This is a genomic window from Micromonospora noduli (genome assembly GCF_003264475.1).
Taxonomy (GTDB): Bacteria; Actinomycetota; Actinomycetes; order Mycobacteriales; family Micromonosporaceae; genus Micromonospora; species Micromonospora noduli.
Genome location: NZ_PYAC01000012.1, coordinates 509,962 through 567,632 on the forward strand (window position 1 = coordinate 509,962; position 57,671 = coordinate 567,632).

The 57,671-nt window shown below is 71.8% G+C and carries 50 protein-coding genes and 3 tRNA genes (2 of these 53 only partly in view); 30 read left to right on the forward strand and 23 right to left on the reverse strand.

Going from position 1 to position 57,671, the window contains the following annotated elements; translation table 11 throughout:
• Positions 1 to 1,954 carry the 3' portion of a transketolase-like TK C-terminal-containing protein gene (locus tag MED15_RS17100; protein ID WP_112725590.1) on the forward strand. Its footprint begins 404 nt before the window's first position, so only the last 1,954 of its 2,358 coding nucleotides appear in the window; the start codon falls outside the window, past its left edge; it ends in the stop codon at positions 1,952 to 1,954.
• A gap of 49 nt (positions 1,955 to 2,003) precedes the next feature.
• Here MED15_RS17100 and MED15_RS17105 read toward each other — a convergent pair whose 3' ends face one another.
• The 3 genes from MED15_RS17105 to MED15_RS17115 form a co-directional block, all read right to left on the reverse strand.
• Positions 2,004 to 3,611, reverse strand: a complete 1,608-nt coding sequence (locus MED15_RS17105; RefSeq protein ID WP_112731859.1) for a metallophosphoesterase — start codon at positions 3,609 to 3,611, stop codon at positions 2,004 to 2,006.
• A gap of 60 nt (positions 3,612 to 3,671) precedes the next feature.
• A complete protein-coding gene (locus MED15_RS17110) occupies positions 3,672 to 4,844 on the reverse strand; it encodes a PQQ-dependent sugar dehydrogenase (protein ID WP_112582486.1) in 1,173 nt (390 codons plus the stop codon).
• A gap of 93 nt (positions 4,845 to 4,937) precedes the next feature.
• Positions 4,938 to 6,755, reverse strand: coding sequence for a SpoIIE family protein phosphatase (locus MED15_RS17115; RefSeq protein ID WP_112736184.1), 1,818 nt, complete (start codon positions 6,753 to 6,755; stop codon positions 4,938 to 4,940).
• 184 nt (positions 6,756 to 6,939) lie between these two features.
• Between MED15_RS17115 and MED15_RS17120 the strand changes: the two genes are divergently transcribed.
• On the forward strand, positions 6,940 to 7,866 hold the full coding sequence (locus tag MED15_RS17120; RefSeq protein ID WP_112604399.1) for a 2-hydroxyacid dehydrogenase: 927 nt from the start codon (positions 6,940 to 6,942) through the stop codon (positions 7,864 to 7,866).
• Here MED15_RS17120 and MED15_RS17125 read toward each other — a convergent pair.
• A complete protein-coding gene (locus MED15_RS17125) occupies positions 7,860 to 8,252 on the reverse strand; it encodes a PH domain-containing protein (RefSeq protein ID WP_112582076.1) in 393 nt (130 codons plus the stop codon). The genes MED15_RS17120 and MED15_RS17125 overlap by 7 nt on opposite strands.
• Positions 8,253 to 8,469: 217 nt before the next feature.
• On the opposite strand from MED15_RS17125, the gene MED15_RS17130 reads away from it, so the two are divergent.
• A complete protein-coding gene (locus tag MED15_RS17130) occupies positions 8,470 to 10,836 on the forward strand; it encodes a GGDEF domain-containing phosphodiesterase (protein ID WP_112725747.1) in 2,367 nt (788 codons plus the stop codon).
• Between the two features lie 6 nt (positions 10,837 to 10,842).
• On the opposite strand, the gene MED15_RS17135 is transcribed toward MED15_RS17130, so the two are convergent.
• Positions 10,843 to 11,862: a LacI family DNA-binding transcriptional regulator gene (locus MED15_RS17135; RefSeq protein ID WP_112725588.1), complete on the reverse strand. Its 1,020-nt coding sequence runs from the start codon at positions 11,860 to 11,862 to the stop codon at positions 10,843 to 10,845.
• A gap of 113 nt (positions 11,863 to 11,975) precedes the next feature.
• Between MED15_RS17135 and MED15_RS17140 the strand changes: the two genes are divergently transcribed.
• From MED15_RS17140 to MED15_RS17150, 3 genes are all read left to right on the forward strand, one after another.
• On the forward strand, positions 11,976 to 14,417 hold the full coding sequence (locus MED15_RS17140; protein WP_112736186.1) for a glycoside hydrolase family 2 protein: 2,442 nt from the start codon (positions 11,976 to 11,978) through the stop codon (positions 14,415 to 14,417).
• Positions 14,418 to 14,554: 137 nt separating this feature from the next.
• Positions 14,555 to 14,893 (forward strand): ArsR/SmtB family transcription factor, encoded by a 339-nt coding sequence (locus MED15_RS17145; RefSeq protein ID WP_112604395.1) that lies wholly within the window; start codon positions 14,555 to 14,557, stop codon positions 14,891 to 14,893.
• Entirely contained in the window at positions 14,890 to 16,575 is a 1,686-nt protein-coding gene (locus tag MED15_RS17150) for a SulP family inorganic anion transporter (protein WP_112736188.1), read from the forward strand. Before MED15_RS17145 ends, MED15_RS17150 begins: the two co-directional genes overlap by 4 nt.
• A 78-nt stretch (positions 16,576 to 16,653) precedes the next feature.
• Here MED15_RS17150 and MED15_RS17155 read toward each other — a convergent pair whose 3' ends face one another.
• The 6 genes from MED15_RS17155 to MED15_RS17180 are packed head-to-tail and all read right to left on the reverse strand — an operon-like array spanning position 16,654 to position 21,653.
• Complete coding sequence (locus MED15_RS17155) at positions 16,654 to 17,397, reverse strand: copper homeostasis protein CutC (RefSeq protein WP_112582068.1); 744 nt, start codon at positions 17,395 to 17,397, stop codon at positions 16,654 to 16,656.
• Positions 17,394 to 18,413, reverse strand: a complete 1,020-nt coding sequence (locus tag MED15_RS17160) for an asparaginase (RefSeq protein WP_112582067.1) — start codon at positions 18,411 to 18,413, stop codon at positions 17,394 to 17,396. Before MED15_RS17160 ends, MED15_RS17155 begins: the two co-directional genes overlap by 4 nt.
• Positions 18,410 to 19,279: an amino acid ABC transporter permease gene (locus tag MED15_RS17165; protein ID WP_112582065.1), complete on the reverse strand. Its 870-nt coding sequence runs from the start codon at positions 19,277 to 19,279 to the stop codon at positions 18,410 to 18,412. Before MED15_RS17165 ends, MED15_RS17160 begins: the two co-directional genes overlap by 4 nt.
• Positions 19,276 to 19,920 carry an amino acid ABC transporter permease gene (locus MED15_RS17170; RefSeq protein WP_112582064.1) on the reverse strand — a complete coding sequence of 215 codons (645 nt, stop codon included), beginning with the start codon at positions 19,918 to 19,920 and terminating at the stop codon, positions 19,276 to 19,278. Before MED15_RS17170 ends, MED15_RS17165 begins: the two co-directional genes overlap by 4 nt.
• A 16-nt stretch (positions 19,921 to 19,936) precedes the next feature.
• A complete protein-coding gene (locus MED15_RS17175; RefSeq protein WP_208646673.1) occupies positions 19,937 to 20,905 on the reverse strand; it encodes a glutamate ABC transporter substrate-binding protein in 969 nt (322 codons plus the stop codon).
• A gap of 19 nt (positions 20,906 to 20,924) precedes the next feature.
• Positions 20,925 to 21,653 carry an amino acid ABC transporter ATP-binding protein gene (locus MED15_RS17180; RefSeq protein WP_112582483.1) on the reverse strand — a complete coding sequence of 243 codons (729 nt, stop codon included), beginning with the start codon at positions 21,651 to 21,653 and terminating at the stop codon, positions 20,925 to 20,927.
• A gap of 163 nt (positions 21,654 to 21,816) precedes the next feature.
• On the opposite strand from MED15_RS17180, the gene MED15_RS17185 reads away from it, so the two are divergent.
• Both MED15_RS17185 and MED15_RS17190 read left to right on the forward strand, forming a co-directional pair.
• Complete coding sequence (locus MED15_RS17185) at positions 21,817 to 22,995, forward strand: ROK family transcriptional regulator (RefSeq protein ID WP_208646674.1); 1,179 nt, start codon at positions 21,817 to 21,819, stop codon at positions 22,993 to 22,995.
• 176 nt (positions 22,996 to 23,171) lie between these two features.
• Positions 23,172 to 23,999, forward strand: coding sequence for a DUF3152 domain-containing protein (locus MED15_RS17190; RefSeq protein ID WP_167457667.1), 828 nt, complete (start codon positions 23,172 to 23,174; stop codon positions 23,997 to 23,999).
• Between the two features lie 115 nt (positions 24,000 to 24,114).
• Here MED15_RS17190 and MED15_RS17195 read toward each other — a convergent pair whose 3' ends face one another.
• On the reverse strand, positions 24,115 to 25,002 hold the full coding sequence (locus tag MED15_RS17195) for an SCO4651 family lipoprotein (RefSeq protein ID WP_244220480.1): 888 nt from the start codon (positions 25,000 to 25,002) through the stop codon (positions 24,115 to 24,117).
• A gap of 92 nt (positions 25,003 to 25,094) precedes the next feature.
• Entirely contained in the window at positions 25,095 to 26,942 is a 1,848-nt protein-coding gene (ilvD, locus tag MED15_RS17200) for a dihydroxy-acid dehydratase (RefSeq protein WP_112730699.1), read from the reverse strand.
• 111 nt (positions 26,943 to 27,053) lie between these two features.
• Between ilvD and MED15_RS17205 the strand changes: the two genes are divergently transcribed.
• The 5 genes from MED15_RS17205 (at position 27,054) to serA (ending at position 35,108) form a co-directional block, all read left to right on the forward strand.
• Entirely contained in the window at positions 27,054 to 29,426 is a 2,373-nt protein-coding gene (locus MED15_RS17205) for a putative bifunctional diguanylate cyclase/phosphodiesterase (protein ID WP_112582060.1), read from the forward strand.
• Between the two features lie 188 nt (positions 29,427 to 29,614).
• Positions 29,615 to 31,495: an acetolactate synthase large subunit gene (locus MED15_RS17210; RefSeq protein ID WP_112582059.1), complete on the forward strand. Its 1,881-nt coding sequence runs from the start codon at positions 29,615 to 29,617 to the stop codon at positions 31,493 to 31,495.
• Complete coding sequence (gene ilvN / locus MED15_RS17215) at positions 31,495 to 32,010, forward strand: acetolactate synthase small subunit (protein WP_088946549.1); 516 nt, start codon at positions 31,495 to 31,497, stop codon at positions 32,008 to 32,010. The genes MED15_RS17210 and ilvN overlap by 1 nt, the downstream gene beginning before the upstream one ends.
• Before the next feature lie 94 nt (positions 32,011 to 32,104).
• Positions 32,105 to 33,118: a ketol-acid reductoisomerase gene (gene ilvC, locus MED15_RS17220; protein ID WP_112582057.1), complete on the forward strand. Its 1,014-nt coding sequence runs from the start codon at positions 32,105 to 32,107 to the stop codon at positions 33,116 to 33,118.
• Between the two features lie 391 nt (positions 33,119 to 33,509).
• Entirely contained in the window at positions 33,510 to 35,108 is a 1,599-nt protein-coding gene (gene serA, locus MED15_RS17225) for a phosphoglycerate dehydrogenase (protein WP_112582056.1), read from the forward strand.
• 75 nt (positions 35,109 to 35,183) lie between these two features.
• Here the strand turns inward: serA and MED15_RS17230 are convergent, their stop codons facing one another.
• On the reverse strand, positions 35,184 to 35,540 hold the full coding sequence (locus tag MED15_RS17230; RefSeq protein WP_091393184.1) for a hypothetical protein: 357 nt from the start codon (positions 35,538 to 35,540) through the stop codon (positions 35,184 to 35,186).
• Positions 35,541 to 35,849: 309 nt separating this feature from the next.
• Positions 35,850 to 36,692, reverse strand: coding sequence for an FAD:protein FMN transferase (locus tag MED15_RS17235; protein WP_112582054.1), 843 nt, complete (start codon positions 36,690 to 36,692; stop codon positions 35,850 to 35,852).
• A gap of 229 nt (positions 36,693 to 36,921) precedes the next feature.
• Here MED15_RS17235 and MED15_RS17240 point away from each other — a divergent pair, with 229 nt between their 5' ends.
• A complete protein-coding gene (locus MED15_RS17240; protein WP_112698912.1) occupies positions 36,922 to 37,953 on the forward strand; it encodes a 3-isopropylmalate dehydrogenase in 1,032 nt (343 codons plus the stop codon).
• Positions 37,954 to 38,108: 155 nt separating this feature from the next.
• Positions 38,109 to 39,206 (forward strand): branched-chain amino acid aminotransferase, encoded by a 1,098-nt coding sequence (locus MED15_RS17245; RefSeq protein WP_112582051.1) that lies wholly within the window; start codon positions 38,109 to 38,111, stop codon positions 39,204 to 39,206.
• 51 nt (positions 39,207 to 39,257) lie between these two features.
• On the opposite strand, the gene MED15_RS17250 is transcribed toward MED15_RS17245, so the two are convergent.
• The 4 genes from MED15_RS17250 to MED15_RS17265 all read right to left on the reverse strand — a co-directional run bounded on the left by MED15_RS17250 (position 39,258) and on the right by MED15_RS17265 (position 41,450).
• Entirely contained in the window at positions 39,258 to 40,028 is a 771-nt protein-coding gene (locus tag MED15_RS17250; protein WP_112604377.1) for a tyrosine-protein phosphatase, read from the reverse strand.
• Between the two features lie 56 nt (positions 40,029 to 40,084).
• A complete protein-coding gene (locus MED15_RS17255) occupies positions 40,085 to 40,543 on the reverse strand; it encodes a PRC-barrel domain containing protein (RefSeq protein ID WP_112582479.1) in 459 nt (152 codons plus the stop codon).
• Between the two features lie 179 nt (positions 40,544 to 40,722).
• Positions 40,723 to 41,253: an alkylhydroperoxidase, AhpD family gene (ahpD, locus tag MED15_RS17260; protein ID WP_112730687.1), complete on the reverse strand. Its 531-nt coding sequence runs from the start codon at positions 41,251 to 41,253 to the stop codon at positions 40,723 to 40,725.
• A gap of 2 nt (positions 41,254 to 41,255) precedes the next feature.
• Positions 41,256 to 41,450, reverse strand: coding sequence for a hypothetical protein (locus tag MED15_RS17265; RefSeq protein WP_112582047.1), 195 nt, complete (start codon positions 41,448 to 41,450; stop codon positions 41,256 to 41,258).
• A 316-nt stretch (positions 41,451 to 41,766) separates the two neighbouring features.
• Between MED15_RS17265 and cimA the strand changes: the two genes are divergently transcribed.
• Positions 41,767 to 43,350, forward strand: coding sequence for a citramalate synthase (cimA, locus tag MED15_RS17270; RefSeq protein WP_112582045.1), 1,584 nt, complete (start codon positions 41,767 to 41,769; stop codon positions 43,348 to 43,350).
• A 22-nt stretch (positions 43,351 to 43,372) separates the two neighbouring features.
• Here the strand turns inward: cimA and MED15_RS17275 are convergent, their stop codons facing one another.
• On the reverse strand, positions 43,373 to 44,356 hold the full coding sequence (locus MED15_RS17275; RefSeq protein WP_425271080.1) for an endonuclease/exonuclease/phosphatase family protein: 984 nt from the start codon (positions 44,354 to 44,356) through the stop codon (positions 43,373 to 43,375).
• A gap of 339 nt (positions 44,357 to 44,695) precedes the next feature.
• Here MED15_RS17275 and MED15_RS17280 point away from each other — a divergent pair, with 339 nt between their 5' ends.
• The 7 genes from MED15_RS17280 to arfB all read left to right on the forward strand — a co-directional run bounded on the left by MED15_RS17280 (position 44,696) and on the right by arfB (position 50,268).
• Positions 44,696 to 45,199 (forward strand): hypothetical protein, encoded by a 504-nt coding sequence (locus MED15_RS17280; protein WP_112730685.1) that lies wholly within the window; start codon positions 44,696 to 44,698, stop codon positions 45,197 to 45,199.
• A 305-nt stretch (positions 45,200 to 45,504) separates the two neighbouring features.
• Positions 45,505 to 46,554, forward strand: coding sequence for an AAA family ATPase (locus MED15_RS17285; protein WP_112582041.1), 1,050 nt, complete (start codon positions 45,505 to 45,507; stop codon positions 46,552 to 46,554).
• Positions 46,551 to 47,564 carry a DUF58 domain-containing protein gene (locus tag MED15_RS17290; protein WP_112736192.1) on the forward strand — a complete coding sequence of 338 codons (1,014 nt, stop codon included), beginning with the start codon at positions 46,551 to 46,553 and terminating at the stop codon, positions 47,562 to 47,564. Before MED15_RS17285 ends, MED15_RS17290 begins: the two co-directional genes overlap by 4 nt.
• Positions 47,561 to 48,520, forward strand: a complete 960-nt coding sequence (locus MED15_RS17295; protein ID WP_112736194.1) for a VWA domain-containing protein — start codon at positions 47,561 to 47,563, stop codon at positions 48,518 to 48,520. The genes MED15_RS17290 and MED15_RS17295 overlap by 4 nt, the downstream gene beginning before the upstream one ends.
• A 38-nt stretch (positions 48,521 to 48,558) precedes the next feature.
• Positions 48,559 to 49,413, forward strand: coding sequence for a S1C family serine protease (locus tag MED15_RS17300; RefSeq protein WP_112582039.1), 855 nt, complete (start codon positions 48,559 to 48,561; stop codon positions 49,411 to 49,413).
• A 218-nt stretch (positions 49,414 to 49,631) separates the two neighbouring features.
• Complete coding sequence (locus MED15_RS34240) at positions 49,632 to 49,808, forward strand: hypothetical protein (RefSeq protein WP_244220481.1); 177 nt, start codon at positions 49,632 to 49,634, stop codon at positions 49,806 to 49,808.
• A gap of 34 nt (positions 49,809 to 49,842) precedes the next feature.
• The gene (arfB, locus tag MED15_RS17310; RefSeq protein ID WP_091393146.1) at positions 49,843 to 50,268 is read left to right on the forward strand and encodes an alternative ribosome rescue aminoacyl-tRNA hydrolase ArfB; all 426 of its coding nucleotides are present in this window, start codon (positions 49,843 to 49,845) and stop codon (positions 50,266 to 50,268) included.
• A 13-nt stretch (positions 50,269 to 50,281) separates the two neighbouring features.
• Here arfB and MED15_RS17315 read toward each other — a convergent pair whose 3' ends face one another.
• Both MED15_RS17315 and MED15_RS17320 read right to left on the reverse strand, forming a co-directional pair.
• Complete coding sequence (locus MED15_RS17315) at positions 50,282 to 51,148, reverse strand: 3-methyladenine DNA glycosylase (protein ID WP_112736196.1); 867 nt, start codon at positions 51,146 to 51,148, stop codon at positions 50,282 to 50,284.
• A 36-nt stretch (positions 51,149 to 51,184) separates the two neighbouring features.
• Positions 51,185 to 52,606 carry a hypothetical protein gene (locus tag MED15_RS17320; RefSeq protein WP_112736198.1) on the reverse strand — a complete coding sequence of 474 codons (1,422 nt, stop codon included), beginning with the start codon at positions 52,604 to 52,606 and terminating at the stop codon, positions 51,185 to 51,187.
• Between the two features lie 174 nt (positions 52,607 to 52,780).
• On the opposite strand from MED15_RS17320, the gene MED15_RS17325 reads away from it, so the two are divergent.
• The 4 genes from MED15_RS17325 (at position 52,781) to MED15_RS17340 (ending at position 54,217) form a co-directional block, all read left to right on the forward strand.
• A complete protein-coding gene (locus tag MED15_RS17325; protein WP_091393135.1) occupies positions 52,781 to 53,584 on the forward strand; it encodes a fumarylacetoacetate hydrolase family protein in 804 nt (267 codons plus the stop codon).
• Positions 53,585 to 53,692: 108 nt separating this feature from the next.
• Positions 53,693 to 53,764: transfer RNA gene (locus tag MED15_RS17330), tRNA-Gln, on the forward strand.
• Between the two features lie 134 nt (positions 53,765 to 53,898).
• A tRNA-Glu gene (locus MED15_RS17335) sits at positions 53,899 to 53,971 on the forward strand.
• 173 nt (positions 53,972 to 54,144) lie between these two features.
• Positions 54,145 to 54,217: transfer RNA gene (locus tag MED15_RS17340), tRNA-Glu, on the forward strand.
• Between the two features lie 151 nt (positions 54,218 to 54,368).
• Here the strand turns inward: MED15_RS17340 and MED15_RS17345 are convergent.
• A complete protein-coding gene (locus MED15_RS17345; protein ID WP_091393133.1) occupies positions 54,369 to 55,055 on the reverse strand; it encodes an IclR family transcriptional regulator in 687 nt (228 codons plus the stop codon).
• A gap of 49 nt (positions 55,056 to 55,104) precedes the next feature.
• Between MED15_RS17345 and leuC the strand changes: the two genes are divergently transcribed.
• The 3 genes from leuC to MED15_RS17360 form a co-directional block, all read left to right on the forward strand.
• Positions 55,105 to 56,550, forward strand: a complete 1,446-nt coding sequence (gene leuC / locus MED15_RS17350) for a 3-isopropylmalate dehydratase large subunit (RefSeq protein WP_112582032.1) — start codon at positions 55,105 to 55,107, stop codon at positions 56,548 to 56,550.
• Positions 56,551 to 56,564: 14 nt separating this feature from the next.
• The gene (gene leuD / locus MED15_RS17355) at positions 56,565 to 57,152 is read left to right on the forward strand and encodes a 3-isopropylmalate dehydratase small subunit (protein WP_091393128.1); all 588 of its coding nucleotides are present in this window, start codon (positions 56,565 to 56,567) and stop codon (positions 57,150 to 57,152) included.
• A 172-nt stretch (positions 57,153 to 57,324) separates the two neighbouring features.
• Positions 57,325 to 57,671 carry the 5' portion of an HU family DNA-binding protein gene (locus tag MED15_RS17360; protein WP_181518641.1) on the forward strand. Its footprint extends 337 nt past the window's final position, so the window shows 347 of its 684 coding nt (coding positions 1-347); it begins with the start codon at positions 57,325 to 57,327; the stop codon falls past the right edge of the window.

The window sequence follows — 57,671 nt, forward strand, 5'->3', positions numbered from 1 at the left end:
GCGGTACGTCGACGCGCACTTCGGGGCCCGCCCGCACTCCCGGTTCGTGGCGTTGATCGGCGACGCCGAGCTGGACGAGGGCAACATCTGGGAGGCGGTGGCCGACCCGGCGACCACCGGGCTGGGCAACGTCATGTGGCTCGTCGACTTCAACCGCCAGTCGCTGGACCGGGTGGTCCCCGGCATCCGGATCAACCAGTGGCGGGGCCAGTTCGAGGCGGCCGGCTGGCACGTCGTGGAGGTCAAGTACGGCCGCCGGCTCGCGGAGGCGTACGCCCGGCCGGGCGGGGAGGCGCTGCGCGACTGGATCGATGCGATGCCGAACGAGCAGTACCAGTCGCTGTTCGGGCTGGTCGGGCCGGTGCTGCGCAAGCAGTTCCTGGACGGCGCTCCGGCCGGCATCGCCGAGCTGATCGCCGACGTCTCCGACGAGGAGCTCGGCCCGCTCGTCACCGACCTGGGCGGGCACGACCTTCAGGCGATGCTGGACGCGTACGCCCAGTGCGACGCGGTCACGGACCGGCCCAGCGTCGTCTTCGCGTACACAGTGAAGGGTTGGGGGTTGCCCATCGCCGGCAATCCGCGCAACCATTCCGCGCTGCTCAGCTCGGAGCAGGTCGACACGCTGCGCGCCGCGCAGGGGTTGACCGCCGAGACCGAGTGGGACCGCCTCGACCCGGCGTCACCCGCCGGGATCCAGGCCGGCGCCCGCCGGGAGGCGCTGTCCCGCGCGCCACGCGAGCGTGCGCTGGGGGTCACCGTCCCGGAAAGCACAGGAGTACGCGCCAACAAGCCGATCTCCACGCAGGAGGTCTTCGGTCGGGTGCTGGTGGACCTGGCGCGGGACCGGGAGGTGGGCCGCTACCTGGTCACCACCGCCCCGGACGTGGCCACCTCCACCAACCTCGCCGGGTTCATCAACAAGACCGGCGTCTTCGCCCCCACCGAGCAGCGGTCCTGGACCGAGGACCGGATGCTGCGCTGGACGGAGAGCCCCGCTGGGCAGCACATCGAGCTGGGCATCTCGGAGATGAACCTGTTCCTGCTGCTCGGCCAGCTCGGGCTGTCCTGGGATCTGTCCGGGCAGCCGCTGCTGCCGGTGGGCACCGTCTACGACCCGTTCGTGCTGCGCGGCCTCGACGCGTTCCTGTACGGCACCTACTCCGGCTCCCGGTTCGTGGTGGCCGGCACCCCGTCCGGCATCACCCTCGCCCCGGAGGGCGGCGCCCACCAGTCCACGATCACCGCCTCGGTCGGCCTGGAGTTGCCCGGGGTGACCTTCATCGAGCCGGCGTACGCGGCCACCCTCGACTGGCTGCTCTGCGACGCGCTCGGTCAGATCGCCGGCGGGTCGGCCCCGGCCGCGACCGCCGCACCCGCCGAGGACGGCGCGTACTACTTCCGGTTGAGCACCCGACCGCTGGACCAGGCGCCGTTCGAGGCGGCCCGGGCGCGGCTCGGCGACGCGGTGCTGCGCCGGCAGGTCGTCGCCGGGGCGTACCGGCTGGTCGACGCGCACCAGGCGTACCCGCACCTGGTCGACGCCCCGGTGGTGCAGCTGGCCGCCTCTGGTGCCGTGCTGCCCGAGGTGCTCGCCGCCGCGGCGGAGTTGGCCGACGAGGGCATCGCCGCGCACGTGGTCGACGTGACCTCGCTGGACCGGCTCTACCGGGCCTGGCAGCGCACCCTTCGCCAGGGCGTACGGACGGCCACGGTGCCCAGCGTGCCGGGCGCGCTGCGGTCCGCGTTCGCCGATCGGGTGCCGGTGGTGACAGTGCACGACGCCGCGTCGCACGCGATGGCCTGGCTCGGTTCGGCGGTCGGCGCACCGGCGGTGCCGCTCGGCGTGGACGAGTTCGGCCAGTCCGGCAGCGTCGCCGAGCTGTACGAACTGCACGACCTGCTGCCCGGCAGCATCGTCAACGCCGCCCTGGCCGCCATCGCGCTGCGCTGACCCGTCGCCCGCCCGCCGGTCCGCCGGGCTGGCGGGCGTCGACGTCGGCTCAGCCAGTGGGCGTGGGCGTGGGCGTGGCGGGGACGCCGCCGCTCGGCGTGGGCGTGGGTGTGGCGGGGACGCCGGCGGCCGGGTTCTCCACCAGGCGTCGTTCCAGGTTGACCTGGGCCTGCCCGGTACCGCCGACGGTGATTGTGTCGTACGCCTGGAGCATCTTCTGCTGGTCGAAGTAGAGCACGCTCATCGACAGCGGGGTGGGCTTCTCACCCTCCAGGCCGCGCAGCCCGGCGCCGCCGGTGGAGCCCTCCACCATCAGCGTGGTGCGCTGCTGCCCGGGCGCCTGCGGCAGCTCGGAGACCTGCCGGGAGTGGGTGTGCCCGGCCAGCACCAGCGGGCAGGTGCCGGCGAGCGGCCCAGCCGACGCCGGGTCGTGCACGAGCGCGATGTTGACCGGTCGCGGTGAGCTGCGGACCGTCGCGGCGAGCTGGTTGCCGGCCCCGATCACCTGGTCGGCCACCTGCTGGGTCAACCCGCTGCCGGCCGGAGAGGTGTTCTTGTCCGGGGTGAAGCGCGGGTCGCCGATGCCGGCGATGGTCAGCCCGGCGACCGTCGTGGTCGTGTTGTTCAACACGATCGCGTTCGGCTGACGGGCCACCGCGGCGGCGGTCTTGCCGGAGTCGTGGTTGCCCCTGATGAAGACGTACGGCTTCTTCAGCAGGCCGATCGAGGCGACGAAGGAGGCTTCCGGTTCGCTGCCCCAGTCGGTGATGTCCCCGGTGTCGATGACCACGTCGATGCCGAACTGCTCCACGACCGTCCGGATCAGCTGCCAGCCGGTCGGGTTGAGGTGCATGTCGGAGACGTGCAGCACCCGGGTGGTGCCCGGGGTCGGCTCCAACAGCGGAAGCGCCGAGACGGTGGTGTAGAGCTGGCTGACGTTGCCGACCAGGCGCTGCAACTGCTCCGCGTACTTGGTGTAGTCGTTGGCGATCCGGCGGGCGTCACCGACGATGGCCGGCGCGTTGACCAGCAGCCCCTCGTAGCGCGGTTCCTCGATGGCCTGCGGACGAAGGGTCGCCGCCGCCGTGCCGAGGCTGCTGGCGGTGACCAGCAGCGCCAGCCCACCCGCCCAGGCGGTGCGCCGGACGTCGCGGAAGATCAGCCCGGCCAGGATCAACGTGACAAGCACCGACGCGCCGAGGGTACGCAGGCCGAGGCGCATCACCCCGGACCGGACGTCCTCCACGGCGCTCTGGCTGGCCCGGCTGATGCTGGCCGGATCATCGATCAGCGCCTCGGTGCGCCCCTGGTCGAGGGCGCCCAGCCGGACGGTGAGATGCGTCGGCCCGTCGTGGCTGTCGAGCAGCAGCGCGCCGAGCGGCGGGATGTCGACGGTGGTGCCGCCGTCCCGGGCGGGGGAGATGCTGAGATTGGCCCGGAACGGGCCGATGTCGGTGCTCACCTGGCCACCGGCCAGCACCCCGAGCACCGCCCCCGCCAGGGCCACGGCGAGGACGGCGACGATCAGCCCGAGGCGGCGCAGCGGGCCGGCCGCGCCGACCCACCAACCCGTCGTCGGGCGCGGCTGATCGTCGCCGGTCACCGGGTCGTCCCGGTCATCGGCGTCGTCGTGCCCATCGTCGCGTTGCCCGTCCATGCTGAAAGTCTGACCTGCCCGTCGGAAGATCTTGGCAAACCTGAACGGATGGTGACGCAATCAGCTGCGTCCGCCGTCACCACCCGCGAAGACCACCCGCAGGAGCCGGTCATCGTCGCCCGCAGGGTCGCCCCGGCCGTCGTGGTTGGAGGTGCTGACCCAGAGCGACCCGTCCGGTGCCGCGGCCACCGCACGCAGCCGACCGTAGCGGTTGGTGAGCAGCTCACTGGGCTGACCGAGCAGGGTGCCGGTGTCGGTCAGCTCCATCACCCAGAGGCGCTTGCCGCGCAGACAGCCGGTGACCAGCAGCCGGTCCGTGGCGGCCAGACCGGAGCAGGACGCGTCCGACGTCGCCCACTGCGCGATCGGGTCGGTGAACCGCTTGTCGCCGGCCTGGCCCTCGACCTCCGGCCACCCGTAGTTGCCGCCCTTGGTGATCTGGTTGATCTCGTCCCAGGTGTTCTGGCCGAACTCGACGGCGTACATCCGCTTCGCGGCGTCCCAGGCGAGACCCTGGACGTTGCGGTGCCCCAGGGACCACACCGGGGAGTTGGGGTACGGATTGCCTGCGGCGGGCTTGCCGTCCGGGGTGATCCGGAGGATCTTGCCGCCGAGGCTCTTCACGTCCTGGGAGAGAGGGCGCTGACCGGCGTCGCCTGTGCTGACGTAGAGCTGCTTGTCCGGGCCGAAGCCCAGCCCACCACCGTTGTGCACATTGGCTTTGGGGATGCCGGTGAGGATCGGGGTGGGCTGCCCGCCGAGTTGCAGCCGGGCGACCCGGTTGTCCCGCTCGGCGGTGTAGTAGACGAACACCGTCCGGTCCCGGGCGTAGTCGGGGGAGACGGCGATGCCGAGCAGGCCACCCTCGCCCGCCGCCGCCACGTCGGGGATCGTCTGCACCGGGCGGACCCGCAGCCCGTCCGGCCCGGACTCGGGCCCGACCTGGAGGATCCGGCCGTTGTCCCGCTCGGTGACCAACGCACCGCCGTCCGGCAGGAAGGCGATCGCCCACGGCACCCGCAGACCCTTGGCGAGCACTGTCGCCACCGCCTGCTGGCCGGCGCCGCCGGGGCTCGCCGACGCGGACGGGGTCGGCAGGTTGGGCGGTTCGCCGGCCGGGTCGGGCTCCGGCTCGCCGAAGCTGCAACCGGCGGTCAACAGCAGCGCCGCGCAGGACGCCGCGAGGGCCACCCGGAGGCGGTGGATGCGAGGGTACGGGGGACGGGCGTTCACCCGGCCCAGGGTAGCCCGCCGCGCGACCCGGCCGGGCCCGTCGAGATGCAACGGGTGCCGATGGACCCGCCCGGATGATCGCCAGTGGACCACTCACCGAGCCCGTACGGCCAGCAGCGCGGTGTCGTCCTCCCGGTGTCGGATCGAGGCGAGCAGCAGGTCGCACAGGTCGTCGAGGGGCAGCGTGTCGGTGCCGGTCAGCCGACCCACCAGCTCGGTTAACCCCTCGTCGATGGAGCGGTCCCGTCGTTCGATCAGCCCATCGGTGTAGAGCAGCAGGGTGTCGCCGGTGGCCAGGATGGTCGACTGGCTGCTCCGGGGCGACGGGCGGGCCAGGCCGAGCAGCGGCTCCGGCGTCGCCTCCAGGGCCTCCACCGCCCCGCCGACCCGGACCACCAGGGCCGGCGGGTGCCCGGCGTTGGACCAGGTCACCTGGTGCACACCGGCGCGCTGTGGACAGATCCGTACCAGCGTCGCGGTGGCGGCGATCGGCAGCCGCAGGCCACGGATGGCGCCGTCCAGGTTGCTCATCAGTGACCCGACCGCGTCCGGCCGGCCGAAGGCGTTGCCCCGCACCAGGTTGCGCAGCTGGCCCATGGTCGCCGCCGCCTCGATGTCGTGCCCGGCCACGTCTCCGATCGCAGCGATCAGGTCGCCGTCGGGCTGCACGAAGGCGTCGTACCAGTCACCGCCCACCTCGACCCGGTCGGCCGCCGGCTGGTAGCGGGCCGCCAACTCCAGCTCCGCCACCACCGGCAGCCGGGGCAGCATGCTGTGTTGCAGGACCTCTGCCACGTGCCGTTGCTCGCCGTACATCGAGCTGTTGCCGACGGCCTGGCCGGCCCGACGGCCGATGTCGACAGCGGTGAGCAGGTCCCGGTCGTCGAACTGCTGACGTTGGCCGCCGTTGACGAGGGTGATCGCCCCCAGCACCGTGCCGCCGACGCCCCGCACCGGCACGCTCAGGTAGGAGGCGATGCCCAGCCGGGCGGCGATCGTCGCCATCTCCGGGTGCGTGGTGCCCCTCGTCACGTCGGCCAGGGACGCCACGCTGCCGAGCCGGGGCTGGCCGGTCCGCAGGACCGCCCGGACCATCGACTCCGGGCTCAGCCCGGTGCGCAGCAGATCGCCGAAGCGGTCGACGTCCGCCGCGCGGGCCGGGTCCCGGTGCACCGAGACCACCTCGCGGGGCAGGCCGGTCGGCCCGATCAGGGTGAGCAGGCACCAGTCGGCGAGCAGCGGCACCATGGTGGCGGCGAGCCGACGCAGCGCGGTGCCCACGTCCAGGGTGCCGGCCAGCGTCTCACTCACCCCGGCCAGCAGTTCCAGCCGCCCGTGAGCCTGCACCACCCGCCGCCGGGCCTCCTGCGCGCCGTCGAGCGCGATCCGCAGCCGCAGCTCCGACGAGCAGGCGGCGGCCAGGTCGGCCAGGGTCCGCAGCTGCGCGGCCGTCCAGGCGCGGGGCTTGCTGTCGATGGCGCAGAGCGAACCGAGCACCCGGCCGGAGAGGTCGGTCAGCGGCATCCCGGCGTACGCGACCACGCCGAGGTCGTCGATGGCCAGGTTGTCCCGGACGCGGGGGTAGAGCCGGGCGTCCGGCAGCACCATCGGCACCTCGATGTCCACCACGTGCTGACAGAACGAGTGGCTCAGCGGGGTCTGCCGACGCTCCGACCAGGGCTCCGGCAACCCGACCGCGCCGGGGAAGAACTGCCGGTCGGCGGAGACCAGGGAGACCAGCGCGACCGGCACGTCCAGCAGGTCACTGACCAGCCGGGCGAACCGGTCCAACGCCTCGTCCGGGGCGGCGTCGAGCCCGGTGTCGGCGAGCGCGCGCAGCCGCTCCGGGTCGCCGAGCACCGAAGGTGGCGCGATGGGACGCCGGGGCGAGGCGGGGGAGCCGTCGGTCATCGTGCACCTGTCTGCCGGGCGGAGGCGGACGGCCCTCCGACCCTTCCTTATACCTCGCGCGGGTCCGGGTTGAACCTCGGTGTGCTGAGTCTCGCCCGCCCCGGCTCCACGCGCCATCCCCCGGCACGCCGGTTCACCGCCGTGCCTGCACCGGCAGCGGCGGCGGGGACTATCGTCGGCGGACGTGAAGGTATGGATTCCGCACCAGGCCGGCCTGAACCTCCTGGGTGATCTGCCCGCGGACGTGACAGTGGAGGTCTTCGAGCACACCGACCGGATGCCGTCCGAGGCGGCCGACGTCCGCTTCTGGGTGCCGCCGTTCCTGGGTGGCTCGGACGCGACGGCCGTGCTGCGGGAGCTGCCCGACCTGGCCGTGGTGCAGTTGCTCTCCGCCGGGGCGGACGCCTGGGCCGGCCGGACACCGCCGGCTGTGACGCTCTGCGATGCCCGGGGCGTGCACGACCCGTCCACCGCCGAGTGGGTGGTCACCGCGATCCTCACCCAGCTGCGGGCGTTCCCGGCGTTCGTCCGCGCGCAGGCCGAGCGGCGCTGGACGTTCGCGGAGAACACCCCGACCGACGAGCTGACCGGTAAGCGGGTGCTCATCATCGGCGCCGGCTCGATCGGCGCTGCGGTGCGCGACCGGCTCGCCCCGTTCGACGTCAGCTTCACCCTGGTCGCCAGGACGGCCCGCCCGGAGCAGGGGGTGCACGCCGTCGAGGAGCTACCCCGACTGCTGCCCGACGCGGACGTGGTGGTGGTGCTGGTGCCGCTCACCGACCAGACCCGTGGCCTGATCGACAAGGCGTTCCTGGCCGCGATGCCGGACGGGGCGCTGCTGGTCAACGCCGCCCGGGGCCCGGTGGCGCACACCGAGGCGCTCGTCGCCGAGCTGGGCACCGGTCGGATCTCGGCGGCGTTGGACGTCACCGACCCCGAGCCGCTGCCCGCTGACTCCCCGCTCTGGGTCATGCCGAACGTGCTGCTCACCCCGCACGTCGGCGGGTCGGTGCGCGGGTTGTTGCCACGGGCCTACCGGCTGGTGGGCGATCAGGTCCGCCGGTTCGCCGCCGGGCAACCGCTGATCAACACGGTGGTCGACGGCTACTGACCGGGGGTGTCCGCCGGAGCGTCCGGCAGCGGCTGGCCGGTCGCCGCGACCAGTTGGGGCAGATCCGCCCCACGGACGGCCGGCAGGACAACCTGGCGGCCGTCGTCGAGCCGGGCCACCGCGCGCCCGCGCTGGTCGGTCGTCAGCTCGAGGACCTGGTCCCACCCGATCCGACGCTGCCCGACCAGCGCCCGGATGCGCAGCTCCCGCGCGTCGGCGTCGGTGCCGGCCCGCCAGGCCCACACCGCGACGGCGAGCGGGACGAGCAGCACCGGCAGCAGGTAGTTCCGGGCGTTGGCCAGCGGCAGGGCGCCGACGAAGGCGATGATCGCGGCCACCAGGATGGCTTGGTTGTACCGGAAGCGGACCGTGTCGGGCTTACTCACCCTCCGATGATCCCACTCCGGGTTGTTTCGGCTCGCGGCGGGCGGTGCCGGCAGCGTGCGGTACGCCGTACAGTGACACAGGTCGTTGTCTCACCTGAGTGACCGGCAAGTAACCAATTCGGCCGTCCATCGTTGCCAATCGTGGGTAGCGGACTCGCAACGTCCGATGTCCCGCACCGCCGCACCGCCCCCGTGCCCCCTCACGAAGGCGACCGCCGTGCTCCTCGCGTACCCGTTCCGCGTCCTCGTCCCCCGCCGTGCGGCACCGGAGGCCGCCACGTCCGTGGCGGTGGCGCTGCTCCTCCTTGCCGGTTCCGTCGACCTGGTCCCGCCCTCGGTGGTGATCGCGCTGGCCGCCGGCGCCGGCGCCACGCTCGCCGGGCTGCGACTGTCCCGGCTGGCCTCCCGACGCGGCACCGATCCGACACCGCGTGCGGCGGGGGTGCTACTCGACGCGGCGGTGGTGGCGGCGGGTCTCACCGCCGTCGTGCTGCCCCTGGCCGGCATCGGGCACACCCTCGCCGTGCTGATCGGGTCGCTGGTGGTGGCGGCCCTCTCGACGGCCGGTCTGTACCGGCTCCCCGGCCGGTCGCAGCCGGCGGCCCCGGTCCGGTTGCGGTGGCTGGTCGAGTCGACCGGCCCGGCCCTCGGTCTGGCCCTCGCCGGCTGGTTGCTGCTGCCCTCCGACGGCCTGCCGGTCAGGGTTCGGCTGGTCGCCGCGTTGACGCTCGGCGGGTTGAGCATGGCCGCGTTGAACGCGTTCGCGGGGCCACGTCGGCGCTCGGGTGCGTCGCTCTGCCGGGGCGGCGTCCTGCTCACAGTGGGCGGGCTGGTGCTGCTGGCCACGTTGCCGTCCGCGCCGGCCGACCGGGTGGCCCTGCTGGCCGTACCACCGCTGGTGTTCGGGATGTTGCTCGTCGCGGTCGGCGCGGCGGATGCGGCGGACGACGGGGAGTCGGTGGAGCCGGTGGCTGCGGCCTGGCCCCGGTCGGTGCTCCCCGCGGCGGTGCTGCTGCTGGCATCGGGTCTGCACCTGGGAGCCGGCCGCGCACCGGATCGGACGAGCGTGCTGTTGGCCCTGGCGGCGGTGCCGCCCCTGGTGCTGCGCGAGCTGCTGCGCGCCGGTGACGGGTCCACGTCCGTTCGGCGGGCCGCTCATCGGCGACCGGCCGGCCGTTCGCTGCGGCACCGCCGTGCGGCCCCGGTCCGCTGGCCGGGCACGCCGGAGCCGCCGCCCGAGCGGGCCCTCGGCGTCCCGGAGGGCGCGGCGCCCGCGATGGGTGCCGGCGCGACGTGGTCGCCTGATCACAGTTCCGCGTGGTCGGGGCTCAACCGGCGACCCGCGGCGGCGAGCCCCGGCGACCGGGCCAGCCTGCTGGACGCCCTGGCCGCGATCGGCGACGTTCCGGCGCCGGCCGGCGCGCTGCTGCTGGTGGATTTGCACGGCACCGAGGGGTTCGGCCCGACGGCCCGGGAGGACGTGCTGGCCGAGGCGGTGCACCGCGCTCGCGCGGTCATCGCCCCCGACGATCTGGTCACCGGGTGCACGGGTGCCGGCTTCGCGGTGGTCACCGCCGCCGGGCCGGTGCTGGCGTACGCGCTGGGCACCCGACTGTTGAGCGCGCTCAGTCCGCCCTACCGGCTGGCCGGTGCGATGCTGCGCGTGCAGACGAGCATCGGGTTGGCCGAGGTGAGCGGCGCCGGGCCGGCGGACGTGCTCCGGCAGGCCGAGCTGGCGAGACGACGGGCCGTGCAGCTGGGCCGGGACAGGGTGGAGTGGTACGACGCGTTCCTGGAGGAACAGCTGGTGCGCCGGCTCGACCTGGAGCGCGAGCTGCCCGGTGCGGTGGCGCGCGGCGAGCTGGACCTCGTCTACCAGCCGGTGGTCGACCTGGCCGACGGGCAGCCGGTGGGCGCGGAGGCGCTGCTGCGGTGGCGCAGCCCGGTGCTCGGCACTGTGCTCCCGGCCGAGTTGCTGCCGGTCGCCGAGGACCTGGACCTGGTCGGCGAGTTGGAGTGGTGGGTGCTGGACCGGGCCTGCCGGCAGTTGTCCGACTGGTCGGTGGGTGTCCGGGAGCTGTGGATGGCGGTCAATGTCACCACCCGGGAGCTGACCACTCCCGACTTCGTCCAGCGGCTCGCGGCCGTGCTGGCCGCGTACGGGGTGCCACCGGAGCGGCTGGTGGTGGAGGTGAGCGAGCCGAGGGTCGCCGGTGATCTGTCGACGGTGGTGGCTCGGCTGGCCGGGCTCCGGTCGCTGGGCGTACGCACCGCGTTGGACGACTTCCGGGCCGAGCACGCCTCGCTGGCCCAGCTTCGCCGCCTGCCGATCGACCTGCTCAAGGTGGGCCCGGAGTTGGTGGGCGCACGGCCGGACGGGCAACCGCCGCTGATCGACGTGGTGGTCAACGTGGGCGAGCGGCTGGGCGTCGAGATCGTCGCCGAGGAGTTGGAGTCGTCGACCCAGGTCGAGGGGGCGCGCCGGGGTGGCTGCCGGTACGGGCAGGGGTTCGCGCTGGCCCGGCCGGCGACGGCCGAGCGGGTCGAGGCGTACTTCGAGGAGTTTCCCTCAGCATCTCGCTGAACCGGTTCATCTCACTCGGGGCGGTGCGGTGCTGCCGCGCGGCGTGAGGTGAGGTGTCTCGTCCTGCACCCGCCCGGCCGGTTGCCCGGCGACGACGGCGAGCAGTTGCCGGGCGGCGTGCGCGCCGTACGCCGGGATGTCCCGGCCCAGCGCGGTCAGCGGCGGGTGCACCAGCCGGCACAGCGGCGAGTCGTCCCAGGCCACGATGGACAGATCGCCGGGCACGGTCAGGCCCATCTCCTGGGCGACGGAGAGCCCGGCGATGGCCATCACGTCGTTGTCGTAGATGACCGCTGTGGGCCGGCCAGCCGAACTGAGCAACCGGCGGGTGGCCCGGCCGCCCTCCTCGCCGGTGTAGTCGGACCAGACGGTGACCGCGTCGACCAGGCCGAGCCGCTGGCAGACCGCCGCGAAGGCGTCGGTGCGGATCTCGGTGTGCCGTAGGTCGGGCAGGCCGGCGACCCGCGCGATCCGCCGATGCCCGAGCGCGGCCAGGTACTCCACCGTCTCGGTCAGCGCGGCGGCGTCGTCGGACCAGACACTCGCCAGCTCACCGGTGCCGCCGGGGCCGCCGATCACCACCGCCGGCAGTTGCAGCTGTTCGAGTGCCGGGATGCGACGGTCGTCGGTGCGCAGGTCGCAGACGAGCACCCCGTCCACCCGTCGTTCGCCCCACCAGCGCCGGTAGACCGCGATCTCGGCGTCCGGGTCGGCCACCACCTGGAGGGTCAGCGCGTACGAGCGGGCGGAGAGCTCGGCCTCGACGCCACTGATCAGCGCCATGAAGAACGGCTCGACGCCAAGGGTTCGCGCCGGTCGGCACAGGGCCAGGCCGATCGCCCCAGCGGTGGCGGCCGAGAGGGCACGGGCGGCGCTGCTGCGGCTGAAACCGATCTCCGTGGCGATGGCCAGGATGCGCTGCCGGGTGGCCTCGGAGACGCCGGGCTGCCCGTTCAGCGCGTACGACACGGCGCCCTTGGACACCCCGGCGCGTCGGGCGACGTCGGCGATGGTCGGCCGCTTCACCGGCGTGCTCCTTCGCTCTCTGGCCGTTGACAGCCCGGATTCCGGACCGTACCGTAGCTCAGCTTATCCGGTTCAGTACGGCATCTTTCGATGCGGGAAGGTGCGGTGAAATCGTGAGCCGACAGGCACTCTACGGCGGTTGGACAGTGCGAGCGGCCCCCGGAGCACAGGTGCCCGAGGAGGTCGCCGGCCGGTCCGTACCGGCGACAGTGCCGGGCTGCGTGCACACCGATCTGCTCGACGCCGGGTTGATCCCCGACCCCTACCTCGACGACAACGAGCCGGCGGTGGCCTGGATCGGGCGCACCGACTGGGTCTACCAGTCCACCTTCGTCCACCGGGCGGGCGACGACGAGCGCGTCGACCTGGTCTGCGCCGGCCTGGACACCGTCGCCACGCTCACAGTCAACGGTGTGGAGGTCGGCCGCACCGCGAACATGCACCGCGGCTACCGGTTCGACGTCCGACCGCTGCTGCGCGACGGGGACAACGACCTGGTGGTCACGTTCGACTCCGCGTACCGCTACGCCGAGGCGCAGCAGGAACGGCTCGGCGACCGGCCGAACGCCTACCCGGAGCCGTTCCACTTCATCCGCAAGATGGCCTGCAACTTCGGCTGGGACTGGGGGCCGACACTGGTCACCGCCGGCATCTGGCAGGAGATCAGCCTGCACGCCTGGTCGACCGCCCGACTGGCCACCGTCCGTCCACTGGTCACCATGGACGGTCGCGACGGCCGGGTCGAGGTGCACGTCGAGGTCGAGCGGGTCGCGGACGTCCCGCTGACCGTCCGCGCCGCCGTGGCCGGCGCCCGCGCCGAGGTGGTCGTCCCGGCCGGGCAACGCACGGCCGTGCTGACCCTCACCGTCCGCGAACCCGCGCTGTGGTGGCCCCGGGGGTACGGCGAGCAGGCCCGCCACCCGATCGAGGTGACAGTGCACGCGCCGGACGGCGACACAGTGGACAGCTGGTCGCACCGGATCGGCTTCCGCTCGGTACGGCTGGACACCACACCCGACGAGCACGGCACCCCGTTCGCGTTGTCGGTCAACGACGTCCCGGTCTTCGTCCGCGGGGTCAACTGGATCCCGGACGACGTGTTCCCCACCCGGATCACCCGGGCCTGGCTGGCCGAGCGCTTCGACCAGGCTGTCGCGGCCAACGTCAACCTGCTGCGGGTCTGGGGCGGCGGTCGGTACGAGTCGGCGGACTTCTACGACCTGGCCGACGAGCGCGGTCTCCTCGTCCAGCAGGACTTCCTGTTCGCCTGCGCCGCGTACCCGGAGGAGGAGCCGTTCGGCACCGAGGTGGCCGCCGAGGCCGCCGAGCAGGTGACCCGGCTCGTGCCGTACCCGTCGCTGGTGCTCTGGACCGGCAACAACGAGAACATCTGGGGCTGGCACGACTGGGACTGGCAGCAGGCCCTCGCCGGGCGCACCTGGGGGCGCGGCTACTACCTCGACGTGCTGCCCCGGATCGTCGGCGAGCTGGACCCGACCCGCCCGTACTGGCCGGGCAGCCCCTGGTCGGGCACGGAGTCGATCCACCCCAATGACCCGGCGCACGGCACCACCCACATCTGGGACGTGTGGAACACCGACGACTACACCAGGTACCGGGAGTACGTGCCGCGCTTCGTTGCCGAGTTCGGCTACCAGGCCCCACCGGCGTACGCCACGCTGCGCCGCGCGTTGAGCGACGAACCCCTGGCCCACGACTCACCGGGCATGGCGCATCACCAGAAGGCGGCCGGCGGTGACGCCAAGCTCCAGCGGGGCCTCGACGCGCACCTGCCCGCCCCGGCGGACTTCGACGACTGGCACTACCTGACGCAGCTCAACCAGGCCCGGGCGATCCAGATGGGCGTGGAGCACTTCCGCTCCCACCGGGACGTCTGCGCGGGCACCATCGTGTGGCAGCTCAACGACTGCTGGCCGGTGACCTCCTGGTCGGCAGTCGACGGGGACGGCCGCCGCAAACCCCTGTGGTACGCGCTGCGCCACGCCTACGCCGACCGGCTGCTCACCGTGCAACCCCGCGACGGCGGCCTGGCCCTGGTCGCGGTCAACGAGACAACCGAGGCATGGACCGCGACGGCAGCGGTGACCCGGTTCACCCTCGCCGGGGAGCCGAGGGCGAAGACCTCGGTCGACCTCGACGTCCCGGCGTACTCCTCGGTGGTGCTGGCGCTGCCGACGGACCTGGCACGGTCGGAGGATGCCCGGCGCGAGGTGCTGGTCGCGGAGGCCGGTGGCACCGCGGAGCGCGCCCTGTGGTTCTTCGCCGAGGACCGGGAGGTGGACTGGCCGGCGGCGGCCTGGGACGCGACGGTCGAGCCGGTCGACGGCGGGCAGCGGGTCCGGGTCACGGCCCGCACGGTGCTGCGCGACCTGACGCTCTTCCCGGACCGCCTCGATGCCTCGGCGGAGGTGGACAAAGCCCTGGTCACCCTCCTGCCGGGCGAGTCGGCGACCTTCGCCGTGCGCGCCGACGCCGCGCTGGACCCGTTGGCGCTGACCAGCCGTCCGGTGCTGCGCTGCGTCAACGACATCTGAGCGGGCGGGCCCTTTCGCCACACCCTTGTCGGCGGAGGGGACCTCATTGACGACGTGCGGACCACTGGGCCGACCCGGCCAATGATTGAAGACTTCTTCAAGTGCTAAAGTCTTCGCATCGATCGGAAGAGGTGCTCATGTCGGTCCCGCTGTACCAGGCGAAGGCGGAACTCTTCCGCACCCTCGGGCACCCGGTGCGCATCCGGGTCCTCGAACTGCTCCAGGACGGCCCGAAGCCGGTCCGCGACCTGCTCGCCGTCATCGAGGTCGAGGCCTCCAACCTCTCCCAGCAACTCGCAGTGCTGCGCCGCGCCGGAATGGTCACCTCACACCGTGACGGTCCCCTCGTCATGTACGCGCTCAGCACCCCGGACGTGGCCGACCTGCTGGCCGCCGGGCGCCGGATCCTCGGCGCGGTCCTCACCGACCGGGACGGCCTCCTCGGGGAGCTGCGCGCCACCGGCGCGGACAGGTGAGCGCCGCCATCCCGGTGGTCCGAGAGCGGCTCCTCGGTCTGCTGCCCGGCCGGGCCGACTGGGCGGCGGTCCACCGCTCACCGCGCCGGGACCTGCTGGCCGGACTCACCGTGGCGGTGGTGGCGCTGCCGCTGGCCCTGGCGTTCGGCGTCACCTCCGGGCTGGGCGCCCAGGCCGGGTTGATCACTGCCGTGATCGCCGGTGCGGTGGCCGCTGTCTTCGGAGGCTCCAACCTCCAGGTCTCCGGGCCGACCGGGGCGATGACCGTGGTGCTGGTGCCGGTGGTGCAGCAGTTCGGAGCCACCGGCGTGCTCATGGTCGGGGCGATGGCCGGCGTGGTGCTGATCGCGCTCGCCGTGGCCCGCCTGGGCCGGTACGTCCGCTACCTGCCCACCCCGGTGCTGGAGGGTTTCACCGCCGGCATCGCCGTGGTCATCGCGCTGCAACAGGTGCCCGCCGCTCTCGGCGTCAGCGACGCGCACGGGGAGAAGGTCTGGGCCGTCGCCTTCGACGCGGTCGCTCGTTTCGTCGTACACCCGCGGCCGGCCGCGCTCGCGGTGGCCCTCGCCGTCGCGGCACTGATGCTGCTGGGTGCCCGGTGGCGACCCGGCCTGCCGTTCTCGCTGCTCGGCGTGGGGGCCGCCACCGTCCTCGCCGAGGTCATCCCGGTCGACCTGGTCCGGATCGGCGCGCTGCCGCAGGGCCTGCCCGCGCCCTCGCTCAGCTTCCTCGACCTCGGCGCACTGGGCGTGCTGCTTCCCAGCGCCCTCGCCGTCGCCGCGCTCGCCGCCCTGGAGAGCCTGCTCTCCGCCACCGTCGCCGATGGCATGACCGTCGGCGAGCGGCACGACCCGGACCGGGAGCTGTTCGGTCAGGGGATGGCCAACCTCGCCGCCCCCCTCTTCGGCGGCATCCCAGCGACCGCCGCCATCGCCCGGACCGCTGTCAACGTCCGCGCCGGGGCGGCGTCGAAGTTGGCTGCCCTCACCCACGCCGTCGCCCTCGCGGCGATCGTGCTGGCCGCCGCGCCGTTGGTCGGCCGGATCCCGCTCGCCGCCCTGGCCGGGGTGCTGCTGGCCACCACCGTCCGCATGGTGGAGGCCGGCTCGCTGTGGGCGATGGCCAGGGCCACCCGGGGTGACGCCGTCGTTCTGGTGCTCACCTTCGCCGTCACCGTGATCTGGGACCTCGTCACCGCCGTCGCGGTCGGCGTCGGCGTCGCCGTGCTGCTCGCCCTGCGCGCGGTGGCCCGCACCGCCCGGCTGGAACAGGTGCCCCTCGACCCAGGCGAACACAGCGCCGAGGAGTACGCGCTGCTCACCGAACACATCGTCGCGTACCGGCTGGACGGGCCGCTCTTCTTCGCTGCGGCCCACACCTTCCTGCTCGAACTCTCCGAGGTCACCGACGTCCGGGTCGTCATCCTGCGGATGTCCCGGGTGACCACCATGGACGCCACCGGTGCGCATGTCCTCGGCGATGCGATCCGGCGGCTACGCGGACGCGGGATCACCGTCCTGCTCTCCGGCATCACCCCCGCCCACGACCAGGTGCTGGCCACACTCGGAGTCGCTGACGACCTACGCCGCGAGGGGCTGGTCTTCCAGGACACCCCGGCCGCGATCCGGTACGCCCGCGGGACCGCGCTTCCCGTGGCAGGCAGCCCATCTGACCGGCCCTAACGGTCGGGAGGCGCGTGACACGAGCGGTGGGCCTGAAGGTCTCCTCCAGGTCCACCGCTCGTCAGAACGCGCTGCCGGTCAGGCGCGGGCGGCGGCGAGCACCTGGCCGACCAGGGCGCCCGAGGTGCCCGAACGCTCGTACTCGGGTCGGTTCAGGCTGCCACCCATCAGCGGCGCCGGGTTGCGGTGCACGGCCGGGCTGTCCGAGCTGACCAGGGCCGCGAAGTGGTACTCGTCGGCACCGGTCGCCTCGACGATCCGGGCGATGTTGCGCGGGGTGATGCCACCGCCCGGCATGATGACAATCCGGCCGGCGGCCCGGCGCACCAGGTCGGCGATGAGCGGAGCGCCCTCCAGCACGCTGACCTCCTGACCCGAGGTGAGCACCCGGTGCACACCCAGCTCGATCAGCTGCTCCAGCGCCGCGTGCGGGTCCCGGGTCATGTCGAACGCCCGGTGGAAGGTGATGCTGGCGTCGCCCGCGGCGGCGATCAGCCGGCGGGTGGTCGGCACGTCGACGTCACCCTCGGCGGTCAACGCGCCGATCACGATGCCCTGCGCGCCGGCCGCCACCGCGGCCCGCACGTCCCGCTCCATGGCCTCGATCTCGAACGGCGAGTAGATGAAGTCGCCGGCCCGGGGACGGACGATCACGTGTACCCGGATCCGGCTGACCGCGCGCACTGTCGTCTCGATGGTGCCCAGGCTGGGGGTCAGCCCGCCGTCGAAGAGAGCGGAGCACAACTCCACCCGGTCGGCGCCGGCCTCCTCGGCGGCGACCGCTCCCTCGACGCTGTCGATGCAGATCTCGAATGTGTTCATGATTCTTCCTTTTCCGTGCGAGGCGATGCCGCTTCGGTCCGAGACGATGCTGTGGTCCAGTCGATGACGGCCGTGACGGCACCAACTGGTACGCCGCCGCCGAGCACCGGCACCTGGCGCAGCGCGTCGGCCCCACCCACCGGTACGCCCACGGCGTCGAGGGCGGCGAGGGCGATGGCGGTGGTGGCTCGGGGCGAACCGTCGATCGCCTTCACCGCCACCGCGTGACCGTCCGGTGCGGCCACCGCGAGCACGCCCTCGGCCCCGCCCTTGGCGAGGAAGCCGGGGAGGGCCCGCATCAGGTCGGTGTTCGGGTGCCCGTTCCAGCCGCCGACGTACTCCGGGTGCTGGCGCATGGCCTGCGCGACCAGCGCCTCGTCGCTGCCGGCGGGCGCGGTGACCAACGCCTGGAAGGTGCGGGCCAGGCCGGTCAGCGACAAGCCGAACAACGGCGCCCCGCAGCCGTCGACCGCGTGGTGCGCGATCGGCGTGCCGGCCAGCCGGGCGACGGCGGCGGCGGTTTCCCGCTGGAGCGGGTGGTCGGGGTCGAGGTAGTCGTGGGTGCTCCAGGACCGGGCGACGCAGGCGACGAGCATCGCGGCGTGCTTGCCGGAGCAGTTCATCCGGATCCGGTCGCGCTGTCCGCCGGCGCGGATCAGCCGGTCCCGGGTCGGTTCGTCCTCCGGCCAGTCCACCGGGCAGCCGAGCGCGTCCTCGGTCAGGCCGGCCCCGGCCAGCATCGCCCGAACCACCTCGACGTGCCGGTCGTCGCCGGTGTGGCTGCCGGCGGCGAGGGCCAGCGCCGGGCCGGTCAGCTCGTCGCCCGCCGCGATCCGGCAGGCCAGTGCCTGCACCGGCTTGAGGGTGGACCGGGGCAGCACCGGCTCGTCGGGTACGCCGGCGGCGAGGGCGACAGTCCCGTCCGGGGCGAGCACCACGACGCTGCCGTAGTGCCGGCTCTCGACGAAGCCGTTGCGCACGACCCGGGCCAGTTCGGCGTAGCGGAAGATGGTCACCGGGGGGTGTTCCCTTCGAGGAGTGGTGGGGGCAGTTCGGCGGTCCGCCGTCCGCGCCGGCCTCCGAAGCGGCCGTTGCGGGCCTGGAGTACGCGGGCGAACTTCGACAGCGAGGCGTTGACCACCAGGTAGATCAGCGCCACCACCAGGAACGTCTGGATCAGCAGGTGGGTGTACGAGGAGAGCACCTGCCCGCTGTAGAGCAGCTCGGTGTAGCTGACCACGAAGCCGAGCGAGGTGTCCTTGAGCAGCCCGACCAGCTGGCTGACCAGGGACGGGGCGAGTTGCAGCAGTGCCTGCGGCAGGACCACCAGTGCCATCACCTGCCCGCGGCGCAGCCCGACCGCGAGGCCGGCCTCGGTCTGCCCCCGGTCCAGCGCCAGGATGCCGGACCGGAAGATCTCCGCGAACGCCGCCGAGTTGGAGACCACCAGCGGCACCACGAGCTTCCAGAACAGCGGGAAGTTCAGCCCGTACTGCGGCAGCGCGAACAGCGTCACGTAGATCAGCAGCAGGGTGGGGACGGTCCGGAAGATCTCCACGTACGCGCCGGCCAGCCAGCGCAGCGGGCGGTGCGTCGACAGCCGGCCGAGCGCCAGGAGCAGCCCGAGCGCGGCGCTGAGCACCGCGGTCGCGGCGGCGGCGCGCACCGTTGCCCAGAGGCCGTTGAGCAGGTACCGCCAGATGGGCCAGGTGGTGAACGGTTCCCACCGGGCGGCGGCCAACTCGCCGTGGCTGGCGAACTGGTAGACGGCCGCGACCAGGGCGCCGGCCAGGAGGACGGCACCCAGCACGGTGGCGATCCGGATCCGCCGCTGGGCGCGCGGGCCGGGCTCGTCGAAGAGGATCTGTTGCGTCTTGTTCATCGGACGATCGCCAGCCTTCGTTCGAGCAGGCCGGTGACCTGACCGATGATCAGCGCCAGCAGCATGTAGGCGAGGCCCGCGCCGGTGAACACGGCGATCGGTTGAGCCTCGACCAGGTTCACGGTGTTGGCTGCCTGGGTCAGCTCGACCACGCCGACGGCGGCGGCCAGCGAGGTGTTCATCAGCAGCGCGATGCAGATGTTGCCGATCGGCTGGATCACCGCCCGGAGTCCCTGCGGCAGGATCACGTGCCGCAGGGACTGGCCGAAGGTGAGCCCGATGGCTCGGGCTGCCTCAGCCTGGCCCACACCGACAGTGTTGATCCCGGCGCGGATCGCCTCGGCCAGGTATGCCCCCTCGTACACCGCGATGACGATCGCGGCGGAGGTGAACAGCGGGAACGTGATGCCGATGGTCGGCAGCGCGAACACGAAGAGCACCAGTAGCGCCAGCAGCGGAAGGTTCTGGAACACCTCCACGTACGCGGTGCCGATGGCGCGCAGCAGCGGGACGGGGGCGATGCGCAGGGTGGCCACGACGATGCCCAGCAGCATCGCCCCGACGGTGGTCACGACGGTCAGTTCGACCGTCGTGACCAGGCCGTGGCCAAGCTCGCTCAGGTGGGCGGTGAGGGCTTCCATCGGTACGAGAGGCTGCTCAGGAGCCGTCGGCGGAACCGAGGGCGGGCGGGGTGGGCGCCCCACCCTCCACCACCGAGCCGAGGGTGCCTTCCCAGACCTTCGCCCACGTACCGTCGGCCTGGATCTTCTTCAGCCAGTTGTTGACGAACTCCTTGAACTGCGCGTCCTCCTTGTTGAGGCCGATGCCGTAGGCCTCGGTGGTGAACGGCTCGCCCACCACCTTCATCCCCGGGTTCGCCTTGGCGCCCGAGGCGAGCAGCGTGAAGTCCTGCACGTACGCGTCGCCGCGCTTCTGCAGCAGCGCCTGCAACGCCTGCGGGTCGGTGCCGAAGGCGATCTGCTTCGAGCCGGGCGCGGCGGAGGGCAGCGCGGTGACGGCGGGGGTGTTCGCCCCGACGATCACGGTCTTGCCGGCGAGGTCCTTGACGCTCTTGATCGAGGTGTCGTCCTTGCGGACCCCGACGGCGAGGCCGGAGGTGAGGTACGGCCCGGCGAAGGCGACCTGGGTGGCCCGCTGCGGGGTGATCGTGTACGTCTGGAAGACCGCGTCCACCGACTTGGCCTGGAGCATGGCCTCCCGGGTCTGGGTGCCGATGGTCGTCGTCTTCACCTCGGGCTTGCCGATGATGTACTTCGCCAGCAACTTCGCCATGTCGGCGTCGAAGCCCTCGATGGTGCCGCTGACCGGGTTCTGCTGGGCGAGCAGCGGCGCGTCCAGGGATCCGCCGATGTTCAGGTAGCCGCGCTTGCGGATCGCCTCCATCGTCGAACCGGCCGGGATGTCCGCGTCGGTGGCCACCGGAGCGGCGTCGTACACCGACTGGGCGACCACACCGTCGCCGCCCAGGCCGGGGTTGCCGGGCAGCGTCGGAGCGCTGCCGCCGCTGTCACCGCCGCAGCCGGCGGCGGCGAGGGCCACCGCCACCGCGGTGGCGGTGAGGGCGAGCGACCGCCGCCCGGTGAAGCTCATCTTGAGGATTGACATGACACCCTCCCGTTGGGGGCTAGTGCTGGAGGATCTTGGATAGGAAGTCGCGGGCCCGCTCGGTGCGCGGAGCTGCGAAGAAGTCGTCGGGTGCGCCGGATTCGACGATCCGGCCGTCGTCCATGAAGACCACCCGGTCGGCTGCGCGACGGGCGAAGCCCATCTCGTGGGTCACCACAATCATGGTCATCCCCTCGGCGGCGAGAGAGACCATCACGTCGAGCACCTCGTTGACCATTTCCGGGTCGAGGGCCGAGGTCGGCTCGTCGAAGAGCAGCACCTTCGGTTGCATCGCCAGGGCCCGGGCGATCGCGGCCCGCTGCTGCTGCCCGCCGGAGAGTTGGGCCGGGTGGTGGTCCGCCTTGTCGGCGATACCGACGCGCTCCAGCAGGGCCATCGCCTGCTGCCGCGCCTCGGGTCGAGGGATCCGGCGGACCCGGGTGGGGCCGAGGGTGATGTTGTCCAGCACCGTCTTGTGGCCGAAGAGGTTGAAGGACTGGAAGACCATGCCGACATCGGCGCGCAGCCGGGCCAGCGCGCGGCCCTCGGAGGGCAGCGGCTCACCGTCGATCTCGATGCTGCCCTCCCCGGCGGTCTCCAGCCGGTTGAGGCAGCGGCACAGTGTCGACTTGCCGGAGCCGGAGGGCCCCACCACGACGACCACCTCGCCGGCGGCCACCGTGAGGTCGATGTCCTTGAGCACGTGCAGCGGACCGAACCACTTGTTCAGGCCGCGTACCGACACCATCGGTCGGTTCGCACCCGTCGTCTCCGGTGCCACCAGACGGCCTCACTTCCTTCGACTACAAAACTAAGTCAGCTTCATATCGAACCAACAGCGCCATCTAAAGGTAGCCAGCAAACTAAGTCAACCGGTTGCTTGAACAAACTCCGGGTGCTAAGAAGCTGGCGTGACGATTGACGACGCGCCACGCGATGCCCTCCGGGGCGGCCCCCGGGAGCTACTGCGCTGGGTGGCCACCGGTGCGGCCGTCAGTCGGGCCGACCTGTCCCGCCTCTCCGGGCTCTCCCCGTCGACGGTCTCCCAGCGGGTCGAGGCGTTGATCAGCCAGGGGCTGCTGGAGGAAGCCGGCGCCGGGCAGTCCCGGGGTGGGCGGCGACCCCGCCAACTCGCCGTGCCCACCGGCGGCGCCGTGGTCGGCGCCATCGACCTCGGCGCGCACCACGCCCGCGTCGGTGCACTGGATCTCTCCGGACGGGTGGTCCAGGCCCGCACCCTGCCGGTCCGCATCGAGGACGGCCCGGAGGCGGTGCTCGGCGCGCTACTCAACGAGGTCGCCACGCTGGTGGACGGCGATCCGGCGGCCTCACGCGGCGGCTCGGCCACAGGTGCGCTCCGCGGTGTCGGCATCGGGATCCCCGGTCCGGTCCAGCACTCCACCGGGCGGATCGTCAGCCCGTCGCGGATGCCCGGCTGGAACGGCTTCGACGTCGCCGCGTTCTGCGCCGGCCGTGTCGACGTGCCGGTCATCGTGGACAACGACGCCAACCTGATGGCGCTCGGCGCGCACCGCACCGCCCATTCCGAGTTGGACCACGCCGTCTACATCAAGGCTGGCACCGGAATCGGCTCCGGTGTGATCTCCAGTGGACGGTTGCACCGGGGCGCGCAGGGATCGGCCGGGGACATCAGCCACTGCCGGGTGGTGGCCGATCCCGCGCCACCCTGCACCTGTGGCAACGCCGGTTGCCTGGAGGCGGTGGCCAGCGGCGCCGCACTGGTCACCGCGCTCCGGGAGCAGGGGGTGCCGGTCTCCGACCTGACCGGCGTGATCCGCCTGATCGACGACGGTGACCGGCAGGCCACCGCCCTCGCCCGGCAGGCCGGCCGCGCCGTCGGCGAGATCCTGGCCGTGGTGGTCAACTTCTTCAACCCGCAGGTGGTGGCCATCGGTGGTCGGCTCGCCGACTGCGAGCCGCTGCTGGCCAGCATGCGGGCCACCCTCTACGAGCGATGCCTCCCGCTGGCCACCCAGACCCTGCTCATCGAACGGGTCGCCGCCGGCCAGGACCTCGGCATCACCGGTGCCGCCCACCTGGTGATCGACCACGTCGTAGCGGCCGCCTGACCTCGCTCAAAGCAACTGCGGCGCTCACCTAGGGTGACCCATTTCGGTGTTGAATGCCGGATCTATGCGCTCTTGCGCGTGCGCCGGCACCGATCATCCTGACAGTTTCCTTACAGGCAGTCACGTAGCCTTCCGGTGTTCCTCACTCACCCGTGACTGCTCCTGGAGGTTCCGACGTGCGGATCAACGGACGGCTGCTCGTGCCGATCTCGTTGGCAGCGGTGCTGACGACCGCCGCCTGTGGCCTGTCCACACCGGCGGCCGGGCAGGCCGAAGTCCCACGCTCCGGCCCGAGTACGCAGAGTTCGGCGCCGAGCCCCGGCGACACGCCGACCTCCAGCCCGACTCCGGAGATCCCGACCGACGCGCAGATCCCCACCAAGGCCGCCGGCACCTTCACCACCGCCACCGGCAACGGTCGCGTGCTCGGCAAGGGCAAGAAGCGGGTGCGCTACAGCGTCTCGGTGGAGAAGGGCATCGCCTGGGGTGACATCCCCGCCTGGAAGCCGGACCGGTTCGCCGCGAGCATCGAGCAGGTGCTGGCCGCACCGAACGGATGGGCCACGTCCGCACAGCACCCGGTCACCAACGCCGCGGTGAACCTGACCCGGGCGTCGTGGTCCTTCCAGCGGGTCGGCACCTCGAAGGTGGACGTCGACGTGCGGCTCGCGACACCGAGGACAGTGGACCGACTCTGCGGCGCGAGCGGCGTCGACACCGAGGGTGTCTACTCCTGCAAGTACGGCAAGACCATCATGATCAACCTGCGGCGGTGGCTCCAGGGTTCACCGGGATACCCGGTCAGCATCGACGAGTACCACGCCGGCGTGATCAATCACGAGTTCGGTCACTTCCTCGGCTTCGCCCACATGAAGTGTGGCGGTCGCGGCAAGCCGGCCCCGGTCATGATGACCCAGACGATGGGCCTGGGCGGGTGCATGCCAAACGTCAGCCCGTTCGTCGGCAACGGGCAGTTCGTCAGCGGACCGTGGGCACCGTCCTGACCGCACGGAGCTGTGGTGACCGCGGCCCGGCGAGCGGCTCGGCATGCGCACCGGCGGTACCGGAACGGAAGGGGCGGGCCCGGCATGACGCCGAGCCCGCCCAACACGGAACTGATCAGTTGCTGGCGGTCAGGCCCTGCAGACCTTCGAGCATCTCGGCGAAGTCGGTGGTCTCCGCCGGCGGCGGCGTCTCGATGGTCACCGCCTTGTCGTAGTCGGTGTAGTCGATCACCATGTCGCCCAACTTGCCCATCAACAGGCCGGCCCGACGCGGACGGTACTGCTCGTCTACCCACAGGTCGATCTTCAGCTCCTTGATGCCCTGCGTGGCCAGCGCCTGCTCGGTGGCGTCCCGGCGCATGGCGTCGATCTGCTTGAGATAGGTTGCCACCGGAGTGGTGACGGTGTAGTGGACCGTCGGTACGCCATTCACCGTCTCCTGGCCGACTACCGTCGTGCCCTCAAGGGCAAGCAGCGTCTTGACCTGCTTGACCGGGTCGGCGTTCTCGAACTGCTCGGTGAAGCCCGTGCCTGCCATCTCGCTCAGGCCGGTCAGGTCCATCTTCATCCAGCGCTTCCCACCCGTACCCGCGCGGTTTTCCGCTGGAATCTCGGTGAAGATCACGGCACCGATCATCCGGACGGTCGTGGTGCCCTTGCTGTTGGTCATCTTCATCTCGGCCTTGAGCGGGTCGCCCAGGTCCAGGAGACCCAGCACCGAGATCTTCTCGCCGGCCATCGTGCCCGTCATCGTCACGGTCACCGAGTCGGTCTTGTCGGTGGCCTCGACCGCCTTCAGCAGCGAACCCTTGAGATCGCTGGCCAGCAACTCCAGGACGCTGGGCTGCTTCGGCGCCTCGGACGCTCCGGACGTCACCCCGCAGGCGGAGACAGCGAACGCGGTGAGCGCCGAAACCGCCACCAGAGCGGGCTTCTTCCAAGATGACACGTACACGCCTTCCCCCGTAAGAATCTGGGGCGATCCCCAGTAGACCGACGACACGCTAGCCCACACGGTCGATGCGGGGGCACCGCGTTTTCGCCGATCCACCCCGCACCGACATCACAGATGTCGGTGCGGGTGGGACCGGGTGCTTACTCCGGGACGCGACGGTAGGCGCCGTCGCTGGCCGAGGTGGCCATCGAGGCGTACGCGCGCAGCGCCGCCGACACCGGCCGCTGCCGATCGGTCGGGGTGTACGGCTTGTCGCGCTTCTCCTCGGCCACCCGGCGAGCCTCCAGCTCCTCGGCTGGCACGTTCAGCTCGATCGACCGGCCGGGGATGTCGATGACGACCTCGTCGCCGTCGCGGACCAGGGCGATCAGCCCGCCGGAGGCCGCCTCGGGGGAGACGTGCCCGATGGAGAGCCCGGAGGTGCCACCGGAGAAACGGCCGTCGGTGAGCAGCGCACAGGAACGGCCCAGCCCGCGTCCCTTCAGGAACGAGGTGGGGTAGAGCATCTCCTGCATGCCGGGGCCGCCCTTGGGCCCCTCGTAGCGGATCACCACGACGTCCCCGGCGACCACCTGCTTGGCGAGGATCGCTGTCACCGCGTCGTCCTGCGACTCGTAGACCTTCGCCGGGCCACGGAAGGTCAGGCAGTCGTCGGGCACGCCGGCGGTCTTCACCACGCTGCCCTCGGGTGCCAGGTTGCCGTGCAGGATGGCCAGCCCACCGTCGGCGGAGTAGGCGTGCTCGCGGTCCCGGATGCAGCCGCCGGCCGCGTCGGTGTCCAGCGACGACCACCTGTTGGTGGTGGAGAACGGCTCGGTGGTGCGCACCCCGCCGGGGGCGGCGTGGAACAGCTCGACGGCCGTCGGGGTGGGGGAGCCACCGCGCACGTCCCAGTCGGTCAGCCACTGCGCGAGGGAGGGGGAGTGCACGGCGTGCACGTCCCTGTTGAGCTGCCCGGCCCGGTCCAGTTCGCCGAGGATCGCCGGGATGCCGCCGGCCCGGTGCACGTCCTCCATGTGGTAGTTCGGCGAGTTCGGTGCGACCTTGGCCAGGCACGGCACCCGCCGGGAGATCGCGTCGATGTCGGTGACGCCGAAGTCCATCTCCGCCTCGCGGGCGGCGGCGAGCAGGTGCAGCACCGTGTTGGTGGAGCCGCCCATCGCCACGTCCAGGGCGACGGCGTTCTCGAAGGCGGCCTTGGAGGCGACAGTGCGCGGCAGCACCGAGTCGTCGTCGCCGTCGTACCACCGCTTGGAGATCTCCACGACGGTCCGGCCGGCCTCGACGAAAAGCGACCGGCGGGCGGCGTGGGTGGCCAGCGTCGAACCGTTGCCGGGCAGCGCGAGCCCGATCGCCTCGGTGAGGCAGTTCATCGAGTTGGCGGTGAACATGCCGGAGCAGGAGCCGCAGGTCGGGCAGGCGGAGCGTTCGATCTCACCGAGCTGCTCGTCGGTGACCGCCTCGTTCGAGGAGGCGATCATCGCGTCGATCAGGTCGATCTTGCTGTGCACGACGCCCTCGATCGCCATCGTCTTGCCGGCCTCCATCGGGCCGCCGGAGACGAAGACGGTCGGGATGTTGAGCCGCAGCGCGGCCAGCAGCATCCCGGGGGTGATCTTGTCGCAGTTGGAGATGCAGACCAGGGCGTCCGCGCAGTGCGCGTTGACCATGTATTCGACCGCGTCGGCGATCAGCTCACGGCTGGGCAGCGAGTAGAGCATGCCGCCGTGGCCCATCGCGATGCCGTCGTCGACCGCGATGGTGTTGAACTCCCGGCCCACCCCACCGGCCTCGGCGACCGCGTCGGCGACCAGGCCACCCATGTCCTTGAGGTGTACGTGACCAGGCACGAACTGGGTGAAACTGTTGGCGATGGCGACGATCGGCTTGCCGAAATCGTCGTCGGTCATCCCGGTGGCCCGCCAGAGGGCCCGGGCGCCGGCCATCGTCCGACCGTGTGTGGAGGTCCTCGACCGCAGCTCAGGCATGCATACCAGCATGACACCACCGGCGCGTCGGCCCACCCGGGTATCTGCCGTGTCCCAACAGATGCACACTCAGCCCCCCATGACGTGCGCCCATCCGGCACTCTTGGAGGCGTGCATTTTCCACCGGGCCTGGTCGCTGTCGCGGCGCTCAGCGGGCTCGTCGCCGCGGTGGCCGCCGTGCTGCTGACCGCCGTCGCCCGGCGGCGGACGATGCCGCGTCGACCGGCGCACGTGCTGCTCGCTGCGGCCGCCGGTGTTGCAGTGCTCAGCCTCCTGGCCGGGGTGGTCGCCGCGCTCAGTGCGACCGACCACTGGGCCCACGAGCAGGGGCAGCGCACCGGTTGGGCGACAGCGGTGGCGATCGGCACGGCGGTGAGCGGGCTGGCCTTCGCCGCTGGTCTGCTCCGGCTGCCCGGGGTGGCCGCCACCGCGGCCGGAACGGCCCGGCTCGCCCTGGACGGGCTGGTGATGGCGGCGGCGCTGTGGTTCGTCGGTTGGGTGCTCTTCTCCGAGCCCACCCGGTTGCTCGGTGCCGCCACCCCGATGGCCTGTCCGGCGATCCTGCTGGCCACGGTGAGCGCCGCGCTCGGTGCCGGGCTCGTCGTGATCGTCGTCTTCCGGGCGGCCAGGCCACGTCGAAGGCTCGCCGCGCTGGGCGCCGGCATCAGCGCGGTGACCTGCGGCGGCCTGGGTCTCAGCGCCGGGCTCTGCCAGGCCGGGCCGACAATGGCGCTGACCGGTGCGGCGGTGCTCGCCGCCGGTCTGCTGACCGTCGCGCTCGCTGTGTACCGGGCCGACCGGCCGGGGCAGATCGACCTGGACCTGGTCGGTAGCGACGGCGAGTACGCGATCGCCCCGATGCTGGCGATGGCCGCCTCGGCGATGTACCACCTCGTCCAGGACGGCCGGTTCACCGCGGCGGGCATCGTGGCCGGCAGCGTGGAGGGCTTCGCCCTGGTGGCGCGGCAGTACCTCACCCTTCGCGACGTCCGGGGGTACGCGGGGCGCCTGGCCGAGCGGGAGGCGCACTTCCGGGAGCTGGCGCACACCGATCCGCTGACGTCGTTGGCCAACCGGCGCGGGCTGCTCCGGGCGCTGCACCGCAACGCCGCCGACCACAACCCGTGTGTGCTGCTCGGCCTGGATCTGGACGGCTTCAAGAACGTCAACGACATGCGGGGCCACGACGTGGGCGACGCCGTGCTGGCCGAGGTGGGCCGGCGGCTGCGTGGCAACCTGCGCCCCGGCGACGTGGCCGCCCGGCTGGGTGGCGACGAGTTCGCCGTACTCATGCAGGGTCGGCCGGTCGAGGCGGACCGGGTCGCCGAACGGCTCCTCGGGGTGCTCAACCGGCCCTACGACCAGCCGGAGGGGCCCGTCTTCCTGTCGGTGAGCATCGGGGTGGCCGACTGGGCCGACGAGCCGGACGTGGAGCTGCTGCTGCGCCACGCCGACCTGGCGTTGCGCTACGCCAAGCAGCGGGGCAAGAACCGGATCGAGCGGTACGACGCCGCGTACGACCAACTGCTGCGTCGGCGTACGACGGTCGAGCACGAGCTACGCGGGGCCATCGACCGCGACGAGCTGCGGTTGGCGTTCCAGCCGGTGGCGTCGCTGCCGTCGGTGCGGCCGGTCGGCGCCGAGGCGCTGCTCCGTTGGCACCATCCCGAGCTGGGCAACGTGCGCCCGGACGAGTTCATCCCGCTCGCCGAGGAGTGCGGCATGATCGCCCCGCTCGGTGCCTGGGTGCTGCATCAGGCCTGCTACCAGCTCTCCCGGTGGCTGGCGGACGGGCACGACGTCTGGGTGTCGGTCAACGTCTCCCCGCGCGAGCTGCACGCCCCGGAGTACGTGGTCCAGGTCGCCGAGGCGCTGCGCGCCCACCACGTGCCGCCGCAGCGGCTGGTGCTGGAGGTCACCGAGCACGCCGTCGCCACCGACCTGGACGAGCTGATCCGCCGGCTCACCGCGCTGCGGTTGACCGGTGTCCGGATCGCGCTGGACGACTTCGGGGCCGGCTACTCGTCGCTGGGGCAGCTGCGCCGGTTGCCGATCGACATCCTCAAGATCGACCACAGCCTGGTCGCCGAGCACGAGCCGGTCCGCCCGGTCGGCCAGGACGGCCCGGCGTTCGCCCCGATGGTCGACATCGTCATGCGCCTGGGTCACCAGTTGGGGCTGGAGGTGATCGCCGAGGGGGTGACCACCCCGACCGAGTTGGCCGCGGTGGTGGCCGCCGGTTGCCGCTTCGGCCAGGGCGCGCTCTTCGGCTGGGGGGTGCCGGCCGAGCACCTGGAGGCGATGCTGGAGGCGGCCACATCCCCGGGTGCGCGCCCCGCTCCGGTGCCCGCGCCACGCCGTGCTCCAGGCGGGTCCGGGCAGCCCACCCCGCCTGCCGATGGCGCGTCGCCGGCCGACGCGCCGACCTCCGTTAACCAACATGTGGGATCAGTTGACTCATCGCGTGAGATGCGTCAGGCTTAGCCGCATGTCGTCGTACCGGTCGCTGCGAGTACTTACCTGAGCGCACTCTCCCTCACCGAGAGTGCGCTGGCCCCGTGCATCTGCACGAGGGCCGTTTTTATTGCCATCGGAACCTGGCGAGGCGGGCCCCGCCCGCGTCGCATCGCTTGACTAGCCACCAGCCACTCCAGCCGAAGGCCAGAACCGCCATGACGAGACCAACGCCAGAGACCCTCGCCCACACCGCCCGCCGGGCCCGCGCGGCCGCCGACCCGACCCTCGACGTCGACCAGGCCGCCACGCGCACGGCCACCCCGGCCGTCCCGGCGGTACGGCCCGCCGCCGCGACCCCGATCTCCGGAGCCGGCTCGCTCGTGCGGTCCCTTGAGGCGCTCGAGGTCGACGTCGTCTTCGGCATTCCGGGCGGCGCGATCCTGCCGGCGTACGACCCGCTCTACGACTCGACGGTCCGGCACATCCTGGTGCGGCACGAGCAGGGCGCGGGGCACGCGGCGACCGGCTACGCGCAGGCCACCGGCAAGGTCGGCGTCTGCATCGCCACCTCCGGCCCAGGCGCTACGAACCTGGTCACCCCGATCGCGGACGCGTACATGGACTCGGTGGCGATGGTGGCGATCACCGGGCAGGTGGCCAGCCCGTTGATCGGCACCGACGGCTTCCAGGAAGCGGACATCCAGGGCATCACCCTGCCGATCACCAAGCACAACTTCCTCGTGCAGAACGCCGAGGAGATCCCCCGGGTGCTGGCCGAGGCGTTCCACCTGGCCAGCAGCGGGCGACCCGGCCCGGTGCTGGTCGACATCCCCAAGGACGTGCTCCAGGCGCCGACCACCTTCTCCTGGCCGCCCACCCTGGACCTGCCCGGCTACCGGCCCACCCTGCACCCGCACGGCAAGCAGATCCGGGAGGCGGCGCGGCTGATGGCCGCAGCCCGGCGGCCGGTGCTCTACGTGGGCGGCGGGGTGCTCAAGGCCGGTGCCACCGACGGGCTGCGCCGGTTGGCCGAGCTGACCGGCATCCCGGTCGTCACCACGCTGATGGCGCTCGGCGCGTTCCCCGACTCGCACCAGCAGCACCTCGGGATGCCCGGCATGCACGGCACTGTCGCCGCGGTCTACGGGCTGCAGAAGGCGGATCTGATCATCGCGCTGGGTGCCCGGTTCGACGACCGGGTCACCGGCAAACTGGACTCGTTCGCCCCGGACGCGACTGTGGTGCACGCGGACATCGACCCCGCCGAGATCGGCAAGAACCGGCACGTGGACGTGCCGATCGTCGGCGACGCCAAGCACGTCATCGACGAGCTGATCGCCGCGGTGACCGTCGAGCGGTCGGCGGGGCACACCGCCGACCTCGGTGACTGGTGGACGCAGCTCGACGACCTGCGCAACCGTTACCCGCTGGGTTACGACGAGCCGGTCGACGGGACCCTGTCCCCGCAGTACGTGATCAAGCGGCTGGGCGAGATCGTCGGCCCGGACGCGATCTTCGTGGCCGGGGTGGGCCAGCACCAGATGTGGGCGTCGCAGTTCATCTCCTACGAGAAGCCGTACACCTGGTTGAATTCCGGCGGCCTCGGCACGATGGGTTACGCGGTGCCGGCGGCGATGGGCGCCAAGGTCGGCAAGCCGGACACGGTGGTCTGGGCGGTGGATGGGGACGGCTGCTTCCAGATGACCAACCAGGAGTTGGCCACCTGCGCGTTGGAGGGCATCCCGGTCAAGATCGCCGTCATCAACAACGGCAATCTCGGCATGGTCCGGCAGTGGCAGACGCTCTTCTACAACGAGCGCTACTCCAACACCGAGCTGGGCACCCACAAGCACCGCATCCCCGACTTCGTCAAGCTCGCCGAGGCCCTGGGCTGTGTCGGGCTGCGGTGCGAGAGCGCGGATGACGTGGACAAGACCATCGCCGCGGCCATGGAGATCAACGACGCGCCTGTGGTGATCGACTTCGTGGTCGGCAAGGACGCGATGGTCTGGCCGATGGTCGCCGCCGGCACCAGCAACGACGAGATCATGTTCGCCCGTGGCGTCCGCCCGGCCTTCGACGAGGATGACATTTAATGACCATGCACACCCTGTCCGTGCTGGTGGAGAACAAGCCGGGCGTGCTCGCCCGGGTCTCCGGCCTGTTCTCCCGGCGCGGGTTCAACATCGACAGCCTCGCCGTCGGCGAGACCGAGAACCCGGACGTCTCCCGGATCACCATCGTGGTCAACGCGGAGTCGTCCCCGCTGGAGCAGGTCACCAAGCAGCTGAACAAGCTGGTCAACGTGCTCAAGATCGTTGAGCTGGATCCCCAGGTGTCGGTCGCCCGGGAGCTGCTGCTGGTGAAGGTTCGCGCCGACCGGTCCGCGCGGTCGCAGGTGCTGGAGACCGTCAACCTGTTCCGCGCCCGGGTGGTCGACGTCGCACCGGACACGCTGACCATCGAGGCCACCGGCACCCCGGACAAGCTCGACGCGCTGCTACGCGACCTCGAGGCCTTCGGCATCAAGGAGATGGTCCAGTCCGGGCTGGTGGCCATCGGGCGCGGCTCGCGTTCGATCACCGCCGGTCCCGCGCTGCGGGCCGCCTGACCCGCCGCCGGTCGGCCCTCGGCCGGCCGTCCCGGATTTCATCCGCACAGACCACGACGGGCCGCCCCGGCCGTCGTACGAAAGGGAAGTTCTCATGAGCGTTGAGGTGTTCTACGACGACGATGCCGACCTCGGCCTGATCCAGGCCAAGAAGGTCGCGGTGATCGGTTACGGCAGCCAGGGCCACGCCCACGCGCTGTCGCTGCGTGACTCCGGCGTCGACGTGGTGATCGGTCTGCCGGAGGGCTCGAAGAGCCGTCCCAAGGCAGAGGAGCAGGGCCTGCGGGTGGTCACGCCGGCGCAGGCCGCCGCCGAGGCCGATGTGATCATGGTGCTCGCACCGGACACCGCCCAGCGCGGGATCTACGCGGAGTCGATCGCCCCGAACCTCGCCCCGGGCAAGGCGATCTTCTTCGGCCACGGCTTCAACATCCGGTACGGCCTGATCAAGCCGCCGGCCGAGGTGGACGTGGCGATGGTCGCGCCCAAGGGCCCCGGCCACCTGGTCCGCCGCCAGTACAGCGACGGCAAGGGCGTGCCCTGTCTCGTCGCCGTCGAGCAGGACGCCAGTGGCAACGCGCTCGCGCTCGCCCTCGCGTACGCCAAGGGGATCGGCGGCACCCGGGCCGGTGCGATCAAGACCACCTTCACCGAGGAGACCGAGACCGACCTCTTCGGTGAGCAGGCGGTGCTCTGCGGTGGCGCCTCGGCCCTGGTGCAGACGGGTTTCGAGGTGCTCACCGAGGCGGGCTACGCCCCGGAGGTCGCCTACTTCGAGTGCCTGCACGAGCTGAAGCTGATCGTCGACCTCATGTACGAGGGCGGCATCGCGAAGATGCGCTACAGCATCTCCGACACCGCCGAGTACGGCGACCTCTCCCGTGGCTCGCGCATCATCGACTCCCGGGTCAAGGACGAGATGCGCAAGATCCTGGGTGAGATCCAGTCCGGCGAGTTCGCCCGCGAGTGGGTCGCCGAGGACGAGGCCGGCCGGCCCAACTTCACCAAGTGGCAGGCCGAGGGTGCGGCGCACCCGATCGAGGAGACCGGTAAGAAGCTGCGCGGCATGATGAGCTGGGTCGACCGCCCGATCACCGAGACCGCCTGACCCGTTCGAACGACGATCCACCGACAGCCCCTGGGCTGGCGCTCTCCCCAGCGCCGCCCCGGGGCTGCCCGGCATGCTGCCGCCCGTCGATACGTCGGGCGGCAGTGCTCGTGCGCCACGACTCACCCGGAGTGACCGGGTCAAGGACGCCGGCGGTGCTCGGCGCGGCCGGCGCAACCGTGTCGGTGCGGTGAACGGCCGATGTCCGTCGCCCGACCGGGCGTGTGAGGGCACTCACCCCGAAGACCGGAACACGCCGACCAGCGGGGCCCCTACGATCGCCTGTAGGTGCAGCAGCCGGCACCTGACGGCCACGGCACGGATCAGCGCAGGGCGCAGTGCGGCGCCCCGCCGCCCGGGCCGATCGCAAACACGACCTCTACGAGGACCGATGAATCCTGTCGTACTGATCGCCGAAGAACTCGCCCCCGCCGCCATCGAGGTGCTCGCCCACGACTTCGACGTCCGTCACGTCGACGGCACCGACCGTCCGGCCCTGCTCTCGGCGCTCTCCGAGGCCGACGCCGTCATCGTGCGCAGCGCGACCCAGATCGACGCCGAGGCGGTCGCCGCCGCGCCGCGACTCAAGGTGGTCGCCCGGGCGGGCGTCGGGCTGGACAACGTCGAGGTGCCGGCCGCCACCGCGCGGGGCGTCATGGTCGTCAACGCGCCCACCTCCAACATCGTCTCCGCCGCCGAGCAGGCCGTCGCACTGCTGCTCGCCGTCGCCCGTAACACAGCGAGCGCCAGTTCCGCGCTCAAGGCGGGGGAGTGGAAGCGGTCGAAGTACACCGGCGTCGAGGTCCAGGGCAAGACGGTCGGCGTGGTGGGGCTCGGTCGTATCGGGGTGCTCTTCGCGTCTCGTATCGCCGCGTTCGGCACCCGGCTGATCGCGTACGACCCGTACATCCAGCCGGCCCGTGCGGCGCAGCTCGGCGTCCGCCTGGTCGGGCTGGAGGAGCTGCTGCGGGAGAGCGACTTCATCTCCATCCACCTGCCGAAGACGCCGGAGACGGTGGGCCTGATCGGTGAGAAGGAGCTGGCGCTCGTCAAGCCCGGCGTTCGCATCATCAACGCCGCCCGTGGTGGGCTGGTCGACGAGCAGGCGCTCGCGGACGCGATCGCCGAGGGCCGGGTCGCCGGCGCCGGTGTCGACGTGTACAGCAAGGAGCCGTGCACCTCGTCGCCGCTGTTCGCCTTCGACAACGTGGTGGCCACCCCGCACCTGGGCGCCTCCACCCACGAGGCGCAGGACAAGGCCGGTCTCGCCGTGGCCAAGAGCGTCAAGCTGGCGTTGCAGGGCGAGTTCGTCCCGGACGCGGTGAACGTGCAGGCCGGCGGCGTGGTCGCCGAGGACGTTCGGCCGCTGCTGCCGCTGGCGGAGAAGCTCGGCCGGGCGTTCACCGCGGTCGCCGGTGGGGTCGCCGCCAGCGTCACTGTCGAGGTCCGCGGTGAGATCGTCAGCCACGACGTGTCGGTCCTCAAGCTCGCCGCCACCAAGGGCCTGTTCAGCTCCGTGGTCGAGGAGCAGGTCACCTACGTCAACGCCCCGCACCTGGCCGCCGAGCGTGGCGTCGAGGTCACCCTGGCCACCCTGGCCGAGACGGCCGAGCAGCCGACCCTGGTCACCGTGCGCGGCGCGCTGCCGGATGGCCGGACGGTCAGTGTCTCCGGCACTGTCACTCACTCCGGCGCCCGGGACGTGCTGAAGCTGACCGAGGTGGACGGCTTCGACGTGGAGATCGGCGCGGAGGGCATCCTGCTCTTCCTGCGCTACGCCGACCGGCCCGGTGTGGTCGGTACGGTCGGTACCCTGCTCGGCGAGTCGGGCATCAACATCGCCGCCATGCAGGTGGCTCGTCGGGAGGCGGGCGGTGAGACGCTGATGACGCTCACCGTCGACCAGGCGCTCGGCGCCGACCTGCTCACCTCGGCCGCCGAGTCGATCGGTGCCACGGCGGCCAGCGCCGCCGACCTGCGCGACGAGTAGTAGACGACAAACACCGTGGGGGGCCTGGCGATTCGCCGGGCCCCTCGTCATTTCCCGTCCGTGCCGCCGGTCAGGTCAGCCGGGCAGCCGCGCCGGCGGCGGGTAGACCGAACCGTCCTGCGGGTCGAAGAGCATCAGACCGTGCTCGCCGGCCAGCCGCTCGATGTCCAGTAGCACCTGGTCCGCGCAGGTCGGGTGCAGGTTCAGCTCGACGTGGTCGTGGGCCGCGTGCAGCGGCGCCACCGCCCACGGGCTGTTCGGGCCGGGGTGACGGTCCGGATAGGAGGCGGTGATCGCCCGGTAGAAGCTGACCACCCGCGGATCGGGGTAGCGGTCCACGTGCCGCCCCTGCCGGCAACCGTTGACCGCTGTCCGCACGTCCTCGGGCGTCGCCCCGTCCTCCAGGGCCCACACGCTCAGATCGAAACTCACGGCGGATAGCGTGCCATCCGGCGTTCACCATGTCGAAACTGCCTCGCCGCCGGTCAACCACCGATCACCGATGTCTCCGGTCACGACGGTCCGGTGTGGAGACTCTTGCGTCGAGTTGCGTCGATTCGCTAGCGTACGCACTGCGGTCACTGGCCGAGTTCGAGGCGCCGGCCCGTCTTCGGGTGGCGCGGTCGACGTCCGGCCCGACCGGTCCGCACCCCTCGGTTGTGCGAGCCACGCGCACTCGTCGCTGACCGGCCCCCACTGTCGTTGCCGAGACCGTGGGGGCCGATCGCGGGCCCGACCGGCTCAGCGACGGTGCGCGAAGAGCGCGCGATAGTCGGAGTTGCCCCGGAACCACGCCAGGCCGGTTGGGCCGGCGGCGTAGAGCGCGGTGGCGTAGGCGTCGGCGATCGTCAGGTCGGGGCCCACCACTGTGGCGGCGAGAAGGTGATCGGCCGGCTCGCCGGTGTGCGGGTCCACCACGTGCCCCTGCCGCCCGGTCACCCCGGAGGTGCCGATCGCGCCGGCGGTCATCTCCAGCACCAGCGGCGCCCGCTCGGGTGCGGTCGGGTGGTGCACCGCGACCCGCCACGGTCCGCCGTGCGGCGCGCGGCCCCGGACGACGAGGTCGGCGCCGGCGAGTACGGCGTAGTCGTGGATGCCGGCGGCGCGCAGTCGCTCCGCGGCGCGTTCCACCGCCCAACCGCCGAGCAGGCCGCCCGGGTCGAAGCCGCCGGGCACCGCCCAGGCGTCGAACCACCCGTCGGTGGCCGCGCGCATCGCGGCGCAGCGGTCCACCAGATCGGCGAGCGGCGGGTACGACTCCGGGCTGATCTCGCCCCGACGCAGCCGGGAGACGAGGCTCTCCGGTCGGTTGGGACCGTAGGTGAGGTCGATGGCACGCAGCTCGGCGACGCTGTCCCGCAGCGCTTCGCCCACGCCCCGGCGGCCGAGCCACTCGGGGGCGTTGAGCAGCAGGGTGTACTCGGCGGTCGCGGTGCGAACGGTGTGCTGCACAGCGATCCGGCCCTCGGTGGCCGCGGCCGGGTCGATCCGGTGCCGGCGGCTGCCGAGTCGAAGGTCCGGCCGGCGGTTGCGGAACGCGGACGGGTCCGGCCAGCGGGTCCGTGGCTGCTCGTCGATGCGCATCGCATCTGCCCCCTCGCACATGGCGCCGCGTCACCGCGACCCCGTTGGTCAGCGGGCCCCCGCGACCCACTGAGCACTACCGTAGGCAGCGGAGATGACCGCCCCATGAGTCCCAGCTGAGAGGGTGCTGTGCATTCCCCAATCCCAAATCGTGGACGCAGCGTACCGGGAGGCGGGACGGCGACGTACCGTTGCCCCGAACGGAACCGTTGAGCAGAGGAGTGCGGTCGTGGCGCGGATCGCGGTGGTGGCCGGAGACGGCATCGGGCCCGAGGTGGTCGCGCAGGCCCGCAAGGTCCTCGACGCGGTGCTGCCCGACGTGCAGGCCACCGAGTACGACCTCGGCGCCGCCCGCTGGCACCGTACCGGAGAGGTGCTGCCCGACTCGGTGCTGACCGAGCTGGCCGGGCACGACGCCATCCTGCTCGGCGCGGTCGGTGACCCGACCGTTCCGCCGGGTGTGCTCGAGCGAGGGCTGCTGCTCAAGCTCCGGTTCGCCTTCGACCAGTACGTCAACCTGCGCCCGTCCCGGCTCTGGCCCGGGGTCGCCGGCCCGTTGGGCAACGTGAAGCCGGGCGAGGTCGACCTCGTGGTGGTGCGCGAGGGCACCGAGGGGCTCTACGCCGGTGCCGGTGGTTCCCTGCACCGGGACACCCCGGCCGAGGTCGCCACCGAGGAGAGCCTGAACACCCGGCACGGCGTGGAGCGGGTGATCCGCGACGCGTTCGCCCGCGCCAGCCGCCGGGAGCGGCGCAAGGTCACCCTCGTGCACAAGACCAACGTGCTCACCCACGCCGGGTCGCTCTGGGCGCGTACGTTCGACGCGGTCGCCGCCGAGCACCCGGACATCGAAACCGAGTACCAGCACGTCGACGCCGCGGCCATGTTCCTGGTCACCCAGCCGCAGCGCTACGACGTGGTGGTCACCGACAACCTCTTCGGCGACATCCTCACCGACATCGCCGCGGCCGTCACCGGCGGCATCGGGCTGGCCGCCAGCGGCTGCATCAACCCCGAGGGGGCGTACCCCTCGATGTTCGAGCCGGTGCACGGCTCGGCGCCGGACATCGCCGGGCAGGGCATCGCCGACCCGGTCGCCGCGGTGCTCTCCGCCGCGTTGCTGCTGGAGCAGCTCGGGCACAGCGAGTCGGCCGCCCGGGTCAACGCGGCGGTCGCCGCCGAGCTGGCCAGCCGGGTGCCGGGCGTAACCCTGCGTACCGAAGAGGTCGGCGACCGGCTCGCCGCCCACGCCGTAGCCTGATCACCCCGGCCCGAGTGGCGACCGGCCCTGAGGCCGGTCTGCCACGCGCAGCCCGACCGGCGCTACCCGCTTAACGACCGTTCGGGGTAAGTTTCTGGCACAGCCATGTCGGTGTGCGGTCCCGCATGCCGTTGTTCCGCAGGGAGGTCAGCGCGATGAGCGGTGGTGACAAGCTCGACTTCGAGATCCGTCCGAATCTCGCGCCGGTATCCGCCGCCGATCGGGCCGCACTGCTGACCAATCCCGGCTTCGGCCGGGTCTTCACCGACCACATGGTCACCGTCCGCTACGCCGACGGCAAGGGCTGGTACGACGCCCGGGTGGAAGCCCGTGCCCCGATCCCGATGGACCCGGCCAGCGCGGTGCTGCACTACGCGCAGGAGATCTTCGAGGGGCTCAAGGCGTACCGCACTGCCGACGGTGGCGTGACGATGTTCCGGCCGGACGCCAACGCCGCCCGCTTCGCCACCTCCGCGCAGCGGATGGCGATGCCGGTGCTGCCGCCGGAGGTGTTCGTCGACTCGCTGCACAAGCTCATCGAGATCGACCGGGAGTGGATTCCCACCGGCGAGGACGGCAGCCTCTACCTGCGGCCGTTCATGTTCGCCAGCGAGGTCTTCCTCGGCGTCCGCCCGGCCAACGAGTACCTCTACATGGTGATCGCCTCACCGGTCGGCGCGTACTTCACCGGTGGCGTCAAGCCGGTCACCGTCTGGGTCTCTCCGGACTACACCCGGGCCGCGCCCGGTGGCACCGGCGCGGCCAAGTGCGGCGGCAACTACGCCGCGTCGCTCGCCGCCCAGGCAGAGGCCATCGAGGCCGGCTGTGACCAGGTCGTCTTCCTGGACGCGGTGGAGCGCCGGTTCGTCGACGAACTGGGCGGCATGAACGTCTTCTTCGTCTACGACGACGGCACTGTCGTCACCCCACCGTTGACCGGCACGATCCTGCCGGGCATCACCCGCGACGCCGTCCTCACGCTGGCCGGCGCGGCCGGACACCAGGTCGAGGAGCGGCCGGTCAGCTTCGCCGACTGGCAGGCCGACGCCGCCAGCGGACGCCTGAAGGAGGTGTTCGCCTGCGGCACCGCCGCGGTGGTCACCCCGATCGGTGGGGTCCGCTTCCCGGACGGCGAGTTCCTGATCGGCGGTGGCGAACCCGGTCGGGTCACCATGGCCCTGCGTCAGCAGCTGGTCGACATCCAGCGGGGCAAGGCGGCCGACCCGCACGGCTGGGTGCAGCGGGTCTTCTGATCTCCGTCGCTGCGCCGGCCCGCCCGCCCGGACGGGCCGGCGCAGTCGGCCCTACGCGTCGGTGGGCTGCGCCTTGGTGGGGGCGTCGAGCAGGTGGTCGCGGAGCGCGGCGAGCTGCTCGTCGGTCACCCCGGCGTGGCGCAGGTATGCCTCGACCGAGCCGTGCCCCGCGCGCAGCTCGTCGAGGAAGATCTGCATCGCCTCGGCGGGTGAGGCCAGAAACGGTGCCGGCACCTCCACTCCGTCCGGGTTGATGGAGGCCAGCCACGCGCTGTACCGGGCCGACGCCTCGCTGCTGAGCGCGTAGTCCGCGGTGATGTCCGCGTCGTCGACGCCGAGCACGGCGAGGGTCAGCGCGCACACGATGCCGGTGCGGTCCTTGCCGGCCACACAGTGCACGACCACCGGGGCGTTGGCGGAATCGGCGATCAGGCCGACCGCCTCGGCCAGCCCGGCGGTGCCGGTCTGCGCCAGGGCGGCGTACCGGTCCGCGAGGTACCGGGCCAGGCTCGCGCCCTCCTCGTGCGGCACGCCCGCCCAGTCGTCGTGCTCCGGGTGGATGTGCCGGTAGGTCAACCCCTGGTATGCCGGCACCCGGCCGTCCCGCTCCACCTCAGTGGGGCGGCGCAGGTCGATGACGGTGCGGATGCCGATCGCGACGAACGCGTCCCGGTCCTGTTCGGTGAGGCGGTGCAGCGAGTCGGAGCGGTAGAGCCGACCACGGCGTACGGGTCGGCCGCCGTGCCCGAGGTAGCCGCCGGCGTCGCGGAAGTTGAAGGTGGCGGGGAGCGGAATCTGTCGGCTGTCGTCGATGGCGTCCACGCCCTCACGGTAACGGCCGGCGGGGTCCGAGCCCCACCGGCCGTCGGGCCGAGCCGTCAGCGTGCCGTGCCGGGCGGAAGCGCACCGTACGTCTCGTCGTAGTAGCCGCCCAGCTGATCCCGGTAGCTCGGGTCGCTGTGGCTGGTCTCGTCGTACTCCGGGGCGGCCTTGATCTGGTCCCGGGTCCGGTCGACGGAGACGGTGCGCTGGTCGTGGTCGACCTGGTTGACGGTGCCGGCCGGCAACATCACCTTCTTGCCGAAGATCCAGGGCCCGGTGTCCACGACCAGGTAGCTGCCGCCCACCTCGTGACTGGCGCTGTCGATCTTGCCGATTCCACCGTCGGTGGCCTCGACCTTGTAGCCGACCAGGTCGACGTCGGCCACGCCGGCCTGGTCCCGGTAGCGCCAGGGGTCGAACGTGCCGGCTGGCGCGCCGCCGGGCACCGTGCCCTGGTCGCCGCCGCGCAGCGGGTCCGGCCCGGCGTGGGTGGCGTGCGGATCGATCCTGTCCATGCCGTTCACTCCTGACTGTCGCCGATCGTCTCGGCGTAGGTGGGTGTGTCCCCGCAGGAGCTACCCGGCTGTCGGGGGCCGGAAACGGCGACGGGTCGGGGTAGGGCGACGGGCCGAAGCGCGTACGGCAGGGGGCCGAGGTCGCGAGGTGCGGCATCGGCCCGTCGGGGCGTACGTGTTCAGGCCAGTGCGGCCTCGGCGTCCAGGGTGACCGCCGCGGCGTGCACCACGGCGGAGATCCGCAGGGCCTCGTGCAGCTGCTCCCTGGTGAAGCCGTTGGCGCGCAGCTTCTTCTCGTGCAACTCCAGGCACACCCCACAGCCCGTGACGGCCGACACGGCGAGGCACCAGAGCTCGAAGTCGCCCTTGTCCACCCCCGGCCTCGCGATGATCTGCATCCGTAGTCGGGCCGGCATCGAGGCGTACCGCTCGTCGCCGATCAGGTGCTTGGCCCGGTAGTAGATGTTGTTCATCGCCATGATCGCCGCAGCGCCCTTGGCCGCCTCGACACCCTCCGGCCCGAGGTGCCCGAGCGCCTCGGCCGCGATCTCCCGCAGCACCACCGGGTTGCGAGCGGTCACCGCGCAGGCCAGCGCGGTGCCCCAGGTCTGCACCGGGGTCAACGCCGAGGAACCGATGGTGGAGCCGAGGTTGACCCTGATGTCCTTGGCGTACTCCGGCAGGGCTGCCCTGATCGCGTCCAGGCCCATGGTCAGACTCCGGCGGCGGGGGTCTCGTCGGCGATCTCCGTCGGGCTGATGGAGGTGAAATCCATCGGCCCGACGAAGACCACACACCACGTGCCCTCGTGGGACGTGTGGTTGATCGTCCTGGACGCGTTGTTGGCGCCCAGCGATACGCAGGCGGCGAGTCCGTGCTCAGGTAAGCGGTCACTGACGGTGAGCACAGGTCCTCCTTGCAGACGGCACGGTGGCCGTCATCGGATCCACTCCAGATGCTTCCGCATGGCTGTTTCCCCCGATGAGTGGCCCGGTGGCTTGTGAAGCCGATCACGAGCGGCAGGTCGGGGCGAACGAACCCTCCGTCACCATCCCGCTATGTGGATTGTTCCTCCCAAAAACAGGGGAGGAGTGGCAGAGTGGCCATCGTGACCAGCACCGCCCTGATTATTGCGACCTAGCGCGCCGGCTCTCCCCTCTGCCGAGCGCGCAGACCTCCCGCATCCGCGGGAGGTCTTTTTGTTGCTCCGAGAAAGGATCCTGATGACGTTCCAGGTCTTCGACACCACGTTGCGCGACGGCGCTCAGCGCGAGGGGCTCACCTACTCGGTGGTCGACAAGCTGGCCGTGGCCCGGCTGCTCGACGAGTTCGGCGTCGGCTTCATCGAGGGCGGCTGGCCGGGCGCGGTGCCCAAGGACACCGAGTTCTTCCGCCGCGCCCGCACCGAGCTGGACCTGCGGCACGCCGTACTCGTCGCGTTCGGCGCCACCCGCAAGGCCGGCGTTGCGGTCGCGGACGACCCCCAGGTGCGCGCCCTGCTGGACGCGCAGACCCCGGCCGTGGCCCTGGTCGCCAAGGCCGACACCCGGCACGTCGAGCGCGCGCTGCGCACCACCGGCGCGGAGAACCTCGCGATGATCCACGACACCGTCAACCACCTCGTCCGCGAGGGTCGACGGGTCTTCGTCGACGGCGAACACTTCTTCGACGGCTACCGACACGATCCCGCGTACGGCGCTGCCGTGGTGCAGACCGCGCTCGCCGCCGGCGCCGAGCGGATGGTGCTCTGCGACACCAACGGCGGCATGCTGCCGTCCCAGGTGACCGCCGTGATCCACGACCTGACGAACAGGCTGGGGATCGACGCCGGGCTGCTCGGTATGCACGCCCAGAACGACACCGCCTGCGCGGTGGCCAACACGATCGCCGCCGTGGAGGCGGGGGTCCGCCACGTGCAGGGCACCGCCAACGGGTACGGCGAACGCCCGGGCAACGCGGACATCTTCGCGGTAGTCGCCAACCTCCAACTCAAGCTCGGCATGCCCGTCCTACCGGAGGGTTGCCTGGCGCAGATGGTGCGGGTCTCGCACGCCATCGCCGAGATCGCCAACATCGCCCCCGACACCCACCAGGCGTACGCCGGGGCCGCTGCCTTCGCTCACAAGGCGGGGTTGCACGCGAGCGCGATCAAGGTCGACCCGTTGCTCTACAACCACGTCGACCCGTCGGTGGTGGGCAACGACATGCGGATCCTGGTCACCGAGATGGCCGGTCGGGCCAGCGTCGAGCTCAAGAGTCGTGAGCTCGGCCTGGACCTGGCCGGCAGCCCGGACGCCCTGACCCGGGTCACCAAGCGGGTCAAGGAGCTGGAGGCGGGTGGCTGGTCCTTCGAGGCGGCCGATGCCTCCTTCGAGTTGCTGGTCCGCTCCGAGCTGCCGGAGGGCAGCCCGGCCCGACCGTTCACCCTGGAGTCGTACCGGGTGTTGGTCGAGCACCGCGAGGACGGCGCGGTGGTCTCCGAGGCGACCGTCAAGATCCGGGTTCGCGGTGAGCGGGTGATCGCCACCGCCGAGGGCAACGGCCCGGTCAACGCCCTCGACGAGGCGCTGCGGGTGGGGCTGGCGCGGCACTATCCGCAGCTGCGCGACTTCGAGTTGGCCGACTACAAGGTGCGCATCCTGGAGGGCAGCCACGGCACCGGCGCGGTCACCCGCGTCCTGCTGGAAACCTCCGACGGCGGTGGCCGGGACTGGACCACTGTCGGCGTCCACCCCAACGTCGTCGAGGCCAGCTGGCACGCCCTGGTGGACGCCCTCACCTACGGCCTGGCCCCCACCTCCGTCTGACTCCCCGCCTCCCCGCCCCCGGTCAGGGGGTGGGGAGGGTGAGGGTGGCCTGGACGGGGCGGTGGTCGCTGCCGGGCAGGGCGAAGACCTGCACCGAGCGGACCGCTATCCGGTGGTCGACCAGGACGTGGTCGATGGTGACGGGTGGGATGAGGTCGCCGTCGTACGGACCCCAGGTGCCGGTCAGACCCGCTCCGGCGGCATCGGCGGCGTCGACGTAACCGCTGCGCAGCAGGGCCCGCAGTGGACTGTGGTCGAGGGTTGCGTTGAAGTCCCCGGCGAGGATTCGCAGGCCACCGTCCGGGGTGGCCGGTGGTTGGGCGGTCAGGTCGGCGCGCCAGGCACCCATCTGGTCCAGCGCGTACGGCGCCGAGGGGTGGGCCGACTCGACGCGGACCGGAGGCCCGCCGGGGACGGGCACCGTCGCGTACGCCTGGCTGAAGCCCCAACCTTCGAGGTTGCGTCGGACGCCGCCGTCGGTGAGCGGCCACCGCGAGTAGAGGCCGGAGCCGGCGGTGCCGATCTCCGCGTTGAGCTGCCGGTGCGGCAGCAGCGTGTCCAGGCCGAGCCGATCCAGGGCGGCCTGCGCGTCCGGGGTGAACTCCTGCACGGTGAGCACGTCCACCTGGTGTCGCCGAACCAGCTCCACAAGCGTTTCCGCGTTGCCGGCCCCGGCGAGCAGATTGGCGGTGAGTAGCCGCACTGTCGGCCCGGCCGCCGCCGGCTGCGGGCTGGCCAGCGCCCGAGGTGTGACGGTGCCGAGCAACGCCACCGCCGCCAGGGCCGCGAGCGCCGCCGGCCACCAGCGCCGCAGGGCGAGCGCGAGCGCCAGAACCAGCACGCTGGCCCCCGCGACGTACGGCGTGAAGGCGAGCGCCTGCACCAACGGCCCCCGGTCCAGGCCGAGCAGTCGGGCGGCCGCCCAGAGCGCGGTGGGTACGACGGCAAGCCAGCAGAGCACCGTGCCGAGCCGAGCCCTTCGGTGCGCGGGTAGCGCGTCGACGATCACGTGATGATCGTAGTCGGGCCCGACGAACCCATTTCATGAATGACGATGCGCTCACATTTCACAATTATCTGACGGTTGGTTGACACCCCGGAAAAGCGAGATCAACTATTGACTGTCGGCTTTTTCTGGTGCTACGTTCCATCTGGTTTAAACGACGCAACTCTGAGTAGTAACCGCAGCTCAGAGGGGATGCAGATTGCTAAGAAATCAATCTCGTCGGGTGTGAGGAGGCAGCTTTCTTCCGCCCGACTGTCGTCGTACGCCTATTTATGGGCAGTCATCCGTCCCGCCCCGCGGGTCGGCCGAATTCGCACGGTCACACAAGGGGGACCTGTCATGAGCAAATCCTTCCGACGTAAGGTGGCGGCGGTCACGTTCGCTGTCCTGGGGCTCAGTCTCGCCGGTGGGGGCATCGCTATCGCCCAGCCGCAGGCGTTGGCGCCGCAGGAAACGGTCCAGCCGGCGGCACGCGGCAGCAACGCCCAACCGCCGGTCACCGCCGAGTCGGCCCGCACGGCGAAGGCCGCGCTGAAGGCCAACTCGACGCTCGTCGCCTCCACCACCATCGTCGTCGTCAACTCCAACGGCACCAAGGCGCGCGGTACCGGCACCGTCATCAAGTACGGCACCGGTCAGTACGAGGTGATCTTCGGTCGCAACGTCACGGCCGGCGTCTTCGTGGCCACCATCGGCCGGGCTGACGCCTGCTGCATTCCGCCGGCCGGCGAGATCTCGGTCGCGCCCCGGCTCAGCACGCCCAACGCGGTCTTCGTCCAGACCCGCACCTCGGCCGGCACTCCGACGGACCTGGGCTTCCACCTGGTCGTTCACCTCGCCTGATCGGCCCGACATCCGGCCCCCGTCGCCTGTGGCGCGGGGGCCGGACCCGGTCCGCTCGGCGCGCGGACCCTCCGGCCGCACCTCGGCCAGCCCGTGCCGAGGTTCGATGGGTCACGAGGGCCGTCCTCGACCGGTTCGTGCCGGTCGGGCGCTTCCTGGTCGGTCACCGGCCGGTTGGTAACCCCTCGGCGGGCTCGCGACGGTCGTCACCCTTCCGTGCGGCTCATCCCGATTCCGGCCACTCCGGGCCGGTCCGGCCCGCACAATCCCACGTTTGCCGAGCCTGTGCCCGGGAAGCAAGCACCGTGACGGACATCTCGGACACCCTGGCCAGCATGCCCAGCCCGGTCGATCCGGAGCCGACCGGCATCGAGCTGGAACAGACCCTCTTCGAGGTCAAACGCGTGATCGTCGGGCAGGATCGCCTCGTCGAACGCCTGCTCACCGCCCTGGTCGCCAACGGACACTGCCTCCTGGAGGGGGTACCCGGCGTGGCCAAGACACTGGCCGCGCAGACCCTCGCGACAGTGGTCGGCGGCACCTTCTCCCGGATCCAGTTCACCCCGGACCTGGTGCCCTCCGACATCGTCGGCACCCGGATCTACCGGGCGTCCAAGGAGACCTTCGACATCGAGCTGGGCCCGATCATGGCCAACCTGGTGCTGGCCGACGAGATCAACCGGGCCCCGGCCAAGGTCCAGTCGGCGCTGCTGGAGGCGATGGCCGAACGGCAGGTCTCAATCGGCGGGCGCAGCTGGCCGGTCCCGGAGCCATTTTTGGTGCTGGCCACCCAGAACCCGATCGAGTCCGAGGGGGTCTACCAGCTCCCGGAGGCACAGCGTGACCGGTTCCTGATGAAGGTGGTGGTCGACTACCCCAGCGACGCCGACGAGCTGGCCATCCTCTACCGGATGAGCACCGACCGACCCACCCCGCGCCAGGTGCTCGACGCGCAACGGCTGCGGGACCTCCAGATTCACGCCGAGCGGGTCTTCGTCCACCACGCGTTGGCCGAGTACGTGGTGCGGCTCATCCTCGCCACCCGCGACCCCGGCCGGTTCGGGCTGCCGGAGATCGCCCCGCTGTTGGCGTACGGGGCCAGCCCCCGGGCCACCCTGGGCCTGGTCGCGGCCGCCCGGGCACAGGCCCTGCTGCGGGGTCGGGAGTACGTGCTGCCCGAGGACGTCCGTGAGCTTGCCGTCGACGTCCTCGCCCACCGGCTGGTGCTCTCCTTCGACGCGGTGGCCGACGGGGTGTCGGCCGAGAGCGTGGTGCGACGGCTCGTGGAGGCGGTGCCGCCGCCCCGGCTGGCCACCGGACACCCGCAGCAGACACCGGATCTGGCGGCGGCATGAGACGCGCCACCGTCGCGCCCGTCGACCCCGGCCTGGCCGAGCTGGCCCCGGACCAGCGCCTGCGCCGCCTGGAGCTGACCGTCACCCGCCGACTCAACGGCCTGCTGCACGGCCAGTACCGTGGTCTGCTGCCCGGTCCCGGCAGTGAACCCTCCGGCAGTCGCGAATACCGGCCGGGCGAGGACGAGGTCCGCCGGATGGACTGGGCGGTGACCGCCCGGACCGCCGTGCCGCACGTCCGGCAGGTCGACGCCGACCGGGAGCTGACCACCTGGCTGCTCGTCGACGGCAGCGCCAGCATGGAGTTCGGCACCGCCGAGCTGGACAAACGGGAACTGGCGGTGGCCGCCGTCGCGGCGGTCGGCTTCCTGACCGCGGGCGTCGGCAACCGCCTCGGCGCCCAGGTGCTGCGCGCCGACGGGGTACGCCGCTTCCCGGCCCGCAGCGGGCGTACTCATCTGCTTGCCCTGCTCCGCGCGCTGCTCGCCGCTCCCCGGGCCACCGCGCCCACCGACCGGCCGGGGCGTGGGCCTGCGGCCCGACCGCCCGATCTGGCCGACGGCCTCGACGCGCTGCACCGGATCGCGAACCGGCGTGGGCTGGTAGTGGTGGTCTCCGACTTCCTCGACGGCCTGCCCGACGACCCCGGCCAGACAGCGCCCTGGGAGCGGACCATGCGCCGGCTGGCCGTCCGGCACCAGGTGCTGGCGATCGAGGTGACCGACCCGCGTGAGCTGGAACTACCGGACGTCGGACTGATCACGCTCGTCGACCCGGAGACCGGTCGGCACCGCGAGGTGTGCACATCGGACCGTGGGCTGCGCGAGCGGTACGCCGAGGCCGCCGCAGCCCAGCGCGAACAGGTCCACCAGGCGCTGCGCCGCAGTGGCGCCACCCACCTGCCGCTGCGCACCGACGGCGACTGGAGCGCGGACATCGTCCGGCACGTGCACGCCCAGCGTCGACTGGCCGCCGCGCCGGTCCGCCAGCCTCGGGGAGGTGCGGCGTGACCTGGCAGTCGCCGCTGCGACTCTGGCTGCTGCTCGGCGTGCTCGCCCTGGTCGTCGCGTACCTGGTGATGCAGCGGCGACGCAGCCGGTACGCGGTCCGCTTCACCAACCTGCGGCTGCTGGACCGGGTGGCGCCGGAGCGGCCCGCCTGGCGTCGGCACGTACCGGCCGGGCTCTTCCTGGCCATGCTGGCGCTGCTCGTGGTCGGCTTCGCCCGACCGAGCGCCGAAGTTCGGGTGCCCAGGGAACGGGCCACTGTGATGGTGGCGGTGGACGTCTCCACGTCGATGCTCGCCACCGACGTCGAACCGGACCGGTTGGCCGCGGCGAAGGAGGCCGCCCGGCGCTTCGTCGAGGGCCTGCCCGACGAGTTCAACGTGGGTCTCGTCGCGTTCGCCGGCAGTGCCGCGGTGCTGGTGCCCCCGGGCACCGACCGGGACGCCCTCGACGAGGGGATCGACCGGCTCGCCGAGGGCATCACCGGTGTCCAGGGCACCGCTATCGGTGAGGCCATCAACACCTCGCTCGGCGCGGTCAAGAGCCTGGACAGCGAGGCCGCGAAGGAAACCCCACCCGCCCGGGTCATCCTGCTCTCCGACGGCGCCAACACCTCCGGGATGGACCCGATGGAGGCGGCGGCGGAAGCGGTGAAGGCGGAGGTGCCGGTGCACTCGATCTCGTTCGGCACCCCGTCCGGGTTCGTCGACCGAGGTGGACGACCCATCCAGGTGCCGGTGGACGGACAGACCCTCAAGGCGGTCGCCGAGGAGACCGGCGGGATGTTCCACGAGGCCAGCACCACCGACGAGCTGCGGGCCGTCTACGACGACATCGGCAGTTCGGTCGGCTACCGCACCGAGCGGCAGGACATCTCGGCCCGGTTCATCGGCCTCGGACTGGTGTTCGCGATGGGCGCCGCCGCCGGCTCGATGCGCTGGTTCTCCCGGCTGCCCTGACCGCCGCGCCCAACCGACGTCGACCGTGAGGAGTACGCATGGCAGTGCAGACCGGACTGGGCGAACCGCGCGGTCCCTGGTTCATCTCACCGGAACTCGACCCGGACGGGCGCGGGTGGTGGGACGCGCCCGAGCGCGACCCGGGCGGGCGACGGCCCGGGCGGCTGCTCGCCGTGTTGGCAGTGGTGGCGGTCTCGGCCGTCTCCGGTGCTCTCGCCGGCGGCGTGGTGGCCAGCCGGGACGGGGCTGGGGGTCCGGCTGCGGCGTCCGCCGCCCCGGTGCCGGCCGAGCTGGTAACCGCGGCCGAGCGGACCGTACCCGGGGTGGTGTCGGTGCTGGCCGGCGGCGCGACCAGCGGGTCCGCGACCGGCTCCGGCTTCGCAGTGGACGACCAGCAGCACCTGATCACCAACGACCACATCCTGGCCAAGGCCGGTGGTGGGCCGGTGACCGTGGAGCTGCCCGACGGCCGCCGGTTCGCCGCCGAGGTGGTCGGACGGGAGCCGCGCAGCGACCTGGCGGTGCTGAAGGTGCCGGCATCGGCCGGTCTCACCCCGCTGCCCCTGGCCAAACCGGGCGCGACCCGGGTCGGTGAGCCGGTGCTCGCGGTGGGGTCGCCGCTCGGTCTGGCCGGAACGGTCACCGCGGGCATCGTCAGCGCGCTCGACCGGCAGGTGCGGCTCGGCAACAACCGGCACAGCGCGGTGCAGACGGATGCGTCCATCAACCCCGGCAACTCCGGTGGGCCACTGGTCAACGCGCGCGGGGAGGTGGTCGGGGTGAACACCGCCATCGCCACCATCGACGGAAACGGCTCGATCGGCATCGGGTTCGCCATCCCGATCGACCAGGTGCAGCAGACCGCCGACACGATCATCGGCAAGGGCGGCTGAGCTGCCCGAACGCCCTGACGGGGGCCACCACTGTCGGATATCCGGCCAGACGGCATCGGACCATGGAAATATTACGCTCGGTATGGATACTGGCGGAGGTGGAGCGTCCTCTTCTCACGGTCCTCCTGCTGGTGGGCCTGGTCATCGGATGTGCAGTGGGGTCTGCGTACGCCCGGGCACGACGTGGGTGGAACGATTACCAGACCGTCAAGAAATCGGTGCCAGGCGCCCGTCGGGGCGCCTGGTCGCTGATCCGCGGCGTCGTCGTGAAGGCCGCGGTGATCGGGGTGCTGCTCTTCGGCGCGGTGGCGTACGCGGCCGTCGGCTCCGACGAGGAGAGCGCCGGGCCGGCGCCCACCCAGTCGCCGACGCAGAGTGAGCCTCCGCACCGATGACCCCTGGCGGGTCGTCGCGGGTTAGCCTCGGGGCGTGGACGACGGACTGCGGGTGACCGACCGGTGGGTCGTCCCCGCCGGGGAGCTACGGGAGCGCTTCTCCCGCTCGTCGGGGCCGGGCGGGCAGGGTGTGAACACCGCGGACTCCCGGGTCGAGCTGAGCTACGACGTGGCCAACTCGCCGGCCGTGCCGGAGTGGCTGCGGCCGCGGGCGCTGGCCCGGCTGGCCAACCGCCTCGTCGACGGGGTGCTGACGATCGCGGCCAGCGAGCACCGGGCCCAGCTGGCCAACCGGGAGGCGGCCCGGGCACGGATGACCGCCCTGCTGCGGGAGGCCGCTGCGCCCCCGCCGCCGGCCCGCCGAGCGACCCGCCCGTCCCGTGGGGCCAAGGAACGCCGGCTGGCCGAGAAGAAACGCCAGTCCCAGCGCAAACGGGACCGCCGCGCCGACGACGACTGATCCCCGACGGCGACTAGGCCGGCACGGCGGCGAGCAGCCGGTCGCGCAGCACGGCGGCTCGCTCGGCGAACCCGCGCTGGGCCGCCGCGTACTCCGCCCGGCCGTCCGGGGTCTCCACGCGCACCGGCGGGTAGCCGAGTGCCGCCAGGTCGTACGGGCTGGCCCGCATGTCCAGCGTGCGGATGTCCCGGGCCAGGTCGAACGCGTCGGCCACCAGCTCCGAGGAGACCAACGGCGACAACTTGTACGCCCACTTGTACAGATCCATGTTGGCGTGCAGGCAGCCCGGCTGCTCGTGCGCGTGCTGCGTCTCCCGTGTCGGGGTGAGCAGGTTCAACGGGCGGGCCGGCTGCGTGAAGAACCGGAACGCGTCGAAGTGGCTGCACCGCACGCCCCGCTCCTCGACAACCTCGTCGGTGCGTTCCGCGCTGAGCCGCAGCGGCCAGGCGTTGTGCCGCAGCTCCTCCCGGGTCTGCCGGTAGACCATCGCCCACTCGTGCATCCCGAAGCAGCCGAAGTGCGCCGCACGTCCACGCGTCGCCTCCAGCAGGGAGCGGACCCAGGCGATCGACTCGCCGCGCCGGGCGCGTACCCCCTCGGTGTCGAGGGTGACCCCGGCGGTGCCGGCGCGGTAGTCGCGGCCGAACTCGGCCGGATCGGCGTCGAGCAGCTCGACCCCGGGCCCGGGATGCCAGCGCCGCAGCTGGGCCGGGCGGTGCGAGTAGTAGGTGAACAGGAAGTCGGCCACCGGATGCCGCTCACCGCGTCGTCGCCGGGCCAGGTGCGGGGTCAGCCAGACGTCCACCCGCTCCTCGTGGGCCCGTCGGCGGGCCTGCCACCGCGTCGCGTCGAGCACGGCGGGGGCGAGGGCGGCGGTCACGCACCCCAGGGTACGACCGCCGCCCGCACGCCGTTCTCAGGGCATCTGCACCCGGACCCCGGCGGAGAACACCCCGCTGCGCAGCTCCAGCTGCTGGGGCGGGTCCCGCCCGTCGACGGTGAAGACCAGCGGGAGCACCATCCGGGTGCCCGCCGCCATCGGGTCGGCGAAGACGTCCCGACCCAGGTTCGCCGTCCGGGTGGCCGACTCGTCGGTGCTCACCCAGCGCCCACCGGGCAGGTACGCCCGTTGCAGCTCGCTGTGCCAGGGCTGATGGTCGCCGGTGACGTTGCGCACACCCACTGTGGCCTCGCAGCGTCGCCCGTTGGCCGGTGCGGCACCGCCGCCGTCGACCTTCCCGGCGGTGCCGGGCGCGCCGCAGGTCATCCGGTACACGGTGAACTCGAACGCCGACTCGCGCAGCGGCACGCCCAGCGACCCGTTGACCCCGGTGCCCACCCACGCGCCGCTGGTGGGCTGCTTCTGCGTGTCGATCGCCGCGACCTGCCGGGTCGCCGTCCAACCCGCGGTGCCGACCACAGCGGCCAGCACCACGACGGCGGCGCCCACCAACATCCAGACCGGCGGGGTACGCCGACGCCGCACCGGACTCGGCGCTGCCGGGCGGGGGTAGACCATCCCGCGGCCACCCTCGGCGCCGCCACCGGTGGAGAGCGCGGCAGCCGTCACCCGCCGCCCGCGCCGACGTCGCCACACCCACACCAGGGCGGCGCTGATCAGCAGCAGGACCGCCAGTCCGCCGAGCAGCACCGGGTAGCGGCGCCACGGCGGCGCCTCGGTCACCTCGGCCGCCGGTGCCGCTGCCGCCTGCCAGGTGGCCGTGGCGCAGTCGTACGGCCGGCTGCCGTCACTGGTGAACGCGCAGGTCGGCGCGGTCAGCGGTTGGCCAGGCGCGGTCGCCGCGAGTGCGGTGCCCAGGGTGGTGGTGCTGTGCGCGGGCAGCCGCAACCGCCAGGTCACCTCGGTGGCCGATCCGCCGGCCGGGGTGGACCGGCCACCACCGCTGATCGCGGTCGTCGACGATCCGGGCGGCAGTTCCTGACGCACTGTGGTCTCCAGCGGAGAGTTGCTCACGTTGCGCACCTGGATCCGGTACCTCGGTGCCGGGCTGCTCTCCGTGGCGACCGCCACCGTGACCTGTTGCGGGGGCGCCGACGCCGGTGCCCGGGTCGGTGGTGCCATCGCCGGTGGCGCCGACGGCGGGGTGGGCTCGGTCACCCGCGCGACCATCGCCACCGGCGGCCGGGTTCCCGCTGGTGCTGGTGTGGCCGCCGGTGGTGGTGGGGCGGCCGCCGTCGGTTGTGGCGTGGCGGCCGGTGGTCGTGGCGCGGCCGCCGCCTCCGGAGCCGCCGACGGCAGGGCCGGCACGGCGGCGAGGATGCCGAGGCAGTGCACGAACACTGCGAGGGCTCTGTGGTGTCGTGTCGATGCAGGCATACGAACGAACCTCCGGAGCCGACGCTAGGGGCGAGCCGCCTCCGTGCGGGTACGAAGTCGAGAAGTCCGCCCCGGTCACCTCCAGCTCCGGTAGGGTGCCGCGCGCTGACGGGTTGAGCACACCCGACCGCCGGTCCTGGCCGGTTTGGGCGTCGGCGGCGCTAGATTGGCCGGGTGCGTATCGCTCGTTTCGCCCATGCCAAGGGAATGTCGTTCGGTGCCGTCGAAGGCGAAGCGGAGGCCGGGCCGCAGGGCCTGACCATCGCCGAGATCGAGGGCCACCCGTTCGGCAATCTCTCCTTCAGTGGGGCCCGCTGGGCCCTCTCCGACGTCCGGCTGCTCTCGCCGATCCTGCCCAGCAAGGTCGTCTGTGTCGGCCGCAACTACGCCGACCACGCCGCCGAGCTCGGCAACGAGGTGCCCAAGGAGCCGCTGCTCTTCCTCAAGCCGTCCACCTCGGTGATCGGCCCCCGGGACGCCATCCGGCTGCCGATCTTCTCCAAGCAGGTCGAGCACGAGGCGGAGCTGGCGGTCGTGATCGGGGCACCCGGTGCGCGCCGCGCCGACCGCGCCGCCGCCGAACGTGCCATCTTCGGCTACACCTGCGCCAACGACGTCACCGCTCGGGACCTCCAGCGTTCGGACGGGCAGTGGACCCGGGCCAAGGGCTTCGACTCGTTCTGCCCGATCGGCCCCTGGATCACCACCGGGCTGGACGTCTCCGACCTGGAGATCCGGTGTGAGGTGGGTCGCAACCCGGAGGAGATGGAGGTACGCCAACTCGGCCGGACGAAGGACATGGTCTTCGACGTGCCAGGTCTGGTGTCGTACATCTCGCACGTGATGACTCTGCTGCCCGGCGACGTCGTTCTCACCGGCACTCCAGCCGGGGTTAGCCCGCTTGTCGAGGGGGATACCGTCACCGTGCGGATCGACGGCATCGGCGAGCTCACCAACCCGGTGGTGCCCGTCGCCTGATCCGTCTGATGCCCCTGTTTCCGCAGCTCACGGGTGGTTCGGGGGGATCGGATTTGGCCTGCCGGCACCGGGAGGGTAAAGTTCACTCCCGGCGCCGCAAGGGGCCAATGGGGTATGGGGTAATTGGCAGCCCGACTGATTCTGGTTCAGTTAGTCTAGGTTCGAGTCCTGGTACCCCAGCGCTGCTGGAATTCGCGAGAATTTCCAGACGCTGGATTCTGACGGAGTTCGACTCCGCCCCTTCGGGGGCGGAGGGTGGTCTTCGGTAGAGTGCAGCTCCTCCACCGGTAAGGTGGGGGAGCAAAAGTTGTTCTGGCCCCGTCGTCTAGCGGCCCAGGACGCCGCCCTCTCAAGGCGGTAGCGCCGGTTCGAATCCGGTCGGGGCTACAGCGTGCACAGCCCGTCTCACCTCGTGAGGCGGGCTGTTTCGTGTCCGCCGCCGGGCCCGTTCCGGCCTCCGTCGGGCCCTCGGGTGACAGCGCACCCCGCGCTCGTGCCCGGGTACGGTGCCGCTAGACTACATTCGCACCGCCCGTGAGGGTGGTGAACGGAAAAGTTCTGGCCCCGTCGTCTAGCGGCCCAGGACGCCGCCCTCTCAAGGCGGTAGCGCCGGTTCGAATCCGGTCGGGGCTACAACCAAAGGCTCATCCCGCTACGCGGGATGAGCCTTTCTCGTTGCCGTCCCCAACCTCGGTGATCAAGAGCTTTGCGTCACCAGGTTCGGCGCGTCGTGACGCAAACCTCTTGATCACCGAGGTGGGCGAGGGAGGGGGTGGGGGCCGGGTTAGAGGCCGGATAGGCGTTGGCCGGCTCTTACTACGGCCATGGCGTGGCGTTCGCCGGGGCGGCGGCCCAGGCGCTCGATGGGGCCGGAGATGCTGACCGAGGCGATGACCCGGCCGGTGCGGTCGCGGATCGGGGCGGAGACGCTCGCCACACCGGCCTCCCGCTCGGCGACGCTCTGCGCCCAGCCGCGGCGGCGTACCTCGGCGAGGGTGCGGCCGGTGAACTTGCTGCGCGGCAGCAGCGGCATCACCGCCTCCGGCGGCTCCCAGGCGAGCAGGATCTGGGCCGAGGAGCCAGCCGTCATCGGCAGCACCGAGCCGACCGGAACGGTGTCCCGTAGACCGCTGGCGCGTTCCGCCGCCGCCACGCAGATCCGCTCGTCGGCGCGGCGCAGATAGAGCTGCGCGCTCTCACCGGTGGCGTCGCGCAGCGCGGCCAGCAGCGGCTCGGCGGCGGTCAGGAGAACGTCCGGTGCGGCGTTGGCCAGCTCGCCCAGGCGGGGGCCCGGCCGCCATCTGCCCTGGGTGTCACGCACCAGCATTCGGTGGATCTCCAGGGCCTGGGCCAGGCGATGTGCTGTGGCCCGGGGCAGCTTGGTGCGTTCGACGAGTTCGGCCAGGCTGGCGCCGTCCACGCAGGCGGCCAGGATGACCACCGCCTTGTCGAGAACGCCGACACCGCTCATACTGTGTCCCACAAGCCGAAACTTACCTCCCAGAATTTAGGATGTCCAGATGGTGGGAGTCACTCCTGAGCCGAGGACCCTGGCCGAGAAGGTCTGGGACGCGCACGTCGTACGGTCCGCCGCTGGTGAGCCGGACCTGCTCTTCATCGACCTGCACCTGCTGCACGAGGTGACCAGCCCGCAGGCGTTCGACGGGCTGCGGCTCGCCGGGCGCCGGGTGCGTCGTACCGACCTGACCCTCGCGACCGAGGACCACAACACCCCGACCGGGTACGCCGACCCGGCGTTCCGCCTCCGCCGTGGTGACCTGCTCACCATCGCGGACCCCACGTCGCGTACGCAGATCGAGACGTTGCGCCGCAACTGCGCCGAGTTCGGGGTGCGACTGCACCCCCTCGGCGACGACAACCAGGGCATCGTGCACGTCATCGGCCCGCAGCTCGGTCTCACCCAGCCGGGCCTGACGATCGTCTGTGGCGATTCGCACACCGCCACCCACGGCGCCTTCGGCGCGCTCGCCTTCGGCATCGGCACCAGCGAGGTGGAGCACGTGCTGGCCACCCAGACGCTGCCGCAGAGCCGGCCGAAGACGATGGCCGTGAACGTCACCGGGCAGCTCGCGCCCGGCGTGACCGCCAAGGACCTGGTGCTCGCCCTGATCACGCAGGTCGGCACCGGTGGAGGTCGCGGGCACATCGTCGAGTACCGCGGCGAGGCGATCCGCGCCCTCTCCATGGAGGGGCGAATGACCATCGCCAACATGTCCATCGAGTGGGGTGCCAAGGCCGGCATGATCGCGCCGGACGAGACCACCTTCGCGTACCTCAAGGGTCGACCGAACGCGCCGCAGGGCGCGGACTGGGACGCGGCGGTGGCGTGGTGGCGGACGCTGCCCACCGACGAGGGCGCGAGCTTCGACGCCGAGGTGACCCTGGACGCCAGCCAGATCACCCCGTTCGTCACCTGGGGCACCAACCCCGGGCAGGGTGCGCCGCTGAGCGCCCCGGTGCCGGACCCCGAGGAGTTCACCACCGACTCGGAGCGCACCGCCGCCCGCCGGGCCCTGGAGTACATGGACCTGCGCCCCGGCACCCCGCTGCGGGAGCTGCCCATCGACGTCGTCTTCGTGGGGTCCTGCACCAACGGTCGCCTGGAGGACCTGCGGGCCGCCGCTGACGTACTGCGTGGCCACCGGGTCGCCGACGGCGTCCGGATGCTCGTGGTGCCCGGCTCCGCCGCCGTGCGCGAGGCCGCCGAGGCCGAGGGTCTGGACAAGGTCTTCGCCGACGCCGGGGCCGAGTGGCGGTTCGCCGGCTGCTCCATGTGTCTGGGGATGAACCCCGACACGCTGAAGCCGGGCGAGCGCTCCGCCTCCACCTCGAACCGCAACTTCGAGGGCCGTCAGGGCCGGGGCGGGCGTACCCACCTGGTCTCCCCGCCGGTGGCCGCCGCCACCGCCGTGGTCGGCCGGCTGGCCGCCCCCGCCGACCTGTAGAAGGGACCGACGAGATGGACAAGTTCACCACCCACACCGGCACCGCCGTGCCGCTGCGCCGGTCCAACGTGGACACCGATCAGATCATCCCCGCCGTGTACCTCAAGCGGGTGACCCGGACGGGCTTCGCCGACGGGCTGTTCAGCGCCTGGCGGGAAGATCCGGCATTCGTGCTCAACGATGAAAACTATTCCGGGGCGTCGATCCTCATCGCCGGTCCGGAGTTCGGCACCGGCTCCTCCCGGGAGCATGCCGTCTGGGCGCTACGGGACTGGGGCTTCCGTGCCGTGGTGGCCCCGCGCTTCGGTGACATCTTCCGCGGCAACGCCCTCAAGGAAGGTCTGTTGCCGGTCGAGTTGGAATTGAAAGCCGTCGAAGAGTTGTGGGACCTGGTCGAGGCGGATCCCACCACTGCGGTGACCGTCGACCTGACCGCCCGCCAGCTCCGGGCCGGGGACGCGAGCTGGTCGTTCCCGCTGGACGACTTCAGCCGTTGGCGGCTCCTGGAGGGCCTCGACGACATTGGACTCACCCTCCGCCACGCCGCCGACATCGACTCCTACGAGGCGCGCCGGCTGCCGTTCCTGCCCTCCGTGGCATAGCCGTTAGGCCGCCCGCACAGCGGATTTCACCCCCATCGGTCCATCCGGTGGGGGTGAATCCGTTACGACACAAGGGCTTTTTTCTACCGAATGTTTGTGTCCCGACAGCACAGGGCATACCGTGCGCGCAGAATGGCTCGCAACGAGTCAGTTGCACAATCGGGAGGAAGTCGTGAACAAGGCCGAGCTCATCGAGGCGCTCGCCGTTCGCCTGGGGGACCGGAAGATGGCGACGGCCGCGCTCGACGCGGTCCTCACCGAGGTCCAGGCGGCGGTCACCAAGGGCGAGAAGGTGGCGATCACCGGATTCGGAGCATTCGAAAAGCGTGTGCGTGGCGCGCGAACAGCGCGCAACCCGCGTACCGGCGAGGCGGTGAAGGTCAAGAAGACGTCAGTCCCGACCTTCCGCCCCGGCGCCGGGTTCAAGGAAATGGTGGCCAGCGGCAAGGTGCCGAAGGCCACGGTGGCGACGAAGAAGGCCACCACCAGCACCGCCACGGCCAAGGCGGCGGGCACGAA

Bases quoted from the DNA above. Each gene is read 5' to 3' on its own strand.
- MED15_RS17105 (WP_112731859.1), bottom strand. From the start codon at position 3,611: ATGGACGGGCAACGCGACGATGGGCACGACGACGCCGATGACCGGGAC.
- MED15_RS17115 (WP_112736184.1), bottom strand. From the start codon at position 6,755: ATGACCGACGGCTCCCCCGCCTCGCCCCGGCGTCCCATCGCGCCACCT.
- MED15_RS17145 (WP_112604395.1), top strand. From the start codon at position 14,555: ATGTCGGTCCCGCTGTACCAGGCGAAGGCGGAACTCTTCCGCACCCTC.
- MED15_RS17155 (WP_112582068.1), bottom strand. From the start codon at position 17,397: ATGAACACATTCGAGATCTGCATCGACAGCGTCGAGGGAGCGGTCGCC.
- MED15_RS17165 (WP_112582065.1), bottom strand. From the start codon at position 19,279: ATGAACAAGACGCAACAGATCCTCTTCGACGAGCCCGGCCCGCGCGCC.
- MED15_RS17170 (WP_112582064.1), bottom strand. From the start codon at position 19,920: ATGGAAGCCCTCACCGCCCACCTGAGCGAGCTTGGCCACGGCCTGGTC.
- MED15_RS17175 (WP_208646673.1), bottom strand. From the start codon at position 20,905: ATGTCAATCCTCAAGATGAGCTTCACCGGGCGGCGGTCGCTCGCCCTC.
- MED15_RS17180 (WP_112582483.1), bottom strand. From the start codon at position 21,653: ATGGTGTCGGTACGCGGCCTGAACAAGTGGTTCGGTCCGCTGCACGTG.
- ilvD (WP_112730699.1), bottom strand. From the start codon at position 26,942: ATGCCTGAGCTGCGGTCGAGGACCTCCACACACGGTCGGACGATGGCC.
- MED15_RS17210 (WP_112582059.1), top strand. From the start codon at position 29,615: ATGACGAGACCAACGCCAGAGACCCTCGCCCACACCGCCCGCCGGGCC.
- ilvN (WP_088946549.1), top strand. From the start codon at position 31,495: ATGACCATGCACACCCTGTCCGTGCTGGTGGAGAACAAGCCGGGCGTG.
- ilvC (WP_112582057.1), top strand. From the start codon at position 32,105: ATGAGCGTTGAGGTGTTCTACGACGACGATGCCGACCTCGGCCTGATC.
- serA (WP_112582056.1), top strand. From the start codon at position 33,510: ATGAATCCTGTCGTACTGATCGCCGAAGAACTCGCCCCCGCCGCCATC.
- MED15_RS17235 (WP_112582054.1), bottom strand. From the start codon at position 36,692: ATGCGCATCGACGAGCAGCCACGGACCCGCTGGCCGGACCCGTCCGCG.
- MED15_RS17245 (WP_112582051.1), top strand. From the start codon at position 38,109: ATGAGCGGTGGTGACAAGCTCGACTTCGAGATCCGTCCGAATCTCGCG.
- MED15_RS17255 (WP_112582479.1), bottom strand. From the start codon at position 40,543: ATGGACAGGATCGATCCGCACGCCACCCACGCCGGGCCGGACCCGCTG.
- ahpD (WP_112730687.1), bottom strand. From the start codon at position 41,253: ATGGGCCTGGACGCGATCAGGGCAGCCCTGCCGGAGTACGCCAAGGAC.
- cimA (WP_112582045.1), top strand. From the start codon at position 41,767: ATGACGTTCCAGGTCTTCGACACCACGTTGCGCGACGGCGCTCAGCGC.
- MED15_RS17280 (WP_112730685.1), top strand. From the start codon at position 44,696: ATGAGCAAATCCTTCCGACGTAAGGTGGCGGCGGTCACGTTCGCTGTC.
- MED15_RS17290 (WP_112736192.1), top strand. From the start codon at position 46,551: ATGAGACGCGCCACCGTCGCGCCCGTCGACCCCGGCCTGGCCGAGCTG.
- MED15_RS17300 (WP_112582039.1), top strand. From the start codon at position 48,559: ATGGCAGTGCAGACCGGACTGGGCGAACCGCGCGGTCCCTGGTTCATC.
- MED15_RS17320 (WP_112736198.1), bottom strand. From the start codon at position 52,606: ATGCCTGCATCGACACGACACCACAGAGCCCTCGCAGTGTTCGTGCAC.
- MED15_RS17345 (WP_091393133.1), bottom strand. From the start codon at position 55,055: ATGAGCGGTGTCGGCGTTCTCGACAAGGCGGTGGTCATCCTGGCCGCC.
- leuC (WP_112582032.1), top strand. From the start codon at position 55,105: ATGGTGGGAGTCACTCCTGAGCCGAGGACCCTGGCCGAGAAGGTCTGG.
- leuD (WP_091393128.1), top strand. From the start codon at position 56,565: ATGGACAAGTTCACCACCCACACCGGCACCGCCGTGCCGCTGCGCCGG.